The following is a 57,671-nucleotide window of genomic DNA, read 5'->3' on the forward strand; positions in this document are numbered from 1 at the left end:
CCAAGTGTTGGGCCCACAATAATACCCAAAACATAGATAGCCTGTGCCATAGCGCGTTTCTCTGGCGGCCAGCTTTCTGTAATGATGGTCTGGGAAGTAACCAGCAAGGCTCCTCCTCCCATTCCCTGTAAAAATCTAAAAATCACGAGTTCGGTTACAGAGTGGGCATTTCCGCACAAAAAGGAACATACGGTAAATAAAACTACAGAAGCGGCAAAGTAGTTCCTCCTTCCAAACTGCTGGGAAAGCCAGCTGGTGAGCGGGATCACAATCACATTAGCCAGGGAGTAAGCCGTGATCACCCAGCTGATTTCATTTAACGTTGCACCTAAACTGCCACGCATATTGTTAAGCGCTACGTTGACGATGGTAGTGTCTATTATTTCCAATAACGCGCAAAATACTGCCGTAATGGTAATAATGGCCAGGCGCGGCCCATGTTCAATTAATGATTCTCCCTGTTGCATGTAAATATATTTCACAACAAAGTTAAAATTCAAACAGTTTAAATTCAAACTATATTTAAAATATATTAAAACTGCCAGGAAAGGTATCGGCAGCCCTATTTATATTTGATCACATAATTGTCGATCTTCATTTTTATCTTCCCGGTTTTCGTTTCCTCGCTGCGCATTTGTTTTCTATCGATCTTTGTGCCCTTTCCCATAAAATTAAGCGGGATCTTTAGCTTTTCAATTGCAAATCCGGCTTCTACATAATCAGGTAAAATGTTATTAAATGAAGCGTATTGCATTAGCAAAGTATACGTTCCGTCTTTACGGGTATTCACTTCAGATTCAACGATACGCCTGGCTTTAGTATCCATATAGAGGGTAACGAGGGCCAGATCAGATTGATTATCAGTAGGAATAACATTGATCACTTTTAACAGTTTCCCATTACGTTTTTCCATGCCGCGGTCAACAGTGATAAAAGGATGTTTAAATATCTCAGACATGGAAAAATCAAGTCCCCGTTTGGGCAGCATCACAAAGTCGCTGGAAGAGAATAACATTTTTTTATCCTTTGCATAACGCACCTTAGCGGTTTTTGTCGGCATTTTGATAAATGAAACTTCTAAATCCAATGTGATATCAGCCGTAAACTGGCTCACGGAATCCATACGCTGTTTAATATGCAGCAGATCAGCATCTACTTTTTGGGCATTTGCAATTTGAGTACCCAGTACCAAGAATAGGAATAAATACCTGATCATGTAATGTCTTGTTTATGAAAGATGTAAGTGCCGGCTACGGCAAAGCCAGCGATGTAAAGGAACAATACCGCATTGTTGACCCCTATTTTTAACCAGTCAATCTGATAATAAAAAAGCTGCTGCCAGTTATCAATCAGTTTAGGAAAAAAATAAGCGTTTATTGCCGGCATTCCGAAATCTACTTTTAACAGCAAATTGGTAATAATTAAGAACAGGGCGGCGGCGATCCAGGTTTTCGCAGCTTCTTTAATGATCACCGCCAGTGTAATACTCACTACGCTATAAAAGATCATCGCTACTGCCCCGGAAGCAAATGCCCAGCAGATACGGTGTATCGCATCTGCGGATTTAAAGAAATTGAGCGTGTTGATATAAACGATCAGATCCCCTTTGCCAAAAATAGAATAAGCTAATGTAAATGTAGTCAGCATCATAAATGCGATGACCAGCAAAGTAAATAATGCAGCGATGATATATTTGGAAAGCATAAACTTCCATTTTTTTACCGCCTGCAGCATCACCGTTTGTACGGTACCATCCTTATATTCGTCCGTTACCAGCCCCGAGGTGATGATCATTAAGATCAGCGGCACATTAAACCACAGCGAGTTTAAAATAATGTACATGATCAGATTGCCATTGAGCAGCGTACCTTCAAAATAAAAGGACTGCCGTAAATTATTTAACAGTAAATCAAGTATTGCGCTTCCCTCATAGTAGGCCGTAATCAGGATCAGTATTTCGATCACTAAAATTGCAGCCAGGGCATAGTAGGTTTTACTTTGCTTGCCCAGTTTTAAAAGCTCGGCAAATAATAATGATCTCATGATAGGGGTGTATTAACCAATTCTTCTAATGTTAGTTCTGGTGTACATGAAGTAACTTTGATCCCTTCTGCAAGAAGGTCGCCCAGCAAAGCCGGGATTTCACTGGCCTTACAAAAAACCCGTGCATCATTGATACCCATTTTCACCTCATATCTTTGTAAAACGATAGAAGAACTTATGTTTTCGCCTGTAATGCTATAATTATGAATATGATTAGTGATCAGTTGTTCTGTAGTTCCTGAATTAACGATACGGCCTTCATCCATCACATACAAATAATGGCAGCATTTTGTCAACTCGGCCATCAGGTGTGAGGAGAGCAGGATAGCGATATTGTCTTTCACCGCTAAATCCGTAATTAAACCAATGAGGGAAGTTACACCTGTAGGGTCAAGTCCCGAAAAAGGTTCATCAAGCACCAAACATTCCGGTTCATTTAACAAAGCTATCGCAATGCCCAGCCGTTGTTTCATCCCTAAAGAAAAATTACGTACAGGATCTCTCCTGTCCACAGGTAATCCTACTTTCGTTAAATTTTGTTTGATGTAAGCCTCACTTACTTTTACCCCCTGGATACCAGCAAATATTTTCAGGTTATCATAAGCATTAAGATAAGGATATAAACCTGGCCTTTCAATAATCCCGCCAATGGACTTTGATCGTGTAGAGTGAATCACCACAGTGCCTTCATCGGGCTTGATCAATCCGCAGAGGATTCTGAACAGCGTGGTTTTCCCTGCCCCGTTCCTTCCTAATAAACCACAGATCTGTCCGGAGGCAATGGAAATAGAAACATCTGATAATGCTTTTTTCAGGGGATAATGTTTAGTTAAATGACTTCCTGTCAGCATTATATATAAATTTAGAATCAAGCTCCCTAAAGTTAAACTTGGGGGCATAGTATTTTTCAAGAAAGGTGCGCGACCAAAAGTATTTTTTGAACAGGAACAAAGGGTCGGTAACCATAAATTGAGGCACAAAATGAAACCATCTTACGCCAACACGGCGGTAATATTTGTCCACTTCACTTTTTAAGCCCAGCTCTCTGGCAGCTACAATCACTGCTGTACGCTGGCATTTTGATCCTTTATACCGGCTGGCAACCTTAGGGGTAAAACCATGCATATAAAAATAATCCTTCACACGTTTATAATTTTGAAAGCGCGACCAGGCATCCAGTGTTACCAAAAAGATATGGCTAAAAGCAAATAATAAACTGCCACACCAAAATAAGGTGATCCAAAACGCATCATTACTATAGGCATCTTTTAATTTCGACCAATAAAATAAGGACTCAAAAATAAAGAGCAGCACCGAACTGTGCAGCAAACTACCTACGTTCCAGTACGACACATAAATTTTGGGCTGTTTTGGTAATAGACCAGGGTTATTCATTTACAAAAATCATGGTAATGTGTACTATATTACAACAAAATTTTGGTTCCTAAAACTTTCCCAGCTAAAAAATGTAAATTTAATGCCGTTATAATCCTCCTATGAAAAATAATAAATCGCAAGCCTGGCCAGAGCTTATTTTTGATCAATTAAAGGATACAATCACTACTGTACAGCTGTGGACCCAGATTATAGGGAAAATAAGATTAACAAACATGCCCTGGCTAAATCATTCCTGGCATGTTACCCTCTATGTTTCACCACGTGGTTTAACTACCGGAAGCATTCCCTATGAAGATGGTATTTTTCAGATGGACATGGACTTTATACAACATGAGCTGATCATTACAGCCAGTAACGGAAAAAAAGAGAAGATGGGCCTCTACCCTCGTTCTGTAGCTAATTTTTACAACGAGCTATTTCTAAAATTACAAGAAATGAATATTGAAGTGGAGATTCATGCCACTCCAAACGAGGTTGACCCAGCCATTCCATTTCAGGAAGACGAGCTGCATTGCAGTTATGATCCCCAACAGATGAACCTCCTATGGCAGGCACTGGTTCATATAGAAACCGTGTTTACGCGTTTCCGTTCGGGGTTTACCGGCAAATGCAGTCCGGTACATTTCTTTTGGGGAGCGTTTGACCTTGCTGTTACCCGTTTTTCCGGCAGAAAAGCCCCGCTACATCCAGGAGGCGCTCCAAATATCCCCAACAGGGTGATGCAGGAAGCCTATTCTCACGAGGTAAGCAGCTGTGGCTTCTGGCCAGGCAGCGAGCAATCTCCTGCCCCCGTGTTTTATGCGTATTGTTACCCAACGCCAGCTGATTTCCAGGAACAACCCGTTAAGCCAGCACAAGCTTTCTACAGCCAGGAGATGGGTGAATTTATATTGCCTTATGAAGTTGTACAGCAAGCTACAGACCCGGCAGCCACATTGCTTCAATTTTTACGGTCAACTTATACCGCAGCAGCCAAAACAGGAAACTGGGACAAAGACCTGGAATGTAATCTAACCTATCTGGAGAAATAAAAATTCAACCTTTCCTGAACGATCAATTTCCCCTGCTTCTACTTTTAGCAGCCCGATTCCTCTTGCCTTTTTTTTCCTTTAAATTTTGATAGATATCTATATATCTTTTTATTTCAATAACTCAGATAAAATATCCGGTCAGATACAAAGATTGATATATACCTAGATATCTATACATCATTATAAAGCAAAAAAACCTGCATATTGAGCATATAAGGATAGATGTATACAGATATAATTAAATAAAGATATCTTAATTTCAATATATATATGTATCATTGTATCTTTATATATAGACACATTGATATGAAGATTATAGCTGTTATAAACCATAAAGGCGGCACAGGCAAAACCACATCTACATTAAATATTGGTGCAGGATTAGCCCTTAAAAAGAAAAAGACCTTACTCATTGACATTGATCCCCAATCCAACTTAACCGAAGGTTTAGGCCTCAGGGATGTAAAGGTTTCTATCTATGACAGTATAAAAAGTGATATTCCCCTTCCTGTTGAAACTATTTCTGAATACCTGGATATTGTACCCTCCTCTCTGGATTTATTAGGTGCAGAAATTGAACTGGTTTCAAGATTAGGCAGGGAAACTATCCTGAAAAGATTACTGAAAGCTGTTGCAGGACAATACGATTATGTATTAATTGATTGTGCACCGGCTTTAGGAATGCTCACCGTAAATGCACTGGTGGCTGCCGACACAGTAATGATCCCGTTAGAGGCCGAATATTTTGCCTACAGGGGAATTGACCGCTTGGTATCTATCATTTCAGATGTAAGAACACATTATAACGAAAACCTGACTATAGGCGGCGTATTTATCACCAAGATCAACCCGAGAAGGGTGATTACCGAACAGATTACAGGCAGTATCAAAAAATACTTTAGTGATAAACTGTTTGATACTTCCATCAGGATAAACGTGGCACTGGTAGAAGCGCAGTTAAAAGGGATAGATGTATTCGACTATGCTCCTGTATCTAATGGCGCAGTGGATTATGCAAATCTGGTAGATGAAATTTTAGTTAAAATATAAGATCATGGCAAAAAAGAATTTAGGCGATATAGAGGATAACAATAAAAATTTAGGCGGTGTATCTGCACTGTTCAATTCTCCGTCGAAGGAGGTTACTGCAAAAGGACAGGCTCCGCTTCCTGAAGAAGAAACAGTTACCTATCCTTTGAGACTTAAAAAAGGCGCTTTAAAGGCATTGAAAATATTGGGTGCTCAAAAGGGCATTACAGTGAGGGAATTGATTCTTTCTGTGATAGAAAAAGAGTACGACCTCTAATCTTTATTTTTTTATCAAAGTATACCCCACTGGAAGTCATAAGATAAAATCCACCATCATTCACCTTTTCCCATGGAGATAAAAATAAGATCGTGTACGCTTGAGAACATTCCACAAATCATAAAGATAGGAATGGAAACTTTTAAGGATACGTATGCCGATAAACATTCTGCTGAGGATGTTGAAGTCTATTTAACAGAGAATTATAACATAACAACCATTCAGAAGGAAATAGAAAATCCAGACTGCACTTACTTTTTTGCATTTACTGATGAAATCGAACCTGTTGGTTTTATGAAGGTAAATACAAAAAAAGAACCTGCGGAACTGAATGGGAAAACCGGACTGGAAATACAGCGTATTTATATTAAACCCAACCATAAAGGAAAATCAATCGGTAAAATGCTGCTGAACAAAGCCATTCAGTTAACAAAGGATTTAAATTTAGCCTGCGTGTGGTTATGCGTTTGGGAACATAACTTAGCTGCTATACAGTTTTATACTAAATTAGGATTCGTTAAAATCGGCACCACGACTTTTAACTTTGGTAGCACTATCGACACAGATTATTATTTAATGCTTGAAAGTTAATTGTATTTATATTATTTCTCAGTTCGCATCGTTAAGGAATTAGTTTTTACTTCCAAATGAAGTATATGAAAAATAGTATTACTCCTGTACAAAATGAATACGGAGAAAAAATAGTCGATTTAATCTTAAACATCCAGCAAAATGAATTTAATATAGACCTAACGATAGCAGATCAACCAGACCTTTTAGATATTGGCAACATCTATTATCGAAATGGAGGTTGTTTTTGGGGGGCATTTATACCCATTGCCCGGCCTATCATATCCCGCAGCCATTTTTGTAATTGAACATGGCTGCGGGTTAATTTTATAGGATCGCTTTTCTCACCGCAGGTGCAATTTCTTTTCCAAAGATCTCGATAGATTTCATCATGGTTGCGTGTGAAGGATCTCCTACATCCATATGCCCGATAAAACGGGTAATACCGAACAATTCATGCATGTACAAAATCTTATCTGTAACTTCCTTAGCATCACCAATAAACAGCGCCCCGTCTTTTGAACGGCCTCCATTATATTGCATTTTGGTATAGGGAGCCCATCCCCTTGTTGAGCCTATTCTATCCATTTGTGAAGCATAGTTATAATAATACTCATCAGTAATTGCTTTATCATTACTGATAAAACTATGTGAATGTATACCAATCTGCATTTTAGACGCATCATGACCGTTTGCCAGATATGCTTCCTTATAATATTCAATTAAAGGTTGAAACTGTTCGGGCATTCCGCCGATAATAGCAACAATTAGTGGCAAGCCCAATACCGCAGCACGTAAAACAGATGCAGGCGTTCCGCCAACAGCAATCCAGATAGGCAATTGACCATTATTGGTTGCTCTCGGTAAAACAGTCTGGTTGATGAGTGGGGCACGTAGCTGTCCCTTCCAATTCACCACTTCATTGTTATTAATATTCAATAACAGATCGAGTTTCTCTTCAAATAACTGATCATAATCTTTCAGGTTATAACCAAATAGTGGGAAGGACTCAATAAAACTTCCTCGTCCTACCGCTATTTCGGCACGGCCATTAGAAATCAGGTCTATTGTAGAAAAATCCTGATATACTTTTACAGGCTCTGCTGAACTCAGCACTGTAACAGTACTGGTTAACTTTATATTTTTGGTAATGCTGGCTGCTGCAGCGAGAACAATCTCGGGAGATGACACTGCATAATCAGGCCTGTGGTGTTCACCAAGACCAAAAACATCAAGTCCAACCTCATCAGCCAGTTTAATCTGTTCCAGAATTTCCTGCAGTTTTAATTTTGCTGATCTTGGTTTTCCTGTTGCAAGATCAAAAGATAAATCACCAAACATGCCTATACCTAGTTCCATAATTTCAATATTTTTATATGATTCAAAATTAATGATCCACAGACTTGGAAACGTTGATATATGATATTAAATAGTCTCAGATCCAGGGCTCATTTGACTACACACAGAGGCTAAACCTGTAATTAAGCTATTACAACTTGCCAAACAGACATTTACGGTAGGGTATTTGCTGGAATTTATAACATTACGCTGGATTAGCAATATGACCTAATCCTTCAGCTATTTTATTAAAAAAGAATACGTTCTGTCCATTAAAAACAAAAATATTAATTATGATGATGCGATCTATCCATAAAAAAGCTCCGGCCATCTGTTTTGCCTTGTTAGGCTCCCTATTTGCTTATAACAGCAGTTATGCACAAACCTATCCGCCTGTAGAAACCCAGCCTGCAAATACCAAATACAAACCAGCCTTTGCCGGACAAACCCGGATTGCCGGTGTAAAAACAAAAACACCCTACAGCGTTACCGTGTTGAGTAAAACACTGGAGCGCCCCTGGGGAATTACCCGCTTGCCTGACGGCCGTTTTTTAATTACTCAAAAATTAGGCACCATGGTTATTGTAACACCTGAAGGAAAAGTAGTAAAAAAAATAACCAATTTACCGGCAGTAGTGGCCGACGGACAAGGCGGTTTACTGGATGTAAATCTGGATCCGCAATTCGCTACAAACAAAATGATCTTCTGGGATTATTCAGAACAAACTTCCGCAGGTACTTTGCTGGCTATTGCTAAAGGTAAATTATCAGCAGATGAAAGTAAAATAGAGAACATTGAAGTGATCTACCGTGCTACACCGGCCTATAACAAAGGAAGTTTACAGTTTGGTTCCCGTATCGTATTTGATAAAAATGGAAACCTTTTTGTAAGTACAGGTGAACGTTCAGGAGCTGATATCCGTATGCAGGCACAATCGTTAAGTTCATCTATCGGAAAGATCATCCACATCACAAAAACCGGAAAACCTGTACCTAATGGCCCTTTTGCCAAAACACCTAATGCAAGACCTGAAATTTATGCCTATGGTTTGCGTAGCCCTGAAGGCTTAGCGATAAACCCAACCACAGGTGAATTATGGGAATCTGAATTTGGACCAAGAGGAGGAGATGAAATCAATATCATGCGCCCCGGTAAAAATTATGGCTGGCCTGTAGTTACTTATGGAATAGAATACAGTGGTGAAAAGGTTGGCGACGGCATCCAGCAAAAAGAAGGGGTACAGCAACCAATTTATTATTGGGATCCTGTAGTTTCTCCTTCCGGAATTGCTTTTTATAACAGCAATGTGATCCCGGAATGGAAAGGTAACCTGTTTGTAGGTGGGCTCAGTAGTATGCACATCGTGAGACTGGTGATCAAAGACAATAAAGTAGTTGGTGAAGAAAGATTGCTGAAGGATGAAGGAGAACGTTTCCGCGCACTTTCTGTGGGTAAAGATGGTGCCTTATATGCCATAACTGATGGAGGAAGATTTTACAGGATTGCCAAAAAATAACACTATTAATTACCGGCAATAAAATGTAAAAGCCGCCCTTTAGGACGGCTTTTACTATAATAACCAAATCTCTTATTTTTTAATGTCGGGTAAACCAGCCTTACTCATAAATATTTTTGCTTGCTCTACTTTTTTTAGAACATACGGATCATTAGCGTGGCTCTTACTTTTTCCCCCTATTATTCCAGCATGATTGGCTATTTGATTAGCTATTCTTTTTGTTGCAGACATAATAACTCCTTTCTTTTATCCTCTAGTCCAAATATACGATATTACTTTTTCTTAATCAAGAAGGCCTCATAGTTGACATTACATTGAAATTCTCGCCAATTATCTTCCTTATAACCCCAGAGATAGAAATCTTTTTCAATTTCATCCCATAATCCAAATATGCCTATTTGATATAATCTTGTTCTTGATGGAGTACTTCCAGCAGCAAAAATAAAATTATTACCATACTTATTGCTGAAATCATTAATAGTATTTGCTACAGTAGCCAAAACAATATCCCTGTCATCATTATTAGTGTTGATTTTATCATTAATTTCTTTGGTTTCATTATCAAAATCCCCAAAGGCCAGGTTGTAGACAGGAGGATCATCCTGAATTTTTGTATAGATCACAGACTTTTTTATCCTGCCTTTCGGACCTTCGCTATAAAATGAATACTCATAAAAATCCTCAGCAAGATAGTGATGGTAATACTCTTTATTCATCCTAGTAATTGGTTTGTTAATGATATTTGGTTTTCAAATTTACTTAAAAAGCAACAAATAAATACAATAAGATAACAATAATATCTATAAAATAGAAATCAGCGGAATAGATTTAAGATGTCTCATAAAAAATGCCCCAATAAGTGTCCAACTTTTTTGGGGCATTCCGCATTTTAGGAAGTGTTTTTAATTCATATAGCTACGGCGTGTCATTTACAACAATGCCCTTTGTACTTACAGGCCAGTACGGAGAATCTGTCCTTGCTGTACTCAAATAAGTTTGTATTTCTTTAACCACATCCGGGTGCAGACTGGCTACATCATTCTTTTCACCTATATCATCACTCAGGTTATACAACTCCAGTTTGTTTTTGCGAACCACTGCTTTCCATTTTCCATAACGAACGCCTTGTTCAAAACCAAGCTCAAAAAACTCCCAGTATAAAAACCGGTCTTTAGCAGGTTTCTTACCTTTGATAGAAGAATAAATACTAACGCCATCTGTTTTATGATCCAGTTCTTTACCGGCAATTTCCGCAAAAGTGGGCATGATATCTGCAAAATAACCGGGAACGGAAGATGTTTTAGGCAGGTTTTTAAGATATGGGGCCCATACGATAAAAGGCTCCCTGATGCCACCTTCATACATATCTCTTTTATGCCCTTTCAAAGGACCATTTGAATCAAAGAAATCAGAAACAGCCGTTAGCGATTTAGTTGGTTCAGATCGGGGACCATTATCTGAAGCAAAAAATACAATTGTATTTTTTGACAGGCCACTTTTCACCAGGTAATCTTTCACTTTAGCAATATTTTTATCCAGATAATAAATCATAGCTGCATATGTTTTCATGTCTTCAGGCCAGTCTTTATTGGCATAAATAGCCTGATCAGGCACATCCAGTGGTGAATGTGGATTATTAAAATTCAACATCAGGAAAAATGGTTTGCTGCTGTCTTTTTGTGTGGAAAGAAACTCTATCGCTTCATCAGTACACATATTGGCTTCATAATATCCTCTTTTTCCATTTGCATTTTCATTGATGGTAACGAGCTGACCGTTCTCATAACGTTTTTCCGGCCAGTACGTTCTTGCATAAGTTTCAGGATAACTCACCAGCCAGCCTTTAAACTGATCAAATCCATGTTGTAATGGAGTAGCCAACGTATCATATCCATCTACATGCCACTTTCCTACCAATGAAGTAGTGTATCCGGCATCATGCATCAAATTTCCAATGGTATAATCATCAGGTTTGATATTTGTCCGGTTAACTGTCGTTTTACCTTTCTTCCCTGCAACACCACCGGTTAAGGTTGCATTGCCACGAATAGTGGCATGACCGCTATTAAGTCCGGTTAATAAAGAACATCGTGATGGTGAACAAACAGGTGCACCCGCATAAAAATCAGTAAACCTAACCCCTTCTTTAGCCAATTGGTCGATATTTGGCGTAAGGATCAGCTTTTGTCCATAAGCACCTACATCTCCGTAACCCATGTCATCTGCTAAAATAAAAATAACATTTGGCCGCTCAGTCTTTTGCTGAGCAAGAGCAGCTGTTGAATAAATGGCAATACAAGCGAATAGGAGTAATTTTATAAGTTTCATTTTGTCGATTTTATTAGCGCAAATGTAAAAGAATAAAATCTATTAAACACATAGACTAAATTCTAATTCATTCATCGTATACACATATAGCAATAAAATTACACAAACATCAACAGATCACCGCTCATTTAGCTGTTCATCAAGACCGTTAAAAATTTATTTCTTCTGCCAATTGTTATCGTATTTTTCCCCAGGGGGAAGGATAAACCAAACACCTTTGAGCGTAATTTTCCCACATATCGCTTAGTTTTTTGACCATTAAAGGATTTTTAGGTGCCAGATTATTACTTTCAATACGATCTACAGACATATCGTAAAGCTCCCATGCTGAAGACAAGGCATAACTACCATTTTTAAATTCCCCCTCACTAACCAATTTCCATTTGCCCATTCTTACCGCACGGTTCATTTCATGCTCCCAGAAAATAGCCTCCCGTACTATCGGCTGATTGGTAAAACTGGGTACAAGGCTCACTCCTTCAACTGGAATGATTGCATTCTGGTGATATTCCTTTGGATAGGTAGTTTTGACTATAGTCAAAATCGTAGGCATAATATCCATCTCATGCCCTATCTGATTTCTAATTTCGCCAGGCGTTTTTATACCTGCCGGCCAATGCACAATTAAAGGAGTTGATATACCACCCTCATGTACAAAATGCTTAAACTTACGCAATGGCGTATTGGATACATTTGCCCATTCCTGCATATATGAAACGTAGGTATCCGCAGGACCGGCCATAACATCTTTACCCTGCATTACAAGTTTGCCATCGCGGGTAATTGATGGATTATTGGTATAGGTCAAAGAATCGGGAGATAACTTTTTTACACCGTCAGGATTTTTGGCCAAAGGCCTCGTTAAACCATCACCTATCAACTCTGCACAGGCACCATTATCCTGTAGAAAAAAGATAAGCGTATTCTCATAAGTTCCTTCTTCCTTTAATTCTTTAATTAATCTGCCGATGCCCTGATCCATGATTTCTATCATCGCCGCATAGGTTTCCATTCTGCGTAACATGGCTGGTTTACTCGTTTCACTCGCCCAGGGTTTCCCATCAAAGGCAGATAGCTTTTCACTGTTATCAACTAATCCCAGCTTTTTCATTCGCTCCAGCCGTTCAGCCCTTAACACTTCATATCCCTTATCAAATCGCCCTTTATATTTTGCTATAGCTTCTTCGGGGGCCTGCATAGGCCAGTGTGCAGCAGTATAAGCCATGTACATAAAGAATGGCTTTTGTTTGTCTCTTTCCTGCAGATATTTAACCCCATTATCAGATATTGCGTCGGTAAAATAATATGTTGATGGTTTGTAAACACTGTCAGTACCTGTATTGATCAATTTATTGTCCCTGCATAAATATCCAGGGTCGTAATAATTCGCAGCACCAAGTATGGTACCGTAATAATGTTCAAAACCCCGCTGTAACGGCCAGTTTTCTTTAGTGCTGGTTGGTGTAGGTGATAAGTTCAGATGCCATTTTCCTGACATATAGGTAGCATATCCGGCGTCCTTTAAGACTTCAGCGATGGTAACTGCATGATGACTCAAATCGCCACGATAGCCTGGTAAATGATAATCATTCGATGTCATCCATCCCATTCCTGCCTGATGCGGATCTAATCCCGTCATTAGTGAAGCCCTTGAAGGACAACAACGCGCGGTATTGTAAAATTGGGTATAACGTAATCCTTCACGGGCCAGCATATCCAAATTAGGTGTAGATGCTTCTCCGCCATAACAGCCAACATCCGAATATCCCATATCGTCAGCAAGGATCAATATAATATTAGGCCGTCCCGTTTGAGGCTGTTGCTGTATAACTGTGGTCTTACTTTGCCCGGAAGCCATCAGGGCAATTAAACCAGTTAAAAATGTGATCAGTAAAAATTTCTTCATCAACGCTTTTATTTTAAAATTTAATCCAATTTCCCCTTCATTCAAACATTCCTTTCCGGTTAGCAATCCATCACTAATTTCACAAATGTATTATTTAAAGTCTATAAAAATAGTATACTTTAAATTACTATCAAATTTTATATTGATGTATAGGTATCAAGATATCAATAATTGAGAGTTAGTAATTTTTACGCCAGATATAACTAATGCAGGAACAACTCTCCCCCCAATCTGGACACAACAAAGTCCAATCTGGAAACACAGGGTTCATTGACTCGCCCGATCTTCGTCTTGTAAAATTTAAACAGCAGAAAAATGCAAAAATCAATTTTTATAACAGGCGCATCAGCAGGTTTAGGAAAAGCTACCGCAAAATTATTTCAATCTAAAGGCTGGAATGTAATCGCTACGATGCGGAATCCGGAAAAGGAAACAGAACTCAGCCAATTGGAAAACGTTACGCTTTTACCACTTGACGTAACCGATCTGGAACAAATAAAAACCACGGTAGCCAAAGCTATTGTTTTACATCCTATCGATGTAGTGTTTAACAATGCAGGGTATGGATTGATGGGTGCAATGGAAGCGCTAAGTGAGGATCAGATCTTAAGAGAGATCAACACCAATCTATTGGGGGTATTATTTGTTACGCAGGCATTCATTCCACATATGAGAGAGAAAAAAAGCGGTTTATTTATCAGTACCACCTCTATAGGCGGACTTTTTGGATTCCCTTTACACTCTATCTATCACGCCACAAAATTCGCCATAGAGGGCTGGTCGGAAGGAATGTCCTTTGAATTAGGCTTACACAATATCGGTATCAAAACTATTGCACCGGGCGGTATTGCAACTGATTTTATTGGAAGATCGCTCGACAGGAGTTCACATCCTGAGTACCGTGAATTAGAGGATAAATTATTTGCCAATATAGATGGGATGATGCAGGCAGCCTCTACCGCCGAACAAATTGCTGAAATAGTTTATGAAGCCGCTACAGATGGTAAAGATCAGATTCGTTATGTTTCCGGAGAAGACGCAAAAGCGATGTATGCACGACGTTTGGAAATTGGTAATGAAGAATTCAGGAAAGAGATCAGAAAGCAAATGTTAGGCTAGTTGGAATTAGAAGTTTCAGTGAAAAGATTTTATATTGTAATTTGTAAAACCATGTCAAATGAAGATCATCAATTCCATATCTGAAAAACATCGTTTGGTATCCTTGCCGGAGCCATTACATCCACTGGTGAGCGTCATCCGCATTTCGGATATTCGTTTTACAGATAGTTCAATATGGAAACACTTTTCACTGAATTTTTATTGCATATCGCTGAAAAGGAACATTTCAGGACAAACCAAATATGGACAGCAATACTACGACTACAATAAAGGTGTAATGACCTTTGTTGCTCCCAGGCAGATCATGTCACTCGATGCTGAGCAAATGGATATCACCAATGAGGCATCCGGTTATGCACTACTGATCCATCCCGATTTTCTATACAAACATCCTCTTGCAACCACGATCAAAAATTATGGATTCTTTTCCTATGCAGTAAACGAAGCGTTACATCTTTCTGAAAAAGAAGAGCACAATATTGCAGAGATATTTCAGAAGATCGATGAAGAATACCAGCATATAGACCGCCATACACAGGACATCATTCTATCTCAAATTGATCTGTTATTGAATTACAGCAACCGGTTTTACGAAAGACAGTTTATCACCAGAAAAGCCGTAAACCACGATGTGTTAACCCGGATGGAAATACTTTTAAACGACTATTTTGATCTTGAAAAACCTTTAAAAAATGGACCTCCTTCAGTTGAACTACTGGCAAATCAGCTCAACCTGTCACCTCATTATTTAAGCGATCTTTTACGTACGCTTACCGGGCAAAGTGCACAACAACACATTCAGGAAAAACTGATCGAAAAAGCAAAGGAATACCTTGGCTTAACCAAGCTGTCAGTTGCCGAAATTGCTTACCATTTAGGTTTTGAATATCCACAGTCTTTTAACAAACTATTTAAAAAGAAAACTGACATCTCTCCGCTGGAGTTTCGCCAAAACTTTAATTGAGTTAGGTCGCACCAAAACTCATTACTCAACTCAGTGACCGCACTGAGTTTGCAATAACACATAGCCGCAGGTTCTCGTAATGCCTGAAATATACAGGCCACTTTAAGCAACCAACCCTTAAAGAAATGGAAAAAATCCCCCCATATATAACAATGGTGGTATAATCTGGCGACCTAAAGACACTCAAACCCATATCATAAGATATTGAACGACTTCATTTAAATATTGACGAGCAGTCCTTACCTCCTATCCAAAAATTATCAGATAAAGCTCAAAAGGTATTTTTAAAACCATTAAAGGTCAATTAACGGCAGCTTGATTTATAATATTGTCTTTATTTTCATCAGCGATAGCAGGATGGATTTAATTAATTAAATTGCTGCATTGAAATTAATTTCTACATTTAATGAAATCATCAGCATGAATGCACTTGAAAATAGTATCCATCAGTTCTTTGGTATAGAGAAGGTAGAAGACAGCAAGCTTGTTGCCGGTTTGTTTAAAAGGGAGACATTAGCAAAGAACGATTTTTTCTTACAGGCAGATAAAAAATGTGACAAATTCAGCTTTTTAGAGAGCGGAATTATACGACAATTTGTGGAATTACCTAAAAAGGAAGTCACACAATGGATAGGAACACCAGGATATTTTATTACCGATCTTTCGGCATTTTTATACAACACAAAAACCCGGTGGAATATTCAGGCACTTACAGATTGCAATCTTTATACGATAAATTACGAAGAATATGTGATGCTGAATAAGATGATCCCGAAATGGATTGAATTAGAAAAGCTATTTATCTCCAAGTGTTTTATCACCTTGGAGAACAGGATATTGAACCTGCTCTCCCTATCATCAGAAGAGCGTTACAACTATTTATTTGACGAACAGCGTGATTTGTTTAACCAGGTACCGTTGCAATATCTCGCATCTATGATTGGGATGACCCCGGAAACCTTCAGCAGGATCAGAGGAAAAAAAACTTCTTGATTTTTATCAAGCTTAAGCTCCTTTATAACAATGATATTTGATTCAACAATAAATAACGCTATGAAAACGATCATCAAATTAGAGGAAGCCGCCCTAACTGCCATTTCGATTTACTTTTTAACTAAATATAGTTTAGGGTTACCTGTATGGATTTGGGTGCTGCTATTTTTTAGTCCGGACCTCTCCATGCTGGGCTACCTTGCGGGTAATCGTATCGGTGCATTTACCTACAACTTAGTTCATCACCGTGCTATTGCGCTATTGATAGTAGCAGTTGGATTGCTGACGGCAGGAAATATAACAATCGCCATCGGCATTCTTCTTTTTGCACATTCTTCCTTTGACAGGATGTTTGGTTATGGCTTAAAGCATGACGACGATTTTAAACACACCCATTTAGGATGGATGGGAAATGAAAAATTAGCTATTAAATAACTATTTAAAAACTAAAAACTATGTTTATCGGACACTTCGGATTATCCTTCGCCGCTAAAAAGGCTGCCCCTAAGGTTTCATTAGGGATCCTTTTTATAGCTACACAATTTGTTGACCTCCTTTGGCCGTTTCTGCTGCTTTTCCATGTTGAAAAAGTAGCCGTTGTACCTGGTTATACGAAGACCAATGCTTTTGAATTTCTCTATTTTCCTTATACGCATAGCTTGCTCATGGGTTTTGTATGGGGCATAGTGGTAGGTGGCATATACTGGCTATTTAAACGGGATACGCGGGGTACTATCGTGATTGGTCTTTGTGTTTTAAGCCATTGGTTTTTTGACTTAATCGTACACACAGCCGATCTGCCATTAACACCCTTTAGCGATTATAAAGTGGGATTTGGACTTTGGAATTATGTGGCCGTCACACTCATTATAGAATTTACCTTATTCTTAGCAGGCGCATTCGTTTATGCAACTTTTACCAAAGCCAAAAATAAGATTGGAAAGTGGGTGCTCTGGATATTGGTCATATTGCTTTTGGCTGTTCAGCTCGGTAATACCTTTGGCCCGGCCCCCACTGATTCGATAATGGCCCTATTTGTTTCTTTTATTACCTTGATGGTCATCATTCTTGCCCTTGCCTATTGGGTAGATAAAAACCGGGAGTTAGCTTAGAAAAATCGAAACCGGTCAATTTAATATGATGATAAAAATATTATATCAGCTCGTTTTTTGTTCACTGGTTATCCTGATCAGCAGCCAATGCCTGGCTCAAACAAAAATAGATACAACTGAAGTTCTCCGTATTGGCGGGATTAAACAGGTAGTTAAAATAGAAAGTAAAGACCGTTCAAAACCATTATTCCTGTTTATAACCGGCGGCCCCGGATCTGAAGGTATATACGATGAAAACAAAGCTTATCTTGATGAATTAAAAAAGCACTTTCTAGTTGTGGCCTGGGATCAAAGAAACTGCGGGCAAACGCTAAAACTTAATCCATCACCGGTCAAACTAACGGTTAAATTATATGAAAACGATACCCAGGAGTTAGTTAGGGCGCTACTGAAACAATTTCATCAAAAAAAACTGTTTATAATGGGCTGGTCATGGGGAACAGTATTAGGATTTTACATGGCCAGTAAACACCCCGATCAGCTGTATGCTTACATGGCAATAAGCCCTGCGGTTGATCAATGGTTAAGCGAGCGAATTTCGTTAAATGAATTAAAGCAAAAAGCTGTACAAGAAAGAAATGCACGGGCAATTAGCGAACTCGCAAAAGTTAAAATCCCATTTGAAAATGGTGTACAGAACTATTACGATCGAAAATGGTTGTCAATTTTTAATGGGGAGGCTATTGAAGATACCACAGCGTTTAAAAAATATTTTACCGAAAATTCGGAAATGATGGCCCTTTTTAAGGAAGCAAATTATATCAATCTCACAGTTTCCCTTCCAAAAATTAATTGTCCGGTTTATTTCTTCGTGGGCCGAAAAGATCATCAAACTAATTATTCAATATCCGAAAAATATTACAATCAATTGGCAGCACCAAAAAAAGACCTCTTTTGGTTTGAAAAGTCTGGTCACTTAATTCCGGTTACAGAACCGGAATTAATGCAGGAAGTTGTAATCACTAAAATATTGCCACAGGTAACGCTAATGAAGTAAAAAAACTCGTTTATTCAAGCTCCTTTTTCAGTTTATTCGGTTTTGGCTACAGCATTCAAGGATTAGGCTACAATTGTTTATTTTAAGCATAGGATATTTGCTGGATCAAACTTTAAAAAAATTATATGCGTATTTTTCTCACAGGCGCTACGGGCTTTATTGGCTCTGCCATCGTTCAGGAATTAATTAATGCGGGCCATGAAGTACTTGGGCTAACGCGCTCAGAAAGTGGCGAAAAGTCGCTTATCGCAGCCGGTGCTCAGGCCCATTGGGGTGATCTTAACAATTTAGACAGCCTGAAAAGCGGAGCTGCTGCCTCAGATGGTGTGATCCATACTGCTTTTAACCATGATTTTTCTAAGTTCAAAGAAAATTCTGATACCGACGGACGTGTAATTGAAACACTTGGCGAGGCGCTCGCTGGCTCTAACCGCCCTTTGATCATCACTTCTGGCATAGGTTTATTACCTAAAGGCAGGCTGGTAAACGAACAGGATATGCCCGTTGCTGGACCTAATCCCCGCATAGCATCAGAAATAGCAGCAGATGCAGTGGCAGAACGCGGCGTGCGTGTTTCAGTAGTTCGCCTGCCTCCATCTGTTCATGGTGACGGAGACCATGCCTTTGTGCCCATGCTCATCAGGATCGCCCGCGAAAAAGGTATCTCTGTATATGAGGGTGAAGGATTGAATCGCTGGCCTGCTGTACACCGGCTTGATGCAGCAAAGCTTTTCAGGCTTGCATTGGAAAAGTCGGCTCCGGGAGGCACACGCTATCACGGCGTGGGAGATGAAGGAGTTCTGTTCCGCGATATAGCTGAAATCATCGGACACCGACTTCATATTCCAGTAGTATCTCAATCAAAAGAGGAAGCAGCAACGCATTTTGGTTCATTTGCACACTTCGCAGCAATGGATATATTTGCTTCAGGCAAAATAACAGGGGAAAAATTAGGATGGTATCCTGCACAGCCCGGACTTCTTGAAGACCTTGAAAATGGCAGTTATTTTTCGGCTTTATAGTTCATTTAAGATGAAGTGGAAAAATTATAAGATGAAGTATCATGTTAACCTTATCCAGACTTTGGTTTATAATATTGAATATATTTGAACATGGCAGACAAACAAATTCATAGAATTAAAACCATAACTGAATATCATCGGCTTAGAGGTCTACCTAAACCAGAACATCCTTTGATCAGCCTGGTGAACTACGAGGACATCAGGCAATCGCCGGAGAACAATAATATCAGCTGGATATGTGATTTCTATTCCATTGCAATGAAAAGGAATCTGAATGCCAAATTCAAGTATGGACAACAGGACTATGATTTTGATGAGGGCACGATGTTTTTCATTGCACCTGGTCAGGTTTTTAAGATCGAGATTAATCCCGATATAGCGCACAAAAAATCCGGATGGATATTACTCATTCATCCGGATTTTTTATGGGATATGTCTTTAGCAAAAACGATAAAAGGATATGACTATTTCGGTTATTCGGTTCGCGAAGCCCTTTTCCTCTCGAATAAGGAAGAATTGATTATTTCCGGTATCATGCAAAACATTCAGCAGGAGTACCATGTAAATATTGATAAATTCAGCCAGCAGATTATTGTTTCCCAAATCGAGGTGTTGCTGAATTATGGCGAAAGGTTTTACCATCGCCAATTTCTCACCCGCAAAATGGTCAATCACCAGATCCTTGACCAGCTGGAAGCAATCCTGGAGAGCCATTTTAATGGCCATCCAATCAACAAGGGATTACCATCTGTTCATGCTATTGCAGAACAGCTTAACCTTTCTCCCGATTACTTAAGTACTTTATTAAAAGTAACTACGGGGCAGAATACCCAGCAGCACATCCACGAAAAACTAATCGAAAAAGCAAAGGAAAAGTTGTCTGCAACAAACCTGTCTATAAGTGAGATAGCTTATGAATTGGGCTTTGAGCATTCACAGTCGTTCAGCAAATTGTTTAAGACCAAAACTAACCTGTCACCCATGGAATTCAGACAGTCTTTTAATTAACTGGTTTACCTGTCAATGATAGAAAACAGGATGAACAAAAATTTATAAACCCTTCCTGCAATTGTAGGTAAGTGCCCCTGGAAATGGATAAAATTAATGGGTATTGATCTTTTCAGCAATTTCTTTAAGTGAGCTGGTCGGTTTGATAAGATTAAACCCATCCCAATAATCATCCTTATAGTTTTCTACTACCTTCTTAAATACATAATCGTCAGGCATGACCAGCTCTTTGCTGTAGTTATTCCTGGGATGTTCATTTACTTTAGATATGAATAATTCCGCACTTATATGCAGGTTACCATCGATATGTTGTTTTTTTGCCTTTACATGATGTGTGGTTTCGATCTTATAAAAATAAGGATACCATTTACCATTTAATTTAACATATTTTTCACTGAGTTCTTCATTGACTTTTTCAAGGCTATAACCCAATAATTTCATCATAGGTCGCTGAAGAAAGGGCACATCAGGTTCAGTGTAAGGCACGCCTTTGGGACTCAATGCAAAATCAACTGATACGATTGCATAACTACTCTTGATAATCACCACCGTTCCTTTGTATAACGCCTTTCTTACTCCATCCTTCTGATCAAATTTTATGACATACGCATCTTCTCCGTTGACACTCGTAGAACCAACTATATCATATTTATATTTTGAAAGATAATCTTCCCCGAAGATAGCCCCGGGATGTTTAACAATATCGTTGTCCAAAACAATATAAGCGACACCTTTTACAGCAGCATGAAATGGATTATTTACCTCCCTGTCACCTACTTTCTTCAAGCTTCTTTCCTTATTGATCACTACCAGGTCCTTTTCTTTTTTACTGTTATATCCCTGGTTCAGGATATTTAGCGAGGCTTCCGCAAATGAAAGATAATTCGAATCGATCCTCCCTGTTTCCCTGTAAAAACCTACCATTTCAAAGGCACCTGTAACATAATTTTGAGGAACATTTTTCATCGCACGCCTGATAATAGATTCCGCACTAACCGGCCTGATTACGATTTCATTCAGGCTGATTATAGCTGTTGAAAGTCTAATCCTTAATCCGGTATGTAAATTTGATAAGGGGATTTTAATATTTTTATAACCTATACAGGACACACTTAGCGAATCCTTCAACTGCATACCTGAAAATTCTACGATAAAACTTCCTTCGCTATTGGTAACGGTACCTGCCCCTGCGCCGATCCTAACACTTACATAAGGTAAAGTAATATTGTTTTCGTCTACCACCACACCCTCTATTTTGGTTATGTTTTGGGCGCAAACAGTATTAAAAATGATCACTACACTTATAAATACTATAAAGGCAATTTTCCCCATTTCTGTATCATTTTCTAATAAATAGATTATCTCTCCTTAATGTTGAAGAACAGCAATTTATTTATTAGGTATCGGTTTACGATTATTTTAACATAATTAGCGGTGTTTTTAACATTATCCGTAATAGGATGAAGATGTTTAGGTGAAAATCGGTTATATTAATAGATCCTCCATCTCTCCTATATAAGTTAAACACTGTTGTTTATCTACCGATTTGTTAAAATAGCGCTTTTGCAAAAACACTATTTTGCCAACATTACGTTAAAATAATATTAGGTTTAAGCCCTCATCTAAAGTTAATTTTGGTTTTAGTTACTTATCAAGTGATAAATACGAGCCAAATATGCCATCCTATATGATGATCTCCAGAAAGATAATTTTAAAAAAAATAGCAATCTTTTCTTTACTCTGTTTTGCCTGCGCTTCTGCTTTTGCTCAAAATGGTAATCCGGTTAGCCTTCATGGCGCACTAAGCGTAGAAAATGGTAAGATACTTGACCAGCATCATATAGAGCCTCAGCTACGCGGGATAAGTTTGTCCTGGAGCGTATGGGCCGGCAGGAAGTATTACAATAACGACGTAGTAAAATGGCTTAAATCTGATTTTAACATCAGCTTGTTAAGGATTTCTATGGCAGTAGAACCTGACAGTGGTTATTTAAAAGATCAAGCCGGGCAGGAACAACTCATCACTAAAACTATTGATGCTGCAATTAAGCAGAATTTATATGTACTGATAGATTGGCATGATCACCACGCCAGTAAAAATGTGGAAGCATCCAAATTATTCTTTATTAAAATGGCTAAAAAATATGCGGGCAAGCCCAATGTGATCTATGAAATCTGGAACGAACCGGAACGTGTAAGCTGGCCGTTGATAAAAGATTACGCAGTACAAGTAATTACGGAAATCCGTAAGTACGATGCAAATAACCTGATCGTTGTTGGAAGTCCGGCCTGGGATCAGGATGTAGATATTACCGCGAAAGATCCGATTTCTGGTTTTAAAAACATTGCTTATTCTTTCCATTTTTACGCATCAGATCCCAGTCACCAGGAAAAGTTAATGGCTAAAGCAGATGCAGCAATACAAATGGGCTTACCTTTATTCGTAACCGAATGGGGAGTTGGCGAGTCTGACGGGAATGGGGTTTTTGACCGGACTAAAACAGCAACCTGGCTAAACTGGCTGGAGAAAAATAAATTAAGCTGGGCAAACTGGAACATCACAGATAAAGACGAAACAACTGCGATATTAAAACCGGGTGCAAGTGTAAAAGGAAAATGGCCGGTACAAATGCTTACACCTGCAGGTGATTACATCCGTAGCCAACTCAATGAACTCAACAGAAAATAAGAAGTTTTTTTAATAGATAGACAGCGCTCCATCTTTACGAAAGCTTTTTACAACTGCTTATTGAAATAATCATCGTATCCTAAACATACATTAAGGAAATATCCCGCCATTTTTTAACACATTATAAATTAGATAAAACAAGTACTTATGCAGCGGAACTTTCAGAAAATGCGCTGAGTAGATCTCCTAATTTAACCAACGCCTTTTGTACTTTGTTTTCCCAGAGGTTGCAATAACTTATACGGATATAATGCTGGTAATCCCCTTTGGATGAAAATAACTCTCCCGGTGCATATGATACTTCATGCTGAAAGGCTTTTTCCTGGAAGTCAGCGGCATTAATGTTCTCCGGTAGCTCCACCCAGATCACGAGTCCTCCTTTAGGCCTTGTTACTTTTGTGCCTTTTGGAAAGTGCTGCTCAATCAGGCTGGTCGTTCGAATCAGGTTCTTGTTTAGTTCTAATCTTAATTTTTGTAAATGTCTTTCATAAGAGCCCGAACTAAGTAATTGCAGCACAACCCGCTGACTGAAATTGGAGGTCGATCCATTATGCATTGATTTGATTCTGGCCACGTCGTAGGTAAACCGCCCTGCTGCACACCAGCCAATACGAAACCCGGGAACAAGTGTTTTAGTAAAAGAACTGCAATACATTACCCATCCATCGGTGTCGTAGGCCTTGATTGTATCCGGCCGGCTACCTTTAAAAAATAACTCGCCATAAATATCATCTTCAACCAAAGGAATTTGATGGGAGTTAGCAAATTCGGCAAGTTGTTTTTTTCCTTCAGTACTGATACTTGCCCCGTCCGGATTATTAAAATTACTAACCAGCACGCAGGCTTTAATCGCCAGCTTTTCACAGGCTTCTTTAACATCATCAACCGATATCCCGGTTTCAGGGTGCGAAGGTATAGTAGCAATTTTCAGGTCCAAAGCTTCCAGTACCTGCATAATACCATAATAACAGGGGTCTTGCACCAGCACCGTGTCACCTGGTTTCGTGACTGCCTTTAGGCAACATAAGATAGCTTCAGTTGCTCCGTTAGTAATGATCAGTTCATCAGCATGGGTTGAACCTTTCCAAAGGAATGACCTTTTGGCGATCTCTTCGCGCAACTCCTGGTTACCAATGCGGCTCTCCAGTTTTAGATAATTGCCGCTGCTATCTCTTGAAGTTTGCTGTATAGCACGCTTTATGCTATTGAAAGGTAACAGCCTGTTATCAGGGAGGGCATTAGCAAAGGTCACAAAGTTTCTGCTGGTACCGTTAATGCGCAACTTTTGCAGCAACTGATCAATATGTACGCTTCTCTCGGATAAAGAGGCTGGCAAAGCCTTGGGAAGCGGTAGTCTTTTACCCAGGCTATGGTTAACAAAATACCCGGACTTTTCCCTGGAAATAACCAAACCCTTATCCAACAAATAATTGAAAGACTGTAATACAGTACCGATGCTTAAGCCATTTTCTTTATGTAAATTTCTTATTGACGGTAATTTTTCTTCAGCTTTATAAATTCCGCTATCAATCATAGCTGCAATCTTGTTCGCAAACGTAATATAAACAGGTTCTTTCATCAAACAAAGGTAATCTGTTACAGATAAATAAACAAAATTAAAATCTGTTAACTGATCTTTTCAAATACCAACGGATGGTTTATAAATCTACGAATCACTTATTAAAAAGTTCGTTAAGGGTATGAGAAGATATGGCATTGTTACCAAATTGAAATGTACCTTTTTGGAACACCTCATCTGCGGCATTAAAAAAAGCTCCATAGGCTGCACGAAAAAATGCTCCGCCAACACTTACCCGCTTTACGCCAATATCTTCCAGCATATTTAGAGAAAAGTTAGTGTTTGGAATGCCCATCACCACATTCACCGGATGAGGTGCTACAGCTTTGACCACGGCTTCAATATCTTCCGGTGTTCTTAGCCCGGGGGCAAACAATACGTCAGCTCCTGCATCCGCAAAAGCTACCAATCTACGTATCGTATCATTTAAATCAATTCTGCCATGTATTAAATTCTCGGCACGTGCAGTAAGGGTAAAATGGTATGGCAAACTTCGGGCTGCGGCTATTGCAGCTTTAACGCGCTCTAACGCATAGTCAAATGGGTAAATCGGGTCAGCGGGATTACCTGTGGCATCTTCTATTGAACCGCCAGCCAGCCCAATATTTCCGGCCATAAGAATAGTTTCCGCGCAAATATCCGGCTGGTCACCAAAACAACGCTCCAGATCAGCCGATACAGGTAAATTGGTGGCATCAGCGATGTTTTTTGCATTCAATAATGTTTGCTCGCGCGATATCAGTGACTGGCCATCTACCTTACCCATAGAAAAAGCTAATCCTGCGCTTGTTGTAGCCAATGCCTCAAATCCGAAGCTGGTTAACGCCTTTGCCGAACCCGCATCCCAGGCGTTTGCCACCACAAATATTCCGCTGCGCTCATGTAAACTTTTAAAAATCCCGGCTTTTTGATAAATCGTATCTGTACTTGCCGGGTCTATGTGGCAATTCAACTCCAATTTACGCTTATGGGGTTCAGTGATATAATACTTATTAAGGATATTAACCTTTTTTACCATCAATAATCGCATATCTGATACGATATAGGTAGCAAGTTCCGCGTCACCTATATTTTCTGCTGTTATGTCGAGTCTAAAGCCTTGACCCTGAATGCCACCGCCGTTTGTAAATTCGACATCAAAATCAAATACTACTCTTTTTTCTTTTACCATCATCTAAAAGTAAAGCTCTTTATCCTTATTAAATCCAAAATTCCATAATTCTAATTCATTAAACACTTCGCGGTTGTTAATTCGCTATGTTAAGAAAGCACCACATTTTCCCTATCTCCATGAGCCTTGGGTTCTGAAATCACAACAAAGCGGATCTCATCTAAACTTTGATTAATTATACGATGCCTGGTTAAGGGAGGAATATGAATAGATTCCCGATCCTGAACCGTTATAATTTCACCTTCGATCTCAAATGTTGCAGGTCCGTTCAGGACGTAAAAAACTTGCTGCGCTTTTTTATGAAAATGATATTGTTCGGCCGTGCCGGGCGGCATCTTTTCCTCAATTATACTCAGTGAGCCCGAGTTAAGCAGATGCCAGCCATCACAATTTTCTCCCCACTTATAGTGTTCGGCATTTTTAATTGATGTTATCATTTCAATTTGTGTTTATGATTGCCCAGCACTGCAGCTGCTAAGCGCGATTTAAAAATATTGTCAAATGTCATAAATTAGGAGAGTGCAATACAGGTACAGAATTTGAATATTTGACCATAACAATAAATGATTTTAAAGAGACAACCTTGCCCATTTCTTATGCTGATCAAATTCTTAACGTTTTTATAGCAATTCATTAGTTTGAGTTTAGTAAAATAAACTGTTACCCTTATAAACTTAAAAACTGTATCTATTCTATTCCTGGTAGTTTCCTGACTTTTGCCGACAAACAAACAGTACATCATTCATATAATAATTTATAAAATCATGATTTCAACTACTGAAACATTTGACGGAAGTTTTCCATTTGATCCAATAGCACCTGCTACAATGGTATAGATTTGCTTTTCCGTAGCTACAAAATTCCTTTAAATTTGCATACCAGTACAGACATAGGTTTTTTTTATCAATCATAACAGTCTATCTCTTGAAAGAATATCGCTATCAGCAAGTCGCCGAAATTATCGAGCAGCAGATCGTTAAAGAAATCCTGCGCACGGGGGATAAACTTCCTTCGCTGCGTATGATATGCATGGAAAACGAGGTTAGTTTAAGCACCGCGTTAAAAGCTTATTATACCCTTGAAAGCAAATTTCTCATTGAATCCAGGCCGAAATCAGGCTATTTTGTTTCTTATGCACCCAAACGCCTTCCTGGTATACCACAGAAAAGCAATCCGCTCCAAAGTGTAAAAGCAGAAGATATAGATGAATTAATAGGCAAAGTATATCACCAGAACACTACCGGACACACTGCCCTTTCACTGGCTATACCAGCACAGGATCTGCTACCAGGTGCTAAACTGAACAAGGAATTGGTATTGGCCAGCCGCACGCTTAGGGGTAGTGGGACGGCTTATGAACAGGTGGAAGGTAACGAAAGACTGCGCCGGCAGATTGCCCGCCGTTCAACTGCTATGGGAACTCAGCTTGGCATCCAGGATATAGTGATCACTGCTGGTTGTGTGGAGGCCATTTCATATGCATTACGCGCCACTACGGTGCGTGGAGATCAATTAGCGCTTGAAAGTCCGGTATCCTTCGGTATGTTACAGTTAGCTCAAGACCTGGGCCTGCACGTTGTAGAATTGCCTACTGATCCACAAACCGGCGTCGATATTCAGGCCTTTAAAAAAGCACTGGAAACGCAGCAGATCAACGCCTGCCTACTCATTAGTAACTTTAGTAACCCACTGGGCAGTTGTATGCCGGATGAACACAAAAGGGAAATTGTCCGCCTGATCGAAAAACACCAGGTTCCATTGATTGAAAATGACATTAACGGCGATGTTTACTTCGGTCAGCAACGCCCAACTTGCTGTAAGTCTTATGATCAAAGCGGCCTTGTGCTTTGGTGCGGTTCGTTTTCCAAAACCCTGGCACCCGGTTACCGTGTCGGTTGGATTGCGGCGGGAAAATTCACGGACAAAGTAATTAAAATGAAGCGCTATCATGCCATTGCCGGAACAAGCATCACGCAAGAGGCTATTGCGGGTTTCCTCGAAACCGGCCGCTACGATCACCACCTGCGAAAACTCCGCCAAACGCTATATAGCAACTCCTTGCAGTACGCGCGGGTTATCGGCGATTATTTCCCCGAAGGCACCATGGCCAGCCGACCACAGGGAGGTTCTGTACTCTGGGTAGAGTTGCCACCAAACCATAACACCCTTAAATTATATGAAAAGGCTATCCAACAAAATATCAGCATTGCTCCCGGAAGCCTGTTTACCCTGCAAAAGCAGTTTGATAACTGTATGCGGCTGAATTATGGTGTTGTGTATAATGACCATGTTGAACGAATCCTGAAAAAGCTGGGCACACTGGCTAAGGCATTAGGCTGATTTTGGTGATGCATGAGGCTTTTCATGGTAGTATGGAATTAAAGATCAGTAAAATGTTTCGCCCCTTGCTATCTCAGCAAGCACATGGCACCGATGTTCCCAAATTTCGCATCTGTTACGCTTAAATAGTGATAAACTGTATATCTTATTTCAGCCAGATTATCATGAGTTTGGCCGCTTGAATATAAAAACAGCATCATGCCTAAAATACCCGTTTTAGATTATCTTATCCATCAGTTAGCAGGAACGCTCAGACCTGATATGGAAACAAATATGAAGTATCCGACAGCAATTTCCCGCACCTTATCCATCGGGATCACTGCCGTAGATTACGGAACGGCCACCGTTGAAATTGCCGCAGATGCGCTGATTCACGGCAACCAGCAGGGTACCGTCCACGGTGGTTTGATCTGCGAGCTGGCAGATGCAGCTATTGGAACAGCACACTCAACACTAATGACAGAAGGCCAGTCCTTTACTACTATAGAGTTGAAAATTAACTTTTACAGGCCGGTTTGGAAATCTAAATTATGGGCTACGGCCCGTCCGTTACAAAGTGGTAAAACGATTACACATTACAGCTGCGAAGTTAAAAACGAAGAGGATAAAATAGTAGCGATGGTAACCAGCACCGTAATGACGCTTCATCAGGATAAGGCAGCAGGCCGATAGTATAAAATCAAACAACGTTTATCATAAAAACAGGCAATATTCATTCAATCATCAGCATTTTAATTTTATGGAAAATCAATATGATGTGGTATTCATCGGATCGGGCCCCGGAGGTTATACCGGTGCTATCCGCGCCACACAACTGGGCTACAAAGTAGCTCTTGTAGAAAAATACAGTACACTCGGCGGAACCTGTACCAATGTGGGATGTATCCCGGCTAAAGCTTTGCTCGATAGTACCGAGCATTTTCACCAGGCCAGGGAACAATTCAAAACACATGGAATTAACTTCAGTGGTGAGCTTAGTCTGGATTTCACCCAGTTTATTACTCGTAAAAACGGGGTGGTTAGCCAGAATACTGCAGGACTGATCTATCTGATGAAAAAAAACAAGATCGATGTTTACCAGGGTTTGGGTAGTTTCATAGATAAAACACATTTGAAGGTTAATTCCGATGGTAAGGAATCATTGCTTACCGGGAAATACTTCGTGATTGCAACAGGCTCCAAACCATCTTCCATTCCAGGCGTTAACATCGACAAAAAACGGATCATCACTTCGACCGAAAGCTTATCCCTGCCTGCGCAGCCTAAATCAATGATCATTATTGGCGGCGGTGTTATAGGTGTTGAACTGGCATCGGTCTATGCACGTATAGGAACAAACGTCACCATTATCGAATATACGGATTCGCTGATTCCAACCATGGACAGGGAACTGGGTAAGGCACTCTCCAAGTCATTAGCGAAACTGAATATAAAAATATTGCTTAGCAGCAAAGTACAATCCGCCGCTAATTCAGGCGGACACGCAACCGTCAGTTATCTGGATAAAGATGGAAAAATAGTTGAAATTACTGCAGATTATTGTTTGGTAGCCGTGGGAAGAAGGGCTTATACAGATAGTTTAAACTTGCAGGCAGCAGGAGTTGAAATAGCAAAAAACGGAAAAGTAGTGGTAAACAAACAATTGCAAACCAATGTGCCTAATATTTATGCCATTGGCGATGTAATTGAAGGACCGATGCTGGCCCATAAGGCAGAAGATGAAGGGACTTTTGTTGCGGAAGTCATTAATGGACAAAAACCGCATATCAACTATAAACTAATTCCCGGGGTAGTTTATACCTGGCCGGAAGTTGCTGCTGTAGGTGCTACAGAAGAGGAACTAAAAGAACAGGGTATTGAATACCGGTCTGGTAAATTTCCTTATTCTGCCAGTGCACGCGCAAGGGCTTCCATGGATACCGATGGTTTTGTAAAAGTGCTGGTGTCACCAAAATATGGTGAGGTTTTAGGCGTACATATCATTGGCCCGCGTGCTGCAGATGTGATCGCACAATCTGTTGTGGCCATGGAGTATGAAGTGACTGCCGAAGGTATGTTCCGGATCAGTTATGCGCACCCTACTTATTCAGAGGCCCTAAAAGATGCTTACCTTATGGCTTCAGGTCAGGGCGCTATCAATATATAGACAGAAAAAGCCGTTTCTACCATAAAGAAACGGCTTTTTAAGTTAAGCCTCTAATTACCTTAAAAGTAATAGCTACAGGCGCTAATAAATTATTGATCAAAAAACCGCAATTTACAAAGGGCTAAACTTAAAACTGTGAATAACAACTTCTACAGCCTGATTATCTGAAGGGGCCAGGCCGTCAAACAACCACAAATTGATATGTACCGGCATATTTAGTGTACTGATCGACGTAGCCGGGGTATTAAAAGTAGCAGTTTGAAATTGGTTTGCATCACCGTCCTGAAAGCCATATAAGCTTTGAATTTTAACACTGTTACTTGTTCTCTTAAAGCGATGGGTAGTATAGGTACCGTTTGGCGTAGTAAATGAAGCCGTATAAACCCCTGGGCTGGCAGTTACTCCCGTGGCAGGCCAGATGGTATAATTGAGGTTATCCCAGGCAGCATTGCCCCAACGTGCAATTTCTATATCCATTTCATCATGCTGATCGTTACCTGAATAGTTATACATCCCAAAAACAATGTTTTTATCGAATGAACCTAATGTTCCTTCAACCTGCCACTGATAGGTTCCATAACCTAAGCTTTGAGTAGTATAAACCTCTGCACTTTCCCAATGGTTAGTAGTTGGGTTTTTCGCAATTTTCAAATGTAACCAGCCATTGGCATCAACCCATGCATTTGATGCGCTCCAGTAATTTGGCCCCGGGCTCACCAAACCGCCTGGTGCATTTACAACCCAGGTATAACCGGCAAATGATAAAGTGCCGTTAACAGCTGTTTGCTGCGCAACAGCTGTTTTCCCTAAACCTGCATGACCTGAACTTTCTGAGGTTACAGATGAACTTTCTTTTTTACAGGCCGTAAATATTACAGCAGCAAAGAGTACAAAAAACATTTTTCTCATAGTTTTTAAATTTAAATGTTAAATTATTGATGTATATTAATTGATTTGTTGGTCATATTTCATCACTTTAACATCGCTGTAAAAAGTTGATCCTATGGAGTTGATATTGAATTGGTACACGGCAAACGTAGCGGCAATAATAATTATGGCAGCAATAGTTACCCATTGCATCAGGTAATTCCGCAGGCTAAAGATCCGGCCTTCAGGCAGTTTTGCTTCAATAGTTCCTTCCAGCAGTTTTTTAAGGCGTTCAAGTCCAGCGGCCTTTTCTACTGCACCAACTTTGAGGCCCAATAGCAGACATAACTCACGTGCATCATCTATTTTTTGAACGATACCCGGATTTTGGATGGCAACATCTTCCCATTTTTCAACATCTTCGACACTTTCGGCATAACTGTATGCGATAAAACTATCATCGGTTAAAAAATCCCCTGTTTGATATGAAGAATAATCCATATTTGATATAATTTGAAACTTTTATACACAAGTGCAATAGATTATTCTTTTTTACCAATCTTTTTCGAAATAAATTTTACTTTTTAATTTTAAATTGTATAATTGTACGATTCAATAAGTATGAGGCAGTTTTAAAATGCCTCATCTCTTGCTCAAAATCTACTAATTCTCAATGTTTACATGGGGTATCAAAATCAGTATTGATGGGTCCTAAAAATAAGGACATTTATAAAAACTGGGCTTTGCTTGTAGAAGGTGAAAAACAGGGACTTTATGAATGTTTCAATCTTTTTTATGACGACCTGTACCGGTTTGGCCTATCGTTATATAAAAACCCCGAATTAGTTAAAGAAGGAATCAATAACCTGTTCCTGGAGCTGTGGCGCATAAAATACAAACTTGCCGGTGTGCAGAATGTGCAGCAATACATACTTACCATTTATAAAAGGATATTATACAAAACTTACCTGCAGCTTTCTGAAGAAACACCTTCCCCCGACCTGAAAGATATACCTGCCGGCAATATTCCTTTAGAGCCCTCTTATGAATCAATATTGATAGCCAGCCAGCATGACGAGCACATGAAAAAACGCCTGCAAAACGCTCTTAGTCAGCTTTCCCCACGCCAAAAGGAGATTATTCGTCTGCGTTATTTTAATGCCGTGTCTTTTAAGGATATTTCTGAGCAAACAGGCCTGAGCGAACGGACTGTTTATAATACCTTACATAACGCCATAAAAGTACTTCGGGATGTGATCTGTATATCGCTGGTTATAAGACTTCTGAAAAAATGATATCCCCTCATTCACCATTTCCAAATTCTATATTACCCATTGAATATTAAATTCAATGGGCTCAGTTGTACACCGGCGAAGAGGGGTCAGTTTGTCCTGGTTTATCCAGGCGAGTTATATTTCTACTTTTGAATTCAATCCTCAAGCTTAGGGAGTGCCCTTAAGTACATCACTAAGAATATCTTCAAAAGCATATTACTGAAAAAGCACATAGGCAGCAGTTGGTGCGATCTGTACTGATCCGGAAACATTTGCCCTGATTCCTTTTTCATTGACCTGGTTTTCATCAGCAACAAGCGTCCACTTTCCTTTTGGCAGCACGACAGAAGTTACTTCCTTCCCGCCGTTTAACACCACAACTATGTTTTTCCATTGATCAGAATTGGCATTGTCCAATAACTGATAGGCAACAATGCCAGGAGCTTTCACCTCAAAAAACTGCAAATGTTTTTGTATCATGGCTGTAGAGGGCATTCGGAAAGCAGCATGATGCTTACGCAACGCAATCAGGCCCTGGTAATATTTAAACACGTTGTAATATTTCGTTTTTAAGCTCCAATCCAGCTGGTTGATTGAATCCGGTTTGTTATAGGAATTAGCCACACCCTTTTTTGTTCTGATGAACTCTTCACCGGCCTGGATAAAAGGAACGCCCTGAGAAGTAAACACAATCGCATTGGCTAACTTGTCCATTTGCACAAGCTGATTCTGCGTAGCCTCAGGATTTGCTAATTTCAGGCGGTCATACAGACAGTTATCATCATGGCAGGATGCATAATTGATAGTTTGATATGGCTCTCGTGCCCAAGGCGCTTTAGAGCGCGTAATCGTATAATTGACCTGCGGATGCTGCGTAGAACCGACAATTCCGAACTTTATAGTTTCTCTGCTGCCGGTTTCACCACTTACAAAACCTTTTGCCTTCACTTGCGGTCCGCGGATGGCATCGCGGATATCATCACTGAAGGCGGCCACCTGATTTAATTCCTGCATGTTGCGTTTCAGCGCACGCCGGCTGGCTGGCAGCGGACTAGCCCCTGCATCCCAGGGTTCTCCGTAAATGAAGATCGTAGGATCAATTTTATGGAGTGTATCACTGATGGCATTCATGGTTTCTATATCATGCACACCCATTAAATCAAAGCGAAAACCGTCAAGATGGTACTCTTTAGCCCAGTACACCACAGATTCAATCATGAACTTGCGCATCATTGCTTTTTCGGAAGCTGTCTCATTGCCGCAGCCGGTACCGTTAGAATAACTGCCATCCGGGTTATGGCGGTAAAAATAGCCTGGAACAAACTGATTGAAATGGGAATCCTTTATATTGCTGGTATGGTTATACACCACATCGAGCACTACGCGCAAACCATTATGGTGCAGCGTTTCTACCATTTGCTTAAATTCCCTTACTCTCACTCTTCCATCTGAAGCATTGGTAGCATAACTACCTTCGGGAGCATTATAATTCAGTGGGTCATATCCCCAGTTGTATTTGCCATCATCCTTAGTTTCGTCGACAGAACTAAAATCAAATGACGGCAGCAGGTGGATATGCGTAACACCCAATTCTTTGATATGGTCAAGACCTGTACGCTGCCCATCGGCATTCTTAGTTCCCAACTCCGTTAAACCCAGAAACTTTCCTTTATTTTTGATACCTGAATTGGGACTAACTGACAAATCCCGCAGGTGTAATTCGTAGAGCACAATATCATTGAAGTTTTTTAGCACAGGTTTTTTATCCTGAGACCAGCCAGAAGGATTGGTTTCTGACATATCCACTACCATCCCTCTCCTGCCATTAACCCCAACAGCCTTGGCGTAGATATCAGGGGATTCCTGCAACCATTCCCCGTCTATATTAGTTTGAAAGGTATAATATTCATTCTTGATATTTTCATTGATAGTCAATGTCCATGTCCCCTGCCCTGCTTTGGTTAATTCCAGCGTACGTGTGGCTGTTCCGCCTTCACCGGCATCATATAGCCGGAGCTTAACCGCCGTAGCTGTTGGTGCCCATATTTTAAAGCGGGTATTATTATTGGTATACGTAACCCCGAGATCATTGCCGTTATACAATGGCAGCTCCGTATCGCCTGCATATACCTTATATTTTTTAAACGAAACCAGGAAAACCCCTGCTAACAATATTAAAACTATTATCTTTTTCATTAGTAAATATTTGTTATTTGAATAAACGTGGAAGGAAATCATTTAACGCCCGTCGCCAGTTCAGCCACTCGTGATCAGTTTGAGGCGATTCGAAAAAGACATTCCTGATTCCTGCCTGATCTAACTGTGTATGAATTTCTTTGGTAGCGTCATGATAAGGTTTTTCGGCAGTGCCGGCACTAAAAAAAAGCAGCTTTACCTTTTCGTTAAAAGAAGCAACATGAGTAAAGACGCCGTTATAATCTGTCTTGTAGTTGAAACCTTTGAGTCCTCCCCCGCTGAATATGCCAATCTGGCTAAAAAGATCAAGATGGTTCAGGGTAATGTAGAGCGTTTGTCCGCCACCCATAGATAAACCTGCCATTGCCCGATGCGCCCGGTCTTGCATCGTATTATAAGATGCATCAATATCGGGTATGATGTCATTGATCAGCACATTCTCAAATTCTTTGATACCCTTTAGCCTGTCGGTTGGCATTGTACTACCCTCAACTGCTGCATAACCACAATCCATCACAACAATCATTGGCACCGCCTCGCCTTTTGCTATCCGATTGTCAAGTATGAAATTTGCATGCCCCTGTTTTGTCCAGCCTCTTTCATCTTCACCCGAGCCATGTTGCAGGTACAAAACAGGATATCGTTTTCCGGCACCTGCTGTATAACCTGGCGGCGTATAGACGAACGACCTGCGCCAGTGGCCGGTGATTTTTGAAAGATACCAATGCTCCTGTACTGAACCATGTGGAACATTGTTGATCAGATAATAGTCGACATTATTTTCAGGAATTTCAAGTCCGCTCATTTGCTTATTAGCCCCGAAATAAGTTTCACTTCCCGGGTCATTTACAGAAAAACCATCAATAATGATAGAATAATAATGGAAACCCGGAACAAGGGGCGGCGTGGTTACATTCCATGAACTGTCTGCAGCCTGCGTCATATCATAGGGTTTAGGATCAGATAAGAACTGCAGCTGTACTTTTTTTGCTTTTGATGATTTGATCTGGAAAGATGCCCGGTAATCGGTAAATATCCTTGGGTAAACTGCCCCTCTTACGTTTGAAACTGCAGGTTTAGACCCTTCGGGAATACTTTGCGCCACACTCGTCAGACTTGAAAATGCCATAGAGCAGATGAGCACGAATAAGGATTTTAGGTTCATTGGTGTTTATTTACACTGAATAATATTTGGTTGTTTACTCAAATGTAATCCCCTTTAAACAATTAGCAACCAATAAGGCACCAGAAGCTTATTTATTATAGAAAAATTTAAATAAATCAAGCACATTTATCAGGTATATATAAAATAAATAGCTGACTGCCAGTAATCTGAATATCGTAAATAAAAATACCAGGCTGTAATTATTTATAAATAATTACCAGTAATGGACAGATCAGGAATAGACTTCTTTAACAGGTCCGTCAGTTATTTTGATCTTCATCAGCCGATCATCAAATTCTTCAGCGTTATATTTTGATTTAGCCTTCAAACGCATCTTGTAAACATAAATCGTTTTGGCAGAATACTCCAGAATCTTTCCAATAGTTTCGCTATCGTTTACTCCGAGTCTGATCAGCGCAAAAATCCGCAAATCAGTGGAGAGTGACTCATGATCTTTTGGCCAGATCTGGTCTTCCTTATGAAACATCGCATTAAAACTGTGAATAAAATTAGGGAACATCTTCAGAAAGACCTTATCAAAAGTTTTAAAAAGGTTTTCTCTTTCCCTGCGGATTACGATTTCGCTTAATAATGGCTGTATCTGATCAATCTTGTGCTGAATTAATTTAGCTTCAACAGATATCTTGACACGTTCAAGCTGGGCAATATATCCAGACATGATATGAAAAAAATAACCGATGTACTCTTCCTTGATCTGCGCGTCTTCATCCAGTTTATAGTTAGCATGTACCAGTTGCCGGTTAACCTCCACAAGCTCATTATTCATGGCTTCCAATCTTAAACTGTTTTGCTCAATGATCATTTCCCGGGCCTTACGCTGCTGTAATTGTTTATACAATTGGATGGAAACACCAACAATTAAGAGGGCCAGCAATACTGTTGAACATAAGTAAACTAAAAAATGACGCTTCTCATTCTCTATGGACTGTAACTTATTGGCAGTTAATAAAGGTAAAACTGAGCTGATCTGGACTTTTCTCTGTCTGGCACCATAAAATTCAGCATCTTTTAAAGCCTCCTGAATAAACAGATATGCATCATCCACATTGCCGTTTCCTGAAACAACTTCTGCAAGATTGAAGAGCGCCAGTGTTTCTTTGGTTGAGGACTGCAGGTCCCTGATTGCCGCCACGATCAGATAATTAACGGCCAGCTCAGGATTATTAGTCCGTTGGTAAAGTTCACTTAACAATGATGATATTACCGCTTCCTGATGAATCGAGTATACATTTTGTTTTTTTGGTAAGGCTAGAAACTGTTGAATAGCAGCTTCATTATTTCCGTTCTGATAATTTTGGTAGCCAATAAGAAAGGCCTGATTATAGGTATCCGGTTTTGCAATTTGTATGGCAGAATCAAGATATAAACTACCCTGCGCCCTATATTGGGGTGAATAATTAATGTCGTTATCATAATTAGCCATGTCAAAAAAAGCACGGCTCATGACCGAATAGTATTGCTGTTTGCCGTTCTCGTCAAGTTTTTTTTTATCGATCGTATGGAGTATTGCAAAAGCCTCCTGGAATTTCCCGGAAGACAGTAGAATAAAAGCTGTATTGGTTTTATTATAATTGGCCATAACCGGATCAGCGGCCTTCAAGCTTAAAGCTGTCATCTTTTGCGCATATACGTATGCAGAATCGTACTTATAAGCCCTATAATTCTCATAGATTTTCATATAAGCCCCAAAAAGATCATGAAAGTCATTTTGCCCGATCTTATTAAGCGAACTTTTCAGGCTACTGATCTCTTTTTCCTTGATCGTATCATAATGGCTTTTAAGCTTAAGTTCGGACTTCAGCACAGCGATTAAAGAGTCTTGTTTTGTATCGGCCCAAACATCAGTGACCATAAAAAAAACAAACAAAACAAGTAAATACAAACGCATGGTCGGGGTAATTAATTTGGCTGATCGAAATATAACAAATATATGGATAGAAAAGACCTTCACGAAGATTAATCTTTTTGAAACACCTGTTATCGTATTTATCTATAAAAAATCAGTCCCCGGGAACCCATTTTTTGCTTAAAAAAAATTTAAACGAATTGGTAATTATTAAATTTCATATCACTGACTAACAAATACTTAACTACTATAAAATTTAAATTTTGGTATTTAATTTTAAACAATTAGGATTTGCTTGTTGCCCTTACTTGATTTGTACCATCAGACCATCCGAAATCGCTGGGGCATCCCACCAATAGAAAACGAAGCCTGACCTGAAATTTATTATAAACCAAGTAAAACCAAATGTAATGTATGATGGCATCCGCTAAAAGCAGACACTCGTCCGCGCAATCCATGCACTGTAAATCCTATCAGCGCATCAATTCATCCAACTAACCAAATATCAATAAACCATTGAACAAATGAGAAAAAATTACTTAAAAAAGTACTTCTTACTGCTTGCCTGTATATTCTGGGCCGGTGCTGCATTTTCACAAACCGGAGGCATCAGCGGAAAGGTAACAGAGGACAACGGAGCTGGCTTGTCTGGCGGTACTGTGCGGATTACAGGCACTGAAAGGGTTGCTTCAACAGAAGCGGGCGGAAATTTCAGAATTAGCGGAATTAAGCCCGGCATTTATACCGTTACGGCTCAATATATCGGTTATACGACGCTGAAAAAGCAGGTAAACATTATAGCAGGTAAAGTAATAAACCTCGACTTCACACTGCAAAAAGATGACCAGGCCCTTAATGAAGTTGTGGTGATAGGTTATGGGTCTACCAAAAGAAAAGATGTAACAGGTGCTGTGTCAACGGTCACTTCCAAAGACTTCCAGCAGGGACAGATCACTACACCTGAGCAATTAATTGCCGGAAAAGTTGCCGGGGTTTCAGTAATATCCAATGGCGGAGCTCCCGGAGCAGGAAGCACTATCCGAATCAGGGGTGGCGCTTCTATTAATGGAAGTAACGATCCACTGATTGTCCTCGATGGAATTCCATTAAGTAATAACGGAATCTCTGGTGCCGCAAACCCGCTGAGCCTGATTAATCCGAATGACATTGAGTCTTTCTCGATATTAAAAGACGCCTCCGCAGCAGCGATTTATGGTAACCGCGCTTCAAATGGGGTCATCCTGATTACCACGAAAAAAGGCCAGGCCGGAGCACCCAAAATAGAATTTTCTACGCAACTATCTATTTCCCAAAATATCAAAACTATTGATGTGCTGTCGCCCGATGAGTTCCGCACTTATGTAAATGCGAATGATGCAAGTCCGACCGGCATCTACAGAAGTCAGCTGGGTACAGCAAATACCGACTGGCAGAAGGAAATTTATCAGACCGCAGTAAGTACAGACAATAGCATTAGTATATCAGGTTCCACAAAAAACCTCCCCTATCGCGTATCCGCTGGCTACACCGATCAGTCGGGAATTTTAAAAACATCTTCCCTGGAAAGGTATACCGGCGACATCAACCTGAGTCCAAGTTTGCTAAAGAATCATTTGAAGATTAACTTTAACTTGAAAGGGTCGCAGGTAAAACAGCGTTTTGCAAATACCGGTGCCATAGGCAATGCGGTTAGTTTTAATCCCACTTATCCGGTTTATTCGGGTAATGATAAGTATGGGGGCTTTTTTGAACAGACAGATCCCGCAACTACTACGGGACTGAAATCAAGTGCTTCTTTTAATCCCGTGGGCTTACTGGAAGAAAATGACAACCGGAGTAGTGTTTACCGGGCCATTGGAAGTTTAGCGGTGGACTACAAAGTGCACTTTCTGCCTGATCTGCATGTGAACCTGAATTTGGGTTATGATGGCTCAAAAGGTACCGGCTCACAAACCATTCCCGGAACCGCAGCATCAAATCTGGATAGCTATAAAGACAGTCAGGGTATACTTTACAGCGGATATTACAATCCCTATAAACAAACTAATGAGAATAAACTGTTTGAAGGATTCCTGAGTTATACAAAGGACATTCCGGGTTTAAAAAGTCATATTGAAGCCCTCGCAGGATATTCCATCCAGGACTTTAAATCAACCACCTTTAACAACCCTTCGTATTTTGCTGATAATGTATTAAACCCGAATTCCATTCCCAATTTTCCTTTAAGCACCAATGAGTATCTACTGACATCATTTTACGGCAGATTGAATTATGTTTACGACAATAAGTATATTCTAACAGGTACGCTGAGAAACGACTATTCTACCAAGTTTGCACCGGCCCAACGCAGCGGACTTTTCCCATCGGGAGCTTTCGCCTGGAGAATAAATGAAGAGGACTTTCTGAAAGACAGTAAATTGTTATCACTGTTAAAGCTGCGTTTGGAATATGGTGTTACAGGTAATCAGGACGGTATTGGTAGCTACGATTATTTATCGGCCTACAGCCTGAGTAATTCTACAGCACGATATCAGATTGGCAATGTTTTCCTGAATACCTACCGCCCTGGTGCTTACTATCCCGGCCGTACCTGGGAAACTACAGCATCCTCAAATATCGCTGTTGATTATGGCTTCTTTGGCAACCGGCTTACAGGTAGTGTAGATTATTATTATAAAAAGACCAAAAACCTCCTGGCTTTAATCAGCCAGCCAGCGCTCACCAATTTTGGTAATCAGATTACAGGAAACATTGGTAATATGACCAACCGGGGGCTTGAAATCAATATTTCCGGACAAATCATTACCCAAACAGATATCAACTGGACGGCTAACTTCAATGTAACTTTTAACAATAACAAAATTACGAATCTTACTGCCATAGCCAATTCAACTTCTTCAGGACTCCTCACAGGAAGCATATCCGGAGGAACAGGAAACACCGTGCAAATCAATTCTGTAGGTTATCCTGTCAATTCGTTTTACACGTACCAGCAAGTATATGGGCCTGACGGAAAACCTGTTGACGGACTTTTTGTTGACCGGAACAAAGATGGTGTAATCAACCAAAACGACCTGTATGTCAACAAAAGTCCTGCTGCCAAACAATACTTTGGTTTCAGTTCAGACTTCGCCTACAAAAAATGGAGCATTGGATTTGTAACCAGGGCCAGTTTGGGCAACTATCTCTATAATAACGTTGAATCGAATACAGGAACGCAAAACCATATTCTCAATGCCGTGCAGATCGCTAATAATGGCTCTTCATCAGTGCTAAAAAGCGGGTTGACAGGCACCAGCGATAAGGATCTGCTGTCGGATTACTGGATTCAAAACGCCTCTTTCCTGAAAATGGACAATGCACATATTGGTTATAATTTTGGAAAGGTCTTCAAAAAAACCGGAGATCTCAGGATATCAGGTAACGTTCAGAATGTCTTTACCATCACCAAATACACTGGTATAGACCCCGAGGTTAATTCAGGGATAGACAATAACGCGTACCCGCGCCCCAGAACCTACGTGTTAGGCCTCAACCTTAACCTTTAACAGACATTCATCTAGTAAGATATAAAATGAAAAAGCTTTTTATAAAAGTAATATGGGCAGTGGCCCTGCTGACTGTCATGATCATGCCGTCATGCAAAAAAGACAAGATATTTTTCCCTAACGACCAGATTACCTCAGAACAGGTTTATGCCAATGCGCAGGGTTACAAGCAGGCCATAGGCAAGGCTTATGCCGCTTTTGCCCTAACCGGTAATTCCGGGCCAACGGGAAGTGGCGATATCCAGGGTATTGACGAGGGAGCTTCAGATTTCTTCAGGCTATTTTGGTGTGCCCAGGAATTGACAACAGATGAGGCAGTAGTGTCATTTAAAGATACGGGACTTCCCGATTTCCATAACATGAGCTGGTCTGCCTCAAATCCCTTCCTTCAGGGTTTATATTACCGGTCTACCTATCAAATTACCCTTTGTAATGAATTTATCCGTCAGTCTACCGACGATCAGTTAAGCAAAAGGGGTATCTCTGGAACGGATGCAGATGATATCCGTCATTATAGAGCGGAAGCCCGGTTTTTAAGGGCCTATCAGTACTGGGTGTTGATGGACCTTTATGGAAATCCGCCCTTCGCCACAGAAGACGATGCATTGGGTGCCGCCCCGCCTAAACAGATCGACCGCAAAGCATTATACACCTATGTAGTTAGCGAATTGCAGGCTATCGTCCCTGCAATGGTGGCACCAAGAATGAATGAGTATGGCAGGGCCGATCAGGCAGCAGCATGGTCATTGCTTGCACGGATCTATTTAAATGCAGAGATATATACAGGAACAGCTGATTATGCAAATGCCATTACCTATTCACAAAAGGTGATCAATGCAGGGTATACCCTGATGGACAATTATACCAACCTGATGCTGGCTGATAATAACCTTAACAATAGCGAGTTCATCCTCACCATTAACTATGACGGCAACCAGACCCAAAATTATGGTGGAACAACTTTCCTCGTGCATGCAGAAGTTGGTGGATCAATGCCCGTTTCCAGTTTTGGTATTACTGGCGGCTGGGCCGGCTTAAGGGTAACCAGCAATATTGTAAATCTTTTTCCGGCCAACCCAACGGTTTCATTTCCTACCAACGGCAATCCTGATACCAGGGCTGAATTCTGGACAAAGGGCCAAAATCTGGACATCAATACCATCACCGCATTCAGCGATGGTTATGCAGTTACCAAATTCAGAAACGTAACTAAAACTGGTCAGTCAGGATCAAATCCTTCTTATGAAGATATCGATATGCCTGTATTCCGCTTACCGGAAATGTACCTGATTTATGCAGAAGCGGTATTACGAGGTGGTGCGGGTGGTGATATGGGTACAGCTTTGGGCTATATCAATAACATGCGTAACCGGGCATATAGCGGGACTGCCGCAGGGAATATATCCACGGCACAACTCACTTTAGATTTCATACTTGATGAAAGGGCGAGAGAACTATACTGGGAGGGTTTCCGCAGGTCAGATTTGATCCGTTACAGCCGTTTTACGGATGGTTCATACTTATGGCCATTCAAAGCAGGGGTTAAAACAGGGACAAACTCTCAGCCTTTCCGGAACATCTTTCCATTGCCAAGCTCAGACCTCAATGTAAATCCTAATCTAAAGCAAAACAACGGTTATTAATAAAACCCTTTGATATGAAAAATCCATTTATACTATTGACCATACTGGTGGCACTTGCTTTACAATTTCAGTCCTGCGAGAAAAAAGATGCCATTGTTACCACAACAAACGGATCTCCGGGAGTGCTGTCTGCAACTGCAACAACACTGGTACTTCAAAAAACAAGCGCTGCAGATACAGCAAAGGTGATCAGGTTCAATTTCACAAAGGCAGATTACGGTTTCAGTTCGGTAGTGACCAATGTTATACAAATCGATAAGACAAGTGACAACTGGCTAAGCCCTAGCGCTTCTACCCTGGGTGCCAACGTACTTAGTCAGGGTTACTCAACGGCCGACCTCAATTCTTTACTGAAAAAGCTCGGCGTTGTAGCCGGTGTTGCAACCCCAATACAAGTGAGGATCATGTATTCTGCCTCAACTTACATCAAACCGGTCTACTCAAATACAATAATGGCCACGGTCACTACCTACTAAATAAGGATTCATGATGAAACTACATGAGCTTACCGCTCAACTTCCGAAATGAGTACAAGTTCATGTATTTTCATTACTGATAAAACCGCAGCAGGCAGCTGGAAGACAATTAAAACCGCCAGAGGCAGCTGGAAGACAATTAAAAAACAATAGAAACTACTGATAAAACAATAGAAACTACTGATAAAACAATAAAAACTACTGATAAAACATATATATATTCCGATGAAAAGAATAACACTCCAGGTATGTATGCTGCTTAGCTTTTGCAGCACTGCCTTTTCTCAGTCCAAACCATTTGAAGCCGATATCAAAACTATACAGGCCTATGATAGAATTTATCAGACGCCAGATAATCCTATCTTATTTGCAGGGAGTTCATCTATCCGTAAATGGGATGATCTGCAGGAGGCTTTCGGTGCTTACAATGTGATAAACAGAGGTATAGGAGGTGCTTATATCAATGACATTACCGTTAACTTAAAGGATTTGGTTTTCGCCTATAAATTTCGTCAACTGGTATTATATGTAGGTGAAAATGATCTGGTCCGAAACGACGAAACTCCAGACAGCATCTTAAACCGCACCAAAGTGTTGTATAATGCCATCAGGGCAAAACTACCTGAGCTGCCTGTTATTTATATCGGGCTGAAACCAAGCCCTTCGAGAGATCAGTACCGAAGTAAATTGATTGCTGCCAATAAACTGTTGAAGGAGTTTTTCGCAGGGGAAAAGAATGTGAAATTTCTGGACGTATATCCGCTGATGCTAAATAAAGATGGCAGTTATCGTAAAGAAATATTCCAGAACGATATGCTGCACATGAACAGAACGGGATACGAAATTTGGGAGAAGGCAATAAGGCCTCTGTTAAAAAGTAAGTGATGGGAAAGAAAAATTTCCCCATCATCAATCTGTTTATTCTGACAAAATAGAAACCATGCGTAATGTAATTGCCATCCAAAATATCTTTAGGTATCGCATTGCTAACGATATTTAACAAGGTTTCAAAGTAGATAAGGCAAATACTGCTGATGCATTAAAATTCGAGGAATCCAATGCTTCCCCCGGATGGGTACAATCAAAGAAGAAACGCACAATTCCTGGCTAAACTCGATCGGATGTTTATTTTTGTAATCAACTGATAGATCAAATCGATGATTTATCAGTCGATTTTAACTGAGAGAAAGAGGGACATGAAGATTAGTATAGTATTCTTACTGATAATTGCCGCAGTATACACCACTAATGCACAAACAAAAGTTTTATTCCAGGAAACATATAAAAACAACAGTCTTCGGAAAAACTGGAAGGTAGTAAACGGAGACTGGAAGGTTAATGAGCAGGCGATTACCGGAAATAAAAATACAGACTGGGCTATATTGGTCTCCAGGAAATCATTACCGAAAGATTATATATTAACGTTCTCCTCATTGGTTGATCCTAAAGCCTATCTTTTTGAAGTTATTACCAACTTAAACGGGGAGAAATATTTAGGGATTTTACTAAATCAGCTAGAGGATGGAGTAGCTATTGAAGACCGTTCTTTATTTGCAGATCCTGCTAAAAATGGTGGTTTTATTCATAGTACGGGGCATATAGGTCTGTTGCCTAAAGTCAGGAAGCCTTCTGAACACATCTGGCAGAATTGGAAAATACAAAAAACAGGCAACCAGACTTTTATATGGATTAATAATGATGCTGTAATCTCTTTAAATGATACTACTGGTATAGTAAAGGCCAGGGGGAAATTTGGTTTTGCTATCAATGGAGAAGCTATGATTAAAGACATCAAATTGATAAAAACCAGAGGAGAGGCAAGTTTACCGCCAAAATCCTTCGTATTGAAATTTCCAATTGAAAAGCCCTTTTTTGAATTCGAATAATAACCTGGCATACTAAAAACACCAAAATTTGGCATCCTATTTTGACTATAGTACTATGAAGCTCCAAAAGCCCTTTTGCGGTAATCAGTTGGTGCGAGACCGGTTTTCTTCTTAAACATTTTTGAAAAATAGAAGTAGCTTTCAAACCGCATGTCATACGCAATTTGTTTGATAGGAATATCTGTGTTATTCAGAAGATCTTTAGCACGTTCAATTTTCAGCTGGATGTAATATTGGCCGGGAGAAAGCCCGGTGCAACTTTTAAATGCTTTTCTAAACCAGGAGTAACCGACATGTAATTCTTCAGCGGCTTGTTCAGGTGTATAATCATTATCAATGTTAGAACGAAACAGTAAACGGGCTTTATTGATGATCAACTCTTTCTCTTCGCATTCTACCGTGTCCTGTTTAAAAATAAAATGAAAATTCCCCACCAGGTGCATTGCTGCGCCCGAAATGAGCGGTTGGTAGCCGGTATTCTCTCTTTTGGTTACTTCAATAATGCTGTTAAATAAACTGATAATCCCCTCGTGAAAACCAATGTACATACTCGGGTTCTCCGGGCTCAGGAAATTTCTCTTGACAAGATTATCAATAACATCACCTTTCATACCAATCCAATATTCATCCCAGCCAACTTCGACGTCGGGTTTATAACGATGCCTTTCTCCCGGAAATAAAATAAAGATTGTACCTGCCTTAATTTCACGTCGTTTACAGCTGTCAGATTCAAAAATTCCTTTACCCCTGGTAATATAAACGATCTGGTATTCATTGAGTACCCTGCCAATGGCCCAATTAAATTGATGATGTGCAGGATGCGTTTTAAAAGGGTATAAACCTGTGCCCTCTATATGGGTACAACCTGCATTTAAAACACATAGGCCCCAATTTTCATCATCGCGGCATACCGGTAGATATTTATAATAATTGACCATACAAGCGTAATATATTTGGTTAAAGCGTAGTTGCTTCGAATACATCGCAGTACCCTATTCTTAGCAACTAATGAATAAATTTAATACAATTTTAATGAACAATCAGTTTAATATCAAAAAGGACAAGTAAAATATCAAAGAGTGAATTTCGAATTCTGCTTTACATGTAGAGTTTTATGATAGTTTCAGGTTATTTTGCTGTTTTACGATAATCAGCTCACAACTCTTTCAATCTCCCTAAAAAAACGCTATCTCTTTTTTGATATCCCCCGCATCTCTTCCGGGCATACATTCATCCCCTGGTAACATCCTTTTTGACAAAACTTTGATATATATCAAAATGCATAAGTCAAATATCAAAACTAGTATTTAGGCCGTGGCGCATTAAAATATTTTTGAGAACCAATTATAAACTTAGTCTCTCACCCTTAACGCAACTATGCTTGCCTATGTTTTAAAAAAATGCACCAATTAAAACACCTTTTAATAACCCCATCAAATAATTTTTTCACTCACCAATTAAAATCAAATTATGAAAATTAAACTTCTACTTTTTCAAAATGGCAGGCACTGGCTCTTTTTGGCTATATCGCTGTTATGTTACCTGCCCACCTTTGCCCAGACCATACCAACGGTAACAGGTGTAGTAACAGATGCGACTTCCTCCGAGCCACTGCCAGGCGTATTAATAGCTGTAAAGGGGACCACTAATAAGACCCAAACCGATGCCAACGGCCGATTTAAGTTAAATGCCGCTAAAGGCGCCATACTTACATTAAGGTACATCGGTTATACCGACAACACTGTAACTGTTGGCGATGATGCAAATATTATTGTAAAAATGACCGCCTCGTCACAGGGCCTGAAAGAAGTTGTTGTACTTGCTTATGGCTCACAGCGCAAAGCAGATATCACCTCTGCGGTATCCCAGGTTGATCTTACCAAATCACAAGGTATCCCCGCATCCAACGTCAGCCGGCTCTTGCAGGGGCAGGCGCCGGGGGTTGTGGCTAAACAAACCTCAGGACAGCCAGGGCAGGAACTACAGGTAGAGATTCGTGGTAACAGTTCACTGGGCGCAAACAGCGATCCACTGTATGTAGTTGACGGGTTTCCGGTAGGTACCGATGTGGGCAGCTCCTTAAATTCAAACGACATTGAAAGCATCACCATCCTTAAAGATGCTGCCTCTACGTCGGTTTACGGATCAAGGGGTGCCAACGGGGTTGTTTTAATTACCACTAAAAACGGAAAAAAAGACGGGTCTAAGCTTACTGTTAGTTCCAACAACGGTTTCGCAAACGTGCCTGATTCAAGGCAGGTACATGTACTGAACGGACAACAGTTCGCGCAGTTTCAAAAAGACGTATATTCTGATAAGATCAGATACTTTGACAATCGGGAACCTTTAGACAGTGAAATTCCAGCCGATTTCAGATATCCCGACCAGACAAAGGTGTCAACTAATTGGTATAAAGAGATTTTAAATCAAAATGCACCCTTCAGCGACTATAACGTTGCCATCACCAACGGATCTGAGAAATCAAGTTCTTACGTTTCATTAGGATATCTCAACCAGCAGGGCTCGCTGATCAATACCGGGTTTAACCGGGTAACTGGCAGGGCAAACGTGGATAGCAGGCCTAATAAATTTTTGGATTTCGGGTTACACTTATCTGGTGCGTACTCATGGGCAAAAAATAGTGACGCGATTGCCGGCGGCTTTGGCAACAATATCGTAGATCAGGCCTTACTGATGGACCCGCGCGAGCCAGTTTACAACGCCGATGGTTCTTATAATACCTATATCGGAGGCCATGATAATATTTTTGGCTTCCCTAACCCCGTTCAACGGCTCAACGAGGAACAGCACAGGCAATACATCACCAACCTTACCGCCAATGCGTATGCAGATGTTAAGATTTTAAAAGACCTTAACTTTCGCACCAATGTTAGCGGGATCATTGATGATACACGCAACCATGACTTTACCCCATCAACAATAGCAGGATTTAATAGTGCGCCCCCGGGAAAGGCAACTGGTGGTGAAACCTTTTCTAATAATCTGAACTTCGGCATGGACAACCTTTTGATCTATTCGCCAAAATTTAACGACCATAAACTGGAGGTCACCGTAGGCCACATTTTCCAGAAAAACACATTAAATACTGGCACCGCTACTGGTACCGAGTATCCAGACGACCTGGTAGAATATGTTTCTGCCGCAAACCAGCGCGACGGTAGCTCTGGAATGGCTGCATTTACTATTGAAAGTTTTTTATCAAGGGCAAACTATTCCTATAAAGACAAATACCTTCTTACCGCCGCATTTAACCGTGAAGCCAGTTCCCGTTTTGGCAGCGATAACCGCTGGGGCAATTTTCCTTCGGCATCTGTTGGCTGGCGCATCTCAAAAGAAGGGTTTTTCCCAAAACTCAGTTGGCTTGACGACCTGAAGTTTAGGGGAAGTTACGGTATTACGGGTAATAACAATATTGGTAACTATACTTCGCAGGCTAATATCAATACAAGTAACTATGTACTGGGAGGCACGGTTGTACCGGGTGCAACGGTCGGATCCTTCCCCAATAAAAATCTGGGATGGGAGCAATCACGCCAGGTTGATATAGGTATGGATTTGAGCATCCTTCACGGTAAGGTAAACTTTACATCAGAATACTACCGTAAATTAACTACCAATATGCTGCTTAATGTGGAGGTTCCCGCTACTGCAGGGTTTAGCAACCTGATCACCAACATTGGCAAGCTCCAAAATAAAGGTTTTGAACAAAGTATAAATTACCACGATAAGTATGGCAGTGTAACCTTCAACACAGGTTTTAACATATCATTCAACAGGAATAAAATTCTGGCCATTGATGGCGACAGAAATTCCCTGCTTACCGGTGCATTCTATGATGGATATAATATCAGCACAGTTGGACAGCCGCTAGGTATGTTCTACGGCTATAAAGTCCTTGGAATTTACCAAACCCAGGCGCAAATAAATGCTACCCCGCATAATCCTAATAATATTCCGGGTACTTTTCAGTATTTGGACGGCAACGGTGACGGCGTAATCTCCTATGATACCAAAGACATGGTAGTGATCGGTAATCCAAATCCCAAATTCACCTGGGGATGGAACTGGAACGTTGGCTACAAACGCTTTGATTTGAGCATGCTGCTAAACGGATCAGCAGGCGGGCAGATCTATAGGGCCGTAGAAATGAACCTTGCCAATATTGATGGTGTATTCAACGTACTGTCTGACGTTCAGGACCGCTGGAGGTCTGCCCAAAACCCGGGTGCAGGAAAATGGCCGGGCTCAAACACTTACTATTTTACACGTGAAGCCAGCTCCCAATATGTTTATAGCGGTAATTATATGTGGATAAAGAACATCACATTAGGCTATACAATTCCACGTATAAAAAATGCATTTGATGCCAAAGTTTTTTTAAGTGTGGATAATGCCTTCCTGTTTACCAAATATCCGGGTAACAACCCCGAGGTAAATGCGGCACGTACAAACAACAACAGCGACGTGATCAGTCCGGGAAGAGACGGAGAATCGTACCCTGTACCCCGCACGATATCAATTGGCACAAGAATTAACTTTTAACTAAAAACCTGACACGATGAAAAAAACATATCACATATTATTTTTATTAGGCCTTCTGGTACTTTCATCAGGCTGTAAAAAATCATTTCTCGACCAGTCTGATCCAACGAAAAAAACCGTAGACAAATTTTATCAGAATGAAGATCAGATCCAACAAGCCGTAAGCGGCGCATACAGCTCCATGCAGGACCATGTGAATAGCCAGTATATTTTCGCTGAAATGCCTTCAGACAATACAACTATACAGCTTAACCCTTCCGACAGGGGGCAAACAGACCTCGTAGAAGCTTTTGAATTCTGGAATGTCACCGCAACTAACGGTAACCTGGCAGATATGTATAGTCAATCTTATAACGCGCTTTACAACATCAATGTAGCACTATCTAAGATTGATGGTGTAACCGCTATAAGCGCTCAGAAAAAGAACCAGTATAAAGGCGAACTGCAATTTATCAGGGCTTATTACTATTTTAATCTGGTGCGTTATTTTGGCCCTGTTGTACTGACAACCGAGGCGCTAACCAATGCTTCTGATGCTTTTGCTTCATCCCGGAGCACAGAGGATGTAGTCTACGCACAAATCATTAAAGACCTAACCGATGCAGCCGCCAATTTACCTTTAAAAAGCGATTACGCCCCGGCAGATATCGGCCGGGCTTCTAAAGGATCGGCGCTGGGTTTACTGGGAAAAGTATATCTGACCAGAAAAGACTATGCAAAAGCAGAAAGCACTTTACGCCAGGTATTGTCACTTAACTATTCACTGGTCAATAACTATGCAGATGTTTTTGCCACCACCAATAAAAATAACAGCGAATCGTTATTCGAGGTACAGTACCTGGGTAGTGATAAAGTTAGCGAATGGAGCAGTTTCATTTATATTTTTGCACCAAGAGGATCAGATGGTGCCATAACCGGTTTTCCAACAAGCCGCCCGCAGGGATGGAATATCCCAACCAAAAGTATCATTGCCGAGTTTGAGGCGGGTGACCTGCGCAAAGCCGTTGCTTTACAGGAGGGCTACACCAATAGTCAGGGCGTATTTGTTGCCATTCCGTTTGTTAACAAATACAACCATCCCCATGTTACTGTTGGACACACAGATGATAACTGGCCGGTGTTAAGATATGCTGACGTTTTACTCATGCTGGCCGAAGCCATTAACGAGCAAAGCGGGCCAGGAGGTGCCTACCAGTATATTAATCAGGTAAGGACCCGGGCAGGACTTGCTACCCTGGCCGGTCTGACACAGGATACATTTCGCGCGGCCATACGGCACGAACGACGGGTAGAACTGGCATTTGAAAATGACCGCTGGTTTGATTTGAAACGCGCCTTCACAAACGAGCAGATGACCGCGCTTTTAAACGCACATGGGCAGGCCGAAAGGGCCTCCCCTTCAGTAGACAGAAGTGGCGTGCCATTTGCCGCTAGCGATTACAAATTTGATGGGTACGAGGCCATATTCCCAATACCAGACAGGCAACTGTTTCTGGATAAGAATTTAGTACAAAATCCGGGGTATTAGTAATCAGGTGAATGCAGGAGGTTGCTGGCAAAGGCTCTCCTGCTTCCCCTTTTATTGCCATCGGGCTGATCGGACCAGTCAAAATTAGAAAAGCAATCAATATTCCCTACGTATAAATAGATTCAGACAGACATAACTTCTTAAAAAATGATCAACAGTAACTTAACCATCGGAATATTTGGAATAGGATTAGATGTATATTGGGAACAATTTGAAGGGTTGAAACCAACTCTGGAAGGGTATCTGCAAACATTATGCTTAAAGTTTGCAGATCATCCTGTGCGTATGGTAAATGCCGGTATAGTTGATAGCGTAGATAAAGCTTTTGAAACGGGAAAAATATTCAGGCAGGAGGATGTTGATCTTGTCTTTCTATACGTTGGCACCTACGCGCTTTCATCAACTGTTTTACCCGTAGTACAGAAGTTAAACGTACCTGTAGTTATACTCAACCTGTCGCCCGGAGACCGTATCGACTACGAAAGCTTTAACAACCTTAATGACCGTACCCTGATGACGGGCACCTGGCTTAAGTATTGCTCTGCCTGCCCGGTGCCGGAAATTGCAAATGTTTTTAAACGTACAGGAATCAAATTTTACCAGGTAACAGGCATCCTGGAAGATGATGAAGAAAGCAACAGGGAAATATTAGAATGGGTGGAGGCGGCAAACGTTGCCAAAATCATGCAAAATAACAGAATGGGCTGCATGGGCAGTTATTACTCAGGCATGCTGGATATCTACACCGATCTTACCCTTCAAATTAGATATTTTGGAGGGCATTTTGAACACGTCGAGGTTGAAGAGCTTACCCTTATAAAAAATAATGTAACCAATGAGGAGGCAAACGACCGGGTAGCAGAATTCCGAAAAAAGTTCGATATACAGGAAGATTGCAACGACCACGAGTTATTTCGGGCAGCGAAAACATCAGTGGCAATGGATAAGCTGGTGGCGAAATATCAACTGGGCTCTTTTGCTTATTATCATAAAGGGACGGGTAATGCTGATAACGAGGATACGATGAGCTCAATCATCTTAGGGAATTCCCTGCTTACCGCAAATGGCATACCTGTAGCGGGCGAATACGAAATAAAAAATGCACAGGCCATGAAAATTATGGACAGCTTTGGTGCTGGCGGATCGTTTACCGAATACTATGCGATGGATTACAAAGACGATGTAGTGTTGATGGGTCACGACGGACCTGGTCATATCGCCATTGCACAAGGAAGCACAAAAGTAAAACCCTTACAGGTTTATCACGGTAAGGTAGGAAATGGCCTTTCAGTAGAAATGGCCGTCAAAAACGGTCCGGTCACTTGCCTTTCTATACTTGAAAATGGAAAGGGAGAACTGGTGATGCTGGTTGCTGAAGGTGAATCGGTAAAAGGGCCTATCTTGCAGATAGGCAATACCAATAGCCGATACAAATTTCCCATCGGCGCAAGAAAGTTCGTTAATGACTGGAATAGCCACGGCCCGGCACATCATTGCGCAGTTGGCCTAGGTCATAATAGCAGCAGGCTTGATAAATTAGCAAAAATATTAGATATGGAAATGATCCGGGTTTGTTGAGGTCATCATCCAAAATCTTCTTCCCTAACCTGCTTCAATTGGCAAATGGAAAGCAGAATAATTCTTTTGTCGCGATACTAAGTATTGCGACAAAAGAATTGTATACTATCGTAATAACAAGCAAATAAATCATCGGCACTTTTGGCCTTTTAATCCGCTCTTTCGTCTCCTCATTCTCAATTTCGGCCTCCTCCGTATTGATATGCGACAGCACAGAAAATAACGCAGGATAGGATTTAATAGCAACTTTCTGCTCTAACTTAGAAGGTCGCCTTATTTGTTCTAGTGTTTTCATAAAGATGAGTTTTACAGAAAAAATAAACGAAATTGAATTAAATAAAATCAAAGTAGAAATGACCACAAAATTAAGGGCAGGAAAATATTATAGTTCTGCAATCACTAAAACATACTCAGAGGATTTTCCTTGCTTCATCAATTAAATCCTCAGCACCATAAGTTTATTTGGTACAGACTACTTTAAACTAAAGCGGAACAATTATAGAATATAATCAAATCTTTTTATCAAAAACTGCATGTGAATTGGCAAAATCTCCATTAATGAGTAGTGTTTTAGAAATAATTTTGAACGCCAACTATAACCTGTGACTGAAGATTTGGTTTGCCTTGGGCTATGCAAATTATTGATTTGAATTTTAATAGTGTAAATAAGATTATTCAGTTACTTAAGGACACAATATAAAGCGGCTATTTGACGGCATTCTGAGAATTTATTATAGATTTTTAAATAATATTCAATTAACCATGAAAAAAACCAGCTTCCTTGTCTTTTTATTTTTCAGCTTTCATCTCATTTCCTTTTCGCAAAATCTCAAATTAAACGTGAAGTGGAATGAAACAGTGATGATTTCGAAATCAACTCCTACGCTGCAGGTGGTTGTTAATCCCATGATTAGACCTAAAGCAGCTATGCGCGATGCGGCGATCAAAGCATTAAAGGACATAAACGCAGACTATGTCCGGTATGTTCCCTGGATCCCCTATCCTAAATTAGCAGTGGCAGAACTGAAGGAACCTGATGACAAAAAAACTTACTGGGACTTCAGCTTGATAGATCCTATAACTATAGATTTTCTTGAAGCAACTAAAGGGCGTTTGCCAATTATGAATTTTAGTACTATACCACAATGGATGTTCAAAACAGAAAGTCCGGTTGCTTATCCGGAAGACCCGAACCAGGTAACCTGGGACTATAGCAGGGGGACGCAACTACGGGATACTTCGATGAAGGAACTTACCGATTATTATGTAAGACTGGTCAGCTGGTATGCTAAGGGCGGTTTCACCGATGAAAGGGGAAAATATCATAAGTCCGGTTATCATTACGAAATTCCTTATTGGGAAGTGTTAAATGAGCCCGATCTGGAACACAGCATGTCACCTCAAACCTACACAAAAATTTATGATGCTATAGTGAGTGCGATAAAGACTGTATTGCCTGAGACTAAATTTGTCGGGATAGCAATGGCCTACGTAAAACCAGGCTGGTTTGAATATTTTCTGAATCCGGCAAATCACAAACCAGGCATCCCAATTGACATGATTTCCTATCATTGTTATGCGAATGCGAATCAAAACCAAAAATTTGAAGCCTTTGAATATGCGTTTTTTGATAAAGCTGAAAGTTTTGTGAATTCGGTGAGCTATATCGAAAATATCCGCCGGCGATTAGCTCCGGCTACCAAAACCGACATTAATGAACTTGGTACCTTCGTAAGTGATGAACAACGTCTGCAACCCATTCCGGCTGCTTACTGGAATCTGTCAGCAAGTATATTCGCCTATTATTTTATAGAATTGACCAAGCAGGGCATCGACGTGATCGGCGAATCGCAGCTTGTAGGTTATCCAACGCAATTTCCGGATGTAAGTATGATCAATTATCAAAACAACAAACCAAATGCACGTTTTTGGGTATTGAAACTCATAAAAGATCATATAAAGGCCGGAAGTAAATTAGTAAGTTCCAACGTAGACGAGAACGGTGCAGGCGACATTTTAGCCCAGGGTTTTATAAGCCCGGAAAATAAGAAAATGGTTTTAGTCCTTAATAAAAGAAATAAAAGTTTGCGGCTGAAATTACCGGCAGGGTTTGAGGGTGCAAAAGTAAGCACAATCGACAGTTTATCAGGAGATGACGCAGCTATGCAGTCAAAGATTGAAAATGATAACGTAGAATTTAAACCCTTTGCCGTTAAACTCATTGAGATAAATTAGGAAAATAGGTAATGAAACACGTAGCATTTAAAATGAGGTTAAAACCCGGAATGGGGAACGAATATAAAAGGAGGCATGATGCATTATGGCCAGAGGTCCGGCAGCTGCTGTTGGATAGCGGCATCCGGGAATATGCTATTTTTTTTGACCCGGAGACCGATATTGTATTTGCAGTGCATAATTATTCTACTGAGCAGGGTGTAAATCTCAAAAATGAAGATGTTTTGCAGCTGTGGTGGGATTATATGGCGGATATAATGGATGTGAATCCGGATAATTCGCCAGTTATAATTCCTATGTTGCAGGTTTTCGAACTCTAATTTTTGAATAGCGTTTTTAAATAGAACGCTTAATAATTAGTTAAGCCTTCTATAGCTGATTACTATGCCGGGTAAATCATTTCTTTTGCGCGTCATCCACTTTAACCCAAGATCTGCAACTGCTTCAATAGCATCCTTCAATGCTAAGATTAAAGCGTTCAGGTCACAATTTAGAGGAACTAAAGATATTCAATGCTTTCTTTCCGAGCTTGCTCAGCTGTATGTCTAAAATCAAAAAAACAGCGTTGCTCCACAACATTTGGCATTGATCCATCAAAATACTTATTTAAATCGCTATTAAGGCTGATCATATTCCAGTGAAAAAACAAAACCCTCTTTACAATCCGTAAAGAGGGTTTGTGGGCCATGATGGGCTCGAACCATCGACCAAAAGATTATGAGTCTTCTACTCTAACCAACTGAGCTAATGGCCCGCGAAAAATCTATTAGATTTTGCGAGTGCAATGTTACATATTTGTATCGAATTTTAAAAACGGTTTGATGCAAAATATTAAAAATATAATCTTCGACTACGGAAATGTAATTTTTGAGATCGACTTCCGGATCACTCAAAACTCTCTGACACAAATTGGTATACCAAATGTAGCAGATTTTTTCGGACATAAAGGACACGATAATTTATTTGATAATTTAGAGACAGGATTGATCACCCCCGCCCAATTTCGCGATGGAATCAGGGACCAAGCCCATAATCCGGCCCTGACAGACACAGAAATTGATGCTGCATGGAACAGTTTATTGATTGGCGTGCCACCAAATGTGCACGATGTGCTGTTAGATGTAAAAAAACATTACCGCACTTTCCTGCTCAGTAACACCAACCAGATCCACTATGATTATATCATGAGCTACCTTCAAAAGGAATATGGCGTAGAAAACAATGACCACCTCTTTGAAAAAGCTTACTATTCACAGCAAATGCTGCTGCGTAAGCCCCATGTAGAGATCTTTGAGCAGGTGATCAATGAAAATCATTTGAACCCCGCAGAAACGCTGTTTATAGATGATACTCCCGGTCACCTGGAAGGTGCGAAAAAAGCAGGACTGCAAACCTTACTGATGACAGAACATCCCAAAAACCTGGGTGCCTTTTTAAAAAGTAACGGGATCACCGTATGATCAGCAATAACCCTAAAACGGAACAAAGAAAATTTACCTCTTTAAAAGAGTTTTACCCTTTTTATTTAACGGAACACCAGAATACAACAAACAGGTTTCTTCATTTTACAGGAATAGCTATTCTGTGCCTCTGTTTTATCACATCCATGCTTTTTCATGATGTACGTTTTTTTGCTTTTATACCGGTCGCTGCATATGGCTTCGCCTGGATAGGGCATCAGTTCTTTGAGAAGAATAAACCTGTTACGCTCAAACATCCGTTCTTTAGCATCGCATGTGATTTTTTATTCTTTGGGGACATCATTATGGGAAGGCAATCCTTTAATGATAAATAGCTGGTATATATAGACTCTATAAAACATAATAGACAAACTCTATATCGTCATAGAAATTAGGTGTTGGGTACAACGGATTATAGTCTATACTTTTATCGCAGCAAACATAGGTGATTAGCTTAATATGTTTGATAAAAGATAAAAAAACCGGTTTATACCAAATACACATGGAAGAGACGAACAAGCCTAACCGCAAATTAACAACTGCCTCTGGCAGACCTTACGCTGAACACGAAAATACGCAATCTGTAGGTAAAAGAGGCCCCCTATTATTACAGGATTTTGTCCTGCATGAGAAAATGGCACATTTTAACCGCGAACGTATCCCGGAACGGGTAGTGCACGCAAAAGGAACCGGCGCTTATGGCACCTTAAGGGTAACCCACGACATTACTAAATATACGAAAGCCAAGATTTTTGGAAAAATAGGAAATGAGTGTAAGATCTTTTTACGTTTCTCTACAGTAGGTGGT

At 40.3% G+C, this 57,671-nt stretch carries 53 protein-coding genes and 1 tRNA gene (2 of these 54 running past the window's edge); 32 read left to right on the forward strand and 22 right to left on the reverse strand.

Translation table 11 applies throughout. The features are described 5' to 3' along the window. The 5 genes from GSQ84_RS03155 to GSQ84_RS03175 form a co-directional block, all read right to left on the reverse strand. A protein-coding gene (locus GSQ84_RS03155; protein ID WP_158795794.1) for a DHA2 family efflux MFS transporter permease subunit crosses the window boundary here: on the reverse strand, positions 1-467 show its start. The gene continues 1,114 nt to the left of window position 1, outside the view; the window shows 467 of its 1,581 coding nt (coding positions 1-467); its start codon is at positions 465-467; the stop codon falls past the left edge of the window. 95 nt (positions 468-562) lie between these two features. Continuing rightward, positions 563-1,216: a hypothetical protein gene (locus GSQ84_RS03160; RefSeq protein ID WP_158795795.1), complete on the reverse strand. Its 654-nt coding sequence runs from the start codon at positions 1,214-1,216 to the stop codon at positions 563-565. Next, the gene (locus GSQ84_RS03165) at positions 1,213-2,043 is read right to left on the reverse strand and encodes an ABC transporter permease (RefSeq protein WP_158795796.1); all 831 of its coding nucleotides are present in this window, start codon (positions 2,041-2,043) and stop codon (positions 1,213-1,215) included. The genes GSQ84_RS03160 and GSQ84_RS03165 overlap by 4 nt, the downstream gene beginning before the upstream one ends. Further along, the gene (locus GSQ84_RS03170) at positions 2,040-2,894 is read right to left on the reverse strand and encodes an ABC transporter ATP-binding protein (RefSeq protein ID WP_158795797.1); all 855 of its coding nucleotides are present in this window, start codon (positions 2,892-2,894) and stop codon (positions 2,040-2,042) included. The genes GSQ84_RS03165 and GSQ84_RS03170 overlap by 4 nt, the downstream gene beginning before the upstream one ends. Further along, positions 2,869-3,438: a hypothetical protein gene (locus tag GSQ84_RS03175; protein ID WP_158795798.1), complete on the reverse strand. Its 570-nt coding sequence runs from the start codon at positions 3,436-3,438 to the stop codon at positions 2,869-2,871. Before GSQ84_RS03175 ends, GSQ84_RS03170 begins: the two co-directional genes overlap by 26 nt. 101 nt (positions 3,439-3,539) lie before the next feature. Here GSQ84_RS03175 and GSQ84_RS03180 point away from each other — a divergent pair, with 101 nt between their 5' ends. The 5 genes from GSQ84_RS03180 (at position 3,540) to GSQ84_RS03200 (ending at position 6,656) form a co-directional block, all read left to right on the forward strand. After that, the gene (locus GSQ84_RS03180; RefSeq protein WP_158795799.1) at positions 3,540-4,472 is read left to right on the forward strand and encodes a DUF5996 family protein; all 933 of its coding nucleotides are present in this window, start codon (positions 3,540-3,542) and stop codon (positions 4,470-4,472) included. A gap of 306 nt (positions 4,473-4,778) precedes the next feature. Beyond that, complete coding sequence (locus GSQ84_RS03185; protein WP_158795800.1) at positions 4,779-5,522, forward strand: ParA family protein; 744 nt, start codon at positions 4,779-4,781, stop codon at positions 5,520-5,522. 4 nt (positions 5,523-5,526) lie between these two features. After that, positions 5,527-5,778 (forward strand): hypothetical protein, encoded by a 252-nt coding sequence (locus GSQ84_RS03190; protein ID WP_158795801.1) that lies wholly within the window; start codon positions 5,527-5,529, stop codon positions 5,776-5,778. A gap of 132 nt (positions 5,779-5,910) precedes the next feature. Continuing rightward, positions 5,911-6,369: a GNAT family N-acetyltransferase gene (locus GSQ84_RS03195; RefSeq protein ID WP_158795802.1), complete on the forward strand. Its 459-nt coding sequence runs from the start codon at positions 5,911-5,913 to the stop codon at positions 6,367-6,369. A 65-nt stretch (positions 6,370-6,434) separates the two neighbouring features. Further along, a complete protein-coding gene (locus tag GSQ84_RS03200; RefSeq protein WP_158795803.1) occupies positions 6,435-6,656 on the forward strand; it encodes a hypothetical protein in 222 nt (73 codons plus the stop codon). A gap of 19 nt (positions 6,657-6,675) precedes the next feature. Here the strand turns inward: GSQ84_RS03200 and GSQ84_RS03205 are convergent, their stop codons facing one another. Beyond that, positions 6,676-7,707, reverse strand: coding sequence for an Atu2307/SP_0267 family LLM class monooxygenase (locus GSQ84_RS03205; protein WP_158795804.1), 1,032 nt, complete (start codon positions 7,705-7,707; stop codon positions 6,676-6,678). 272 nt (positions 7,708-7,979) lie between these two features. On the opposite strand from GSQ84_RS03205, the gene GSQ84_RS03210 reads away from it, so the two are divergent. Then, a complete protein-coding gene (locus tag GSQ84_RS03210) occupies positions 7,980-9,203 on the forward strand; it encodes a PQQ-dependent sugar dehydrogenase (RefSeq protein WP_158795805.1) in 1,224 nt (407 codons plus the stop codon). 72 nt (positions 9,204-9,275) lie between these two features. On the opposite strand, the gene GSQ84_RS03215 is transcribed toward GSQ84_RS03210, so the two are convergent. The 4 genes from GSQ84_RS03215 to GSQ84_RS03230 form a co-directional block, all read right to left on the reverse strand. Then, positions 9,276-9,434 (reverse strand): hypothetical protein, encoded by a 159-nt coding sequence (locus tag GSQ84_RS03215; protein ID WP_158795806.1) that lies wholly within the window; start codon positions 9,432-9,434, stop codon positions 9,276-9,278. Between the two features lie 41 nt (positions 9,435-9,475). After that, a complete protein-coding gene (locus tag GSQ84_RS03220; RefSeq protein WP_158795807.1) occupies positions 9,476-9,919 on the reverse strand; it encodes a hypothetical protein in 444 nt (147 codons plus the stop codon). Positions 9,920-10,118: 199 nt separating this feature from the next. After that, a complete protein-coding gene (locus GSQ84_RS03225) occupies positions 10,119-11,531 on the reverse strand; it encodes an arylsulfatase (RefSeq protein WP_158795808.1) in 1,413 nt (470 codons plus the stop codon). A 175-nt stretch (positions 11,532-11,706) separates the two neighbouring features. Next, a complete protein-coding gene (locus GSQ84_RS03230) occupies positions 11,707-13,437 on the reverse strand; it encodes an arylsulfatase (protein WP_216848852.1) in 1,731 nt (576 codons plus the stop codon). 315 nt (positions 13,438-13,752) lie between these two features. Between GSQ84_RS03230 and GSQ84_RS03235 the strand changes: the two genes are divergently transcribed. The 8 genes from GSQ84_RS03235 (at position 13,753) to GSQ84_RS03270 (ending at position 20,652) form a co-directional block, all read left to right on the forward strand. After that, complete coding sequence (locus tag GSQ84_RS03235; RefSeq protein WP_158795809.1) at positions 13,753-14,556, forward strand: SDR family oxidoreductase; 804 nt, start codon at positions 13,753-13,755, stop codon at positions 14,554-14,556. Between the two features lie 58 nt (positions 14,557-14,614). Continuing rightward, positions 14,615-15,520: an AraC family transcriptional regulator gene (locus GSQ84_RS03240; protein WP_158795810.1), complete on the forward strand. Its 906-nt coding sequence runs from the start codon at positions 14,615-14,617 to the stop codon at positions 15,518-15,520. A gap of 384 nt (positions 15,521-15,904) precedes the next feature. After that, entirely contained in the window at positions 15,905-16,513 is a 609-nt protein-coding gene (locus GSQ84_RS03245) for a Crp/Fnr family transcriptional regulator (RefSeq protein ID WP_216848853.1), read from the forward strand. Between the two features lie 60 nt (positions 16,514-16,573). Then, positions 16,574-16,948 carry a DUF4260 domain-containing protein gene (locus GSQ84_RS03250; RefSeq protein ID WP_158795811.1) on the forward strand — a complete coding sequence of 125 codons (375 nt, stop codon included), beginning with the start codon at positions 16,574-16,576 and terminating at the stop codon, positions 16,946-16,948. Between the two features lie 20 nt (positions 16,949-16,968). Then, on the forward strand, positions 16,969-17,625 hold the full coding sequence (locus GSQ84_RS03255) for a metal-dependent hydrolase (RefSeq protein ID WP_158795812.1): 657 nt from the start codon (positions 16,969-16,971) through the stop codon (positions 17,623-17,625). A gap of 25 nt (positions 17,626-17,650) precedes the next feature. Continuing rightward, entirely contained in the window at positions 17,651-18,622 is a 972-nt protein-coding gene (locus GSQ84_RS03260; protein ID WP_158795813.1) for an alpha/beta fold hydrolase, read from the forward strand. 125 nt (positions 18,623-18,747) lie between these two features. Beyond that, on the forward strand, positions 18,748-19,644 hold the full coding sequence (locus GSQ84_RS03265) for an SDR family oxidoreductase (protein WP_158795814.1): 897 nt from the start codon (positions 18,748-18,750) through the stop codon (positions 19,642-19,644). Between the two features lie 90 nt (positions 19,645-19,734). Next, positions 19,735-20,652, forward strand: a complete 918-nt coding sequence (locus tag GSQ84_RS03270; protein WP_158795815.1) for an AraC family transcriptional regulator — start codon at positions 19,735-19,737, stop codon at positions 20,650-20,652. A gap of 93 nt (positions 20,653-20,745) precedes the next feature. Here the strand turns inward: GSQ84_RS03270 and GSQ84_RS03275 are convergent, their stop codons facing one another. Then, positions 20,746-21,984 (reverse strand): carboxypeptidase-like regulatory domain-containing protein, encoded by a 1,239-nt coding sequence (locus GSQ84_RS03275; protein ID WP_158795816.1) that lies wholly within the window; start codon positions 21,982-21,984, stop codon positions 20,746-20,748. 343 nt (positions 21,985-22,327) lie between these two features. Here GSQ84_RS03275 and GSQ84_RS03280 point away from each other — a divergent pair, with 343 nt between their 5' ends. After that, a complete protein-coding gene (locus GSQ84_RS03280) occupies positions 22,328-23,341 on the forward strand; it encodes a glycoside hydrolase family 5 protein (protein WP_254070768.1) in 1,014 nt (337 codons plus the stop codon). A gap of 145 nt (positions 23,342-23,486) precedes the next feature. On the opposite strand, the gene GSQ84_RS03285 is transcribed toward GSQ84_RS03280, so the two are convergent. From GSQ84_RS03285 to GSQ84_RS03295, 3 genes are all read right to left on the reverse strand, one after another. After that, positions 23,487-24,920: a PLP-dependent aminotransferase family protein gene (locus GSQ84_RS03285; protein WP_158795817.1), complete on the reverse strand. Its 1,434-nt coding sequence runs from the start codon at positions 24,918-24,920 to the stop codon at positions 23,487-23,489. Positions 24,921-25,014: 94 nt separating this feature from the next. After that, positions 25,015-26,094 carry an oxaloacetate decarboxylase gene (locus GSQ84_RS03290; RefSeq protein WP_216848854.1) on the reverse strand — a complete coding sequence of 360 codons (1,080 nt, stop codon included), beginning with the start codon at positions 26,092-26,094 and terminating at the stop codon, positions 25,015-25,017. Between the two features lie 86 nt (positions 26,095-26,180). Beyond that, positions 26,181-26,528, reverse strand: coding sequence for a cupin domain-containing protein (locus GSQ84_RS03295; protein ID WP_158795818.1), 348 nt, complete (start codon positions 26,526-26,528; stop codon positions 26,181-26,183). 487 nt (positions 26,529-27,015) lie between these two features. Between GSQ84_RS03295 and GSQ84_RS03300 the strand changes: the two genes are divergently transcribed. From GSQ84_RS03300 to lpdA, 3 genes are all read left to right on the forward strand, one after another. Further along, complete coding sequence (locus GSQ84_RS03300) at positions 27,016-28,431, forward strand: PLP-dependent aminotransferase family protein (protein WP_158795819.1); 1,416 nt, start codon at positions 27,016-27,018, stop codon at positions 28,429-28,431. Between the two features lie 198 nt (positions 28,432-28,629). Continuing rightward, positions 28,630-29,103 (forward strand): PaaI family thioesterase, encoded by a 474-nt coding sequence (locus tag GSQ84_RS03305; protein ID WP_158795820.1) that lies wholly within the window; start codon positions 28,630-28,632, stop codon positions 29,101-29,103. A gap of 67 nt (positions 29,104-29,170) precedes the next feature. Next, positions 29,171-30,577: a dihydrolipoyl dehydrogenase gene (lpdA, locus tag GSQ84_RS03310; RefSeq protein WP_158795821.1), complete on the forward strand. Its 1,407-nt coding sequence runs from the start codon at positions 29,171-29,173 to the stop codon at positions 30,575-30,577. Between the two features lie 111 nt (positions 30,578-30,688). Here lpdA and GSQ84_RS03315 read toward each other — a convergent pair whose 3' ends face one another. Beyond that, positions 30,689-31,486 carry a glycoside hydrolase family 16 protein gene (locus GSQ84_RS03315; protein ID WP_158795822.1) on the reverse strand — a complete coding sequence of 266 codons (798 nt, stop codon included), beginning with the start codon at positions 31,484-31,486 and terminating at the stop codon, positions 30,689-30,691. 36 nt (positions 31,487-31,522) lie between these two features. Continuing rightward, positions 31,523-31,945 (reverse strand): hypothetical protein, encoded by a 423-nt coding sequence (locus GSQ84_RS03320; RefSeq protein WP_158795823.1) that lies wholly within the window; start codon positions 31,943-31,945, stop codon positions 31,523-31,525. A gap of 203 nt (positions 31,946-32,148) precedes the next feature. Between GSQ84_RS03320 and GSQ84_RS03325 the strand changes: the two genes are divergently transcribed. Then, positions 32,149-32,739 carry an RNA polymerase sigma factor gene (locus GSQ84_RS03325; RefSeq protein ID WP_158795824.1) on the forward strand — a complete coding sequence of 197 codons (591 nt, stop codon included), beginning with the start codon at positions 32,149-32,151 and terminating at the stop codon, positions 32,737-32,739. A 195-nt stretch (positions 32,740-32,934) separates the two neighbouring features. Here GSQ84_RS03325 and pulA read toward each other — a convergent pair whose 3' ends face one another. The 3 genes from pulA to GSQ84_RS03340 form a co-directional block, all read right to left on the reverse strand. Then, a complete protein-coding gene (gene pulA, locus GSQ84_RS03330; RefSeq protein ID WP_158795825.1) occupies positions 32,935-34,914 on the reverse strand; it encodes a type I pullulanase in 1,980 nt (659 codons plus the stop codon). Positions 34,915-34,927: 13 nt separating this feature from the next. Continuing rightward, on the reverse strand, positions 34,928-36,079 hold the full coding sequence (locus GSQ84_RS03335) for an esterase family protein (protein ID WP_158795826.1): 1,152 nt from the start codon (positions 36,077-36,079) through the stop codon (positions 34,928-34,930). A 232-nt stretch (positions 36,080-36,311) separates the two neighbouring features. Then, the gene (locus tag GSQ84_RS03340; protein WP_158795827.1) at positions 36,312-37,988 is read right to left on the reverse strand and encodes a DUF6377 domain-containing protein; all 1,677 of its coding nucleotides are present in this window, start codon (positions 37,986-37,988) and stop codon (positions 36,312-36,314) included. 482 nt (positions 37,989-38,470) lie between these two features. Between GSQ84_RS03340 and GSQ84_RS03345 the strand changes: the two genes are divergently transcribed. From GSQ84_RS03345 to GSQ84_RS03365, 5 genes are all read left to right on the forward strand, one after another. After that, on the forward strand, positions 38,471-41,494 hold the full coding sequence (locus GSQ84_RS03345; RefSeq protein WP_158795828.1) for a SusC/RagA family TonB-linked outer membrane protein: 3,024 nt from the start codon (positions 38,471-38,473) through the stop codon (positions 41,492-41,494). A 26-nt stretch (positions 41,495-41,520) separates the two neighbouring features. Next, entirely contained in the window at positions 41,521-43,137 is a 1,617-nt protein-coding gene (locus tag GSQ84_RS03350; RefSeq protein WP_158795829.1) for a RagB/SusD family nutrient uptake outer membrane protein, read from the forward strand. A 14-nt stretch (positions 43,138-43,151) separates the two neighbouring features. Further along, positions 43,152-43,613 carry a SusE domain-containing protein gene (locus GSQ84_RS03355; protein ID WP_158795830.1) on the forward strand — a complete coding sequence of 154 codons (462 nt, stop codon included), beginning with the start codon at positions 43,152-43,154 and terminating at the stop codon, positions 43,611-43,613. 225 nt (positions 43,614-43,838) lie between these two features. Next, positions 43,839-44,498 carry a GDSL-type esterase/lipase family protein gene (locus GSQ84_RS03360; protein WP_158795831.1) on the forward strand — a complete coding sequence of 220 codons (660 nt, stop codon included), beginning with the start codon at positions 43,839-43,841 and terminating at the stop codon, positions 44,496-44,498. 311 nt (positions 44,499-44,809) lie between these two features. Beyond that, positions 44,810-45,499, forward strand: a complete 690-nt coding sequence (locus GSQ84_RS03365) for a hypothetical protein (protein ID WP_158795832.1) — start codon at positions 44,810-44,812, stop codon at positions 45,497-45,499. 53 nt (positions 45,500-45,552) lie between these two features. Here GSQ84_RS03365 and GSQ84_RS03370 read toward each other — a convergent pair whose 3' ends face one another. Then, complete coding sequence (locus GSQ84_RS03370; protein WP_158795833.1) at positions 45,553-46,437, reverse strand: AraC family transcriptional regulator; 885 nt, start codon at positions 46,435-46,437, stop codon at positions 45,553-45,555. A 532-nt stretch (positions 46,438-46,969) separates the two neighbouring features. On the opposite strand from GSQ84_RS03370, the gene GSQ84_RS03375 reads away from it, so the two are divergent. The 3 genes from GSQ84_RS03375 (at position 46,970) to GSQ84_RS03385 (ending at position 53,168) form a co-directional block, all read left to right on the forward strand. Next, complete coding sequence (locus GSQ84_RS03375; protein WP_158795834.1) at positions 46,970-50,062, forward strand: TonB-dependent receptor; 3,093 nt, start codon at positions 46,970-46,972, stop codon at positions 50,060-50,062. Between the two features lie 16 nt (positions 50,063-50,078). After that, positions 50,079-51,590: a RagB/SusD family nutrient uptake outer membrane protein gene (locus tag GSQ84_RS03380; protein WP_158795835.1), complete on the forward strand. Its 1,512-nt coding sequence runs from the start codon at positions 50,079-50,081 to the stop codon at positions 51,588-51,590. Positions 51,591-51,737: 147 nt separating this feature from the next. Beyond that, entirely contained in the window at positions 51,738-53,168 is a 1,431-nt protein-coding gene (locus tag GSQ84_RS03385) for an arabinose isomerase (RefSeq protein ID WP_158795836.1), read from the forward strand. A gap of 34 nt (positions 53,169-53,202) precedes the next feature. On the opposite strand, the gene GSQ84_RS03390 is transcribed toward GSQ84_RS03385, so the two are convergent. After that, positions 53,203-53,463 carry a hypothetical protein gene (locus tag GSQ84_RS03390; protein WP_158795837.1) on the reverse strand — a complete coding sequence of 87 codons (261 nt, stop codon included), beginning with the start codon at positions 53,461-53,463 and terminating at the stop codon, positions 53,203-53,205. A 467-nt stretch (positions 53,464-53,930) separates the two neighbouring features. Between GSQ84_RS03390 and GSQ84_RS03395 the strand changes: the two genes are divergently transcribed. Together GSQ84_RS03395 and GSQ84_RS03400 are read left to right on the forward strand one after the other, a co-directional pair. Further along, the gene (locus GSQ84_RS03395) at positions 53,931-55,403 is read left to right on the forward strand and encodes a glycosyl hydrolase family 39 (protein WP_216848855.1); all 1,473 of its coding nucleotides are present in this window, start codon (positions 53,931-53,933) and stop codon (positions 55,401-55,403) included. A gap of 11 nt (positions 55,404-55,414) precedes the next feature. Further along, complete coding sequence (locus GSQ84_RS03400) at positions 55,415-55,723, forward strand: L-rhamnose mutarotase (RefSeq protein WP_158795838.1); 309 nt, start codon at positions 55,415-55,417, stop codon at positions 55,721-55,723. 360 nt (positions 55,724-56,083) lie between these two features. Here the strand turns inward: GSQ84_RS03400 and GSQ84_RS03405 are convergent. Then, a tRNA-Ile gene (locus tag GSQ84_RS03405) sits at positions 56,084-56,157 on the reverse strand. Between the two features lie 67 nt (positions 56,158-56,224). Here GSQ84_RS03405 and GSQ84_RS03410 point away from each other — a divergent pair. The 3 genes from GSQ84_RS03410 to GSQ84_RS03420 form a co-directional block, all read left to right on the forward strand. Then, complete coding sequence (locus tag GSQ84_RS03410; protein WP_174238628.1) at positions 56,225-56,863, forward strand: HAD family phosphatase; 639 nt, start codon at positions 56,225-56,227, stop codon at positions 56,861-56,863. After that, positions 56,860-57,198, forward strand: coding sequence for a DUF962 domain-containing protein (locus tag GSQ84_RS03415; RefSeq protein ID WP_158795840.1), 339 nt, complete (start codon positions 56,860-56,862; stop codon positions 57,196-57,198). Before GSQ84_RS03410 ends, GSQ84_RS03415 begins: the two co-directional genes overlap by 4 nt. Positions 57,199-57,359: 161 nt before the next feature. Continuing rightward, positions 57,360-57,671, forward strand: partial view of a catalase gene (locus GSQ84_RS03420; protein WP_371416347.1) — the start only. It continues 1,206 nt past the right edge of the window; only the first 312 of its 1,518 coding nucleotides appear in the window; the start codon lies at positions 57,360-57,362; the stop codon falls past the right edge of the window.

Origin of the sequence: Pedobacter sp. L105, from assembly GCF_009765875.1 — a bacterium.
Lineage (GTDB): Bacteria > Bacteroidota > Bacteroidia > Sphingobacteriales > Sphingobacteriaceae > Pedobacter.

Coding starts and splice junctions, on each gene's coding strand:
- GSQ84_RS03380 (WP_158795835.1), top strand. CDS start 50,079: ATGAAAAAAACATATCACATATTATTTTTATTAGGCCTTCTGGTACTT.
- pulA (WP_158795825.1), bottom strand. CDS start 34,914: ATGAAAAAGATAATAGTTTTAATATTGTTAGCAGGGGTTTTCCTGGTT.
- GSQ84_RS03265 (WP_158795814.1), top strand. CDS start 18,748: ATGCGTATTTTTCTCACAGGCGCTACGGGCTTTATTGGCTCTGCCATC.
- GSQ84_RS03210 (WP_158795805.1), top strand. CDS start 7,980: ATGATGATGCGATCTATCCATAAAAAAGCTCCGGCCATCTGTTTTGCC.
- GSQ84_RS03240 (WP_158795810.1), top strand. CDS start 14,615: ATGAAGATCATCAATTCCATATCTGAAAAACATCGTTTGGTATCCTTG.
- GSQ84_RS03215 (WP_158795806.1), bottom strand. CDS start 9,434: ATGTCTGCAACAAAAAGAATAGCTAATCAAATAGCCAATCATGCTGGA.
- GSQ84_RS03415 (WP_158795840.1), top strand. CDS start 56,860: ATGATCAGCAATAACCCTAAAACGGAACAAAGAAAATTTACCTCTTTA.
- GSQ84_RS03320 (WP_158795823.1), bottom strand. CDS start 31,945: ATGGATTATTCTTCATATCAAACAGGGGATTTTTTAACCGATGATAGT.
- GSQ84_RS03355 (WP_158795830.1), top strand. CDS start 43,152: ATGAAAAATCCATTTATACTATTGACCATACTGGTGGCACTTGCTTTA.
- GSQ84_RS03325 (WP_158795824.1), top strand. CDS start 32,149: ATGGGTCCTAAAAATAAGGACATTTATAAAAACTGGGCTTTGCTTGTA.
- GSQ84_RS03230 (WP_216848852.1), bottom strand. CDS start 13,437: ATGAAGAAATTTTTACTGATCACATTTTTAACTGGTTTAATTGCCCTG.
- GSQ84_RS03270 (WP_158795815.1), top strand. CDS start 19,735: ATGGCAGACAAACAAATTCATAGAATTAAAACCATAACTGAATATCAT.
- GSQ84_RS03220 (WP_158795807.1), bottom strand. CDS start 9,919: ATGAATAAAGAGTATTACCATCACTATCTTGCTGAGGATTTTTATGAG.
- GSQ84_RS03385 (WP_158795836.1), top strand. CDS start 51,738: ATGATCAACAGTAACTTAACCATCGGAATATTTGGAATAGGATTAGAT.
- GSQ84_RS03285 (WP_158795817.1), bottom strand. CDS start 24,920: ATGAAAGAACCTGTTTATATTACGTTTGCGAACAAGATTGCAGCTATG.
- GSQ84_RS03280 (WP_254070768.1), top strand. CDS start 22,328: ATGCCATCCTATATGATGATCTCCAGAAAGATAATTTTAAAAAAAATA.
- GSQ84_RS03395 (WP_216848855.1), top strand. CDS start 53,931: ATGAAAAAAACCAGCTTCCTTGTCTTTTTATTTTTCAGCTTTCATCTC.
- GSQ84_RS03160 (WP_158795795.1), bottom strand. CDS start 1,216: ATGATCAGGTATTTATTCCTATTCTTGGTACTGGGTACTCAAATTGCA.
- GSQ84_RS03365 (WP_158795832.1), top strand. CDS start 44,810: ATGAAGATTAGTATAGTATTCTTACTGATAATTGCCGCAGTATACACC.
- GSQ84_RS03180 (WP_158795799.1), top strand. CDS start 3,540: ATGAAAAATAATAAATCGCAAGCCTGGCCAGAGCTTATTTTTGATCAA.
- GSQ84_RS03250 (WP_158795811.1), top strand. CDS start 16,574: ATGAAAACGATCATCAAATTAGAGGAAGCCGCCCTAACTGCCATTTCG.
- GSQ84_RS03305 (WP_158795820.1), top strand. CDS start 28,630: ATGCCTAAAATACCCGTTTTAGATTATCTTATCCATCAGTTAGCAGGA.
- GSQ84_RS03350 (WP_158795829.1), top strand. CDS start 41,521: ATGAAAAAGCTTTTTATAAAAGTAATATGGGCAGTGGCCCTGCTGACT.
- GSQ84_RS03195 (WP_158795802.1), top strand. CDS start 5,911: ATGGAAACTTTTAAGGATACGTATGCCGATAAACATTCTGCTGAGGAT.
- GSQ84_RS03375 (WP_158795834.1), top strand. CDS start 46,970: ATGAAAATTAAACTTCTACTTTTTCAAAATGGCAGGCACTGGCTCTTT.
- GSQ84_RS03340 (WP_158795827.1), bottom strand. CDS start 37,988: ATGCGTTTGTATTTACTTGTTTTGTTTGTTTTTTTTATGGTCACTGAT.
- GSQ84_RS03360 (WP_158795831.1), top strand. CDS start 43,839: ATGAAAAGAATAACACTCCAGGTATGTATGCTGCTTAGCTTTTGCAGC.
- GSQ84_RS03225 (WP_158795808.1), bottom strand. CDS start 11,531: ATGAAACTTATAAAATTACTCCTATTCGCTTGTATTGCCATTTATTCA.
- GSQ84_RS03315 (WP_158795822.1), bottom strand. CDS start 31,486: ATGAGAAAAATGTTTTTTGTACTCTTTGCTGCTGTAATATTTACGGCC.
- GSQ84_RS03290 (WP_216848854.1), bottom strand. CDS start 26,094: ATGATGGTAAAAGAAAAAAGAGTAGTATTTGATTTTGATGTCGAATTT.
- GSQ84_RS03370 (WP_158795833.1), bottom strand. CDS start 46,437: ATGGTCAATTATTATAAATATCTACCGGTATGCCGCGATGATGAAAAT.
- GSQ84_RS03165 (WP_158795796.1), bottom strand. CDS start 2,043: ATGAGATCATTATTATTTGCCGAGCTTTTAAAACTGGGCAAGCAAAGT.
- GSQ84_RS03235 (WP_158795809.1), top strand. CDS start 13,753: ATGCAAAAATCAATTTTTATAACAGGCGCATCAGCAGGTTTAGGAAAA.
- GSQ84_RS03260 (WP_158795813.1), top strand. CDS start 17,651: ATGATGATAAAAATATTATATCAGCTCGTTTTTTGTTCACTGGTTATC.
- GSQ84_RS03275 (WP_158795816.1), bottom strand. CDS start 21,984: ATGGGGAAAATTGCCTTTATAGTATTTATAAGTGTAGTGATCATTTTT.
- GSQ84_RS03205 (WP_158795804.1), bottom strand. CDS start 7,707: ATGGAACTAGGTATAGGCATGTTTGGTGATTTATCTTTTGATCTTGCA.
- GSQ84_RS03335 (WP_158795826.1), bottom strand. CDS start 36,079: ATGAACCTAAAATCCTTATTCGTGCTCATCTGCTCTATGGCATTTTCA.
- GSQ84_RS03390 (WP_158795837.1), bottom strand. CDS start 53,463: ATGAAAACACTAGAACAAATAAGGCGACCTTCTAAGTTAGAGCAGAAA.
- GSQ84_RS03185 (WP_158795800.1), top strand. CDS start 4,779: ATGAAGATTATAGCTGTTATAAACCATAAAGGCGGCACAGGCAAAACC.
- GSQ84_RS03200 (WP_158795803.1), top strand. CDS start 6,435: ATGAAAAATAGTATTACTCCTGTACAAAATGAATACGGAGAAAAAATA.
- GSQ84_RS03170 (WP_158795797.1), bottom strand. CDS start 2,894: ATGCTGACAGGAAGTCATTTAACTAAACATTATCCCCTGAAAAAAGCA.
- GSQ84_RS03255 (WP_158795812.1), top strand. CDS start 16,969: ATGTTTATCGGACACTTCGGATTATCCTTCGCCGCTAAAAAGGCTGCC.
- GSQ84_RS03190 (WP_158795801.1), top strand. CDS start 5,527: ATGGCAAAAAAGAATTTAGGCGATATAGAGGATAACAATAAAAATTTA.
- GSQ84_RS03295 (WP_158795818.1), bottom strand. CDS start 26,528: ATGATAACATCAATTAAAAATGCCGAACACTATAAGTGGGGAGAAAAT.
- lpdA (WP_158795821.1), top strand. CDS start 29,171: ATGGAAAATCAATATGATGTGGTATTCATCGGATCGGGCCCCGGAGGT.
- GSQ84_RS03175 (WP_158795798.1), bottom strand. CDS start 3,438: ATGAATAACCCTGGTCTATTACCAAAACAGCCCAAAATTTATGTGTCG.
- GSQ84_RS03410 (WP_174238628.1), top strand. CDS start 56,225: ATGCAAAATATTAAAAATATAATCTTCGACTACGGAAATGTAATTTTT.
- GSQ84_RS03345 (WP_158795828.1), top strand. CDS start 38,471: ATGAGAAAAAATTACTTAAAAAAGTACTTCTTACTGCTTGCCTGTATA.
- GSQ84_RS03400 (WP_158795838.1), top strand. CDS start 55,415: ATGAAACACGTAGCATTTAAAATGAGGTTAAAACCCGGAATGGGGAAC.